Genomic DNA, 47,028 nt, shown 5'->3' with positions numbered 1-47,028 from the left:
CGGATCTGACGGGATCGACGGCGGTCAGTTTCGGTGCGACACCGGCGGCTTCGTTCACGGTCGACTCCGCGACCCAGATCACGGCCGTCGCCCCCGCCGGAACGGGCACCGTGCAAGTCACCGCCACCACCGCGGGCGGGACCAGTAACGGTGTGGCCTACACCTACATCCCGGTTCCCGCTCTCACCAGCGTGGTTCCCAACTCGGGACCGGTGGCAGGCGGGACGACGGTCGTTCTCACCGGAGCGGATCTGACGGGATCGACGGCGGTCAGTTTCGGTGCGACACCGGCGGCTTCGTTCACGGTCGACTCCGCGACCCAGATCACGGCCGTCGCCCCCGCGGGGACGGGGACCGTGCAGGTGACCGCCACCACCGCGGGTGGAACCAGCAACGGCGTCTTCTACACCTATGTTCCGGTTCCCACTCTGACCTCGGTGGTGCCGAGTTCGGGGACGGCAGCGGGCGGGACGACGGTCGTTCTCACCGGAACGGGTCTGACGGGAGCGACTGACGTCAGTTTCGGTGGTACACAGGCGTTCTCGTTCAGTATGGACTCCGATACGCAGATCACCGCTGTCGCCCCCAACGGGACAGGGACCGTGCAGGTCACCGTCACCACCGGAGCCGGGACCAGCAACGGTATCGCCTACGCCTACGTCCCGGCCGTAGCCGTGGTCTTCCAAAACCAAGGGCCCGAGGCAGGCGGAAACACAGTCTTCGTCAACGGCAACGGCTTCACCGGAGTCACCGCCGTCACCTTCGGCAGCACGCCAGCGACCACCTTCTCCGTCGACTCCGACACCCAAATCACCGTCACCGTCCCAGCAGGAACCGGCACGGTACAGGTCACCGTCACCGGCCCCAACGGCACCAGCAACGGCTACCCCTACACCTACATCCCAGTTCCCACCCTCACCTCGATCAACCCCAACCAAGGACCCGAGACAGGCGGAAACACCGTCATCATCACCGGAACGAACCTGACCACCACCCAATCGGTCACATTCGGCAGCGTCGTACCCAACTGGACCGTGAACTCCGACACCCAAATCACCGCCGTCGTCCCCGCACAGACAGGCTCAGTACAAGTCACCGTCATCACCCCCGGCGGCACCAGCAACGGCGTCACCTACACCTACCTCCCAACCCCCACCCTGAGCACGGCGACCCCGAATTCAGGGGCGGCGGCCGGCGGCACGACGGTCGTTCTCACCGGAACGAATCTGACCGGCGCTACCGCAGTCGATTTCGGTGCGACATCGGCGGCTTCGTTCACGGTCGACTCCGCGACACAGATCACGGCGGTCTCTCCCGCCGGAACCGGCACCGTTCAGATCACCGCCACCACAGGCGGCGGCACCAGTAACGGCATCGCATACACCTACATCTGACCGGCGATTCGGCTGGGCCGCCGGCACATTGTGCCAGCGGCCCAGTCTCGTATCAGGGCTCGGTATCGGGTTGCAGGAGTTGCCATCTCGGTATCGTTGCCGCCGCTTTAGCGGGCAATACCTCATGCCACGGGTCCATCGCCCACTCGTGCTCCGGTGCCGCGTACTACGCGCACGATCGGGCACAGCTCGTCATGGTGTTCGCGTGTTCGGTTCGGAGGAGCCGGAGCGGTTGGAGCGCGTACGTTCAGCGCCGGATCGCTTTGGGCCGCGTGGCCACCGCCGCCGTTTGGAGTTCGAAACGGACCAAAGCGGATTGGAAATGCATTGCCCGGCAACTGGTCCAAGGGCGTTAATGAAAGAGCGGCCGCCAATAGAGTCTGGCACCACACGGTGCAGAGGAACATCCAGCAATCAATAAGGGGCGGCGCCATGCCTACCATCACCTCCCTCTCTCCAACTTCAGGCCCCACGACAGGGGGTACCAGCGTCACGATCACCGGTACCGGCTTCGCTGATGCCACAACCGTGCGTTTCGGTACCACCGCAACCGCCTTCGTCATCGATTCCCCCACTCAGATCACTGCCATCGCTCCCGCCGGTTCGGCCGGTCCGGTGCAGGTGACCGTCACCGGCCCGGGGGGAACCAGTAACGGTGTCTCCTACATCTATTCGCAGGTTCCGTGTGCCGGGCCTGTATGCTGCGGGACAACCGTCACTCTGACCGGGACGGTGCAGTTCACCATCACCCCGGCGGGCTGTCACTGTGTCCCCTGCACCTGTGTCGCGGCTCCCACGCTAACCGCGATCAGTCCGAGTGCGGGTCCGGAGGCCGGCGGGACGACCGTCACTTTGTCCGGAACCAACTTGACCGGCGCTACGACGGTCAGTTTCGGTGCGACACAGGCGACTTCATTCATCGTCGACTCCGCGACACAGATCACGGCCGTCGCACCCGCCGGAACGGGCACCGTGCAGGTCACCGCCACCACCGCGGGCGGCACGAGCAACGGGGTCTTCTACAGCTATGTTTCGGCTCCGGCTCCCACTCTGACTTCGGTGTCCCCGAGTTCGGGATCCGCCGCAGGTGGGACCACGGTGACTCTCACCGGGACGAACTTGACCGGAGCTACCGCGGTTACGTTCGGTAGCACGGCGGCGTTCTCGTTCACTGTGGACTCCGATACGCAGATCACCGCTGTCGCCCCCAACGGGACAGGCACGGTGCAGGTCACCGTCACCACCGGAGCCGGGACCAGCAACGGTGTCACCTACGCCTACGTCCCGGCCGTAGCCGTGGTCTTCCAAAACCAAGGGCCCGAGGCAGGCGGAAACACAGTCTTCGTCAACGGCAACGGCTTCACCGGAGTCACCGCCGTCACCTTCGGCAGCACGCCAGCGACCACCTTCTCCGTCGACTCCGACACCCAAATCACCGTCACCGTCCCAGCAGGAACCGGCACGGTACAGGTCACCGTCACCGGCCCCAACGGCACCAGCAACGGCTACCCCTACACCTACATCCCAGTTCCCACCCTCACCTCGATCAACCCCAACCAAGGACCCGAGACAGGCGGAAACACCGTCATCATCACCGGAACGAACCTGACCACCACCCAATCGGTCACATTCGGCAGCGTCGTACCCAACTGGACCGTGAACTCCGACACCCAAATCACCGCCGTCGTCCCCGCACAGACAGGCTCAGTACAAGTCACCGTCATCACCCCCGGCGGCACCAGCAACGGCGTCACCTACACCTACCTCCCAACCCCCACCCTGACCACCGTGTCCCCGAATTCGGGATCCACCGCAGGTGGAACCACGGTCACCCTCACCGGGACGAACTTGACCGCAGCGACCGCGGTCAGTTTCGGTGCGACACCGGCGACTTCGTTCACCGTCGACTCCGCTACCCAGATCACGGCGGTCTCTCCCGCCGGAACCGGCACCGTTCAAGTCACCGCCACCACAGGCGGCGGCACCAGTAACGGCATCGCATACACCTACATCTGACCGGTGACTCGGCTGGGCCGCCGGCGATTATCGCCGGCGGCCCTGTCATGCGATAGGCGTGTGGGGCGGTCTCGACCGAGGAGTCGACCGGGCGACCATGCCGCACAAGACCCTCTTCTGATCGGCGTGGCGGGCGGGGCGCATCCCATACTGGACCTCGACCGATATCCGCAGAGCTGGAAAGACTTCCGCGATGTGACTGTGCATGATTCGCTGGGCTGACGTGCCGGTTTCCTAGGATTGACTTGCGGCATATTGGTCGTTTGCGCCAGCCGAGGCACCCGAGCTGAATCGCGCAGTCGCGCGAGCGTTGTTGCGGACGATCATGGATTGCCGCAGACCTGGAGTATCGTTCGAACTTGCGCCGGATCGTCGTCGCCGAAGCCTCCGGGAGGGATTCTGTGCGGTGGTGACGGCTGTGGCCGTGGGTGCAGTGGTTATCTCGGCGCGGGGGAGTTGACCGCCCCACGGGCAAGACCTGCGAGTTTCTCGGGCAACAATTGTAAACGCGCAGGTCAGGCGATATCGACTTGTGTCCGAAGGGGGACTTGAACCCCCACGCCCGATAAAGGGCACTAGCACCTCAAGCTAGCGCGTCTGCCATTCCGCCACCCGGACCGGTGTGTTTTGTTGTATCCGTGGCGACTTGGCGTCGCCAACGGATCATGATCATAAAGGGGTGAGTGGGTCGATCGCCAAATCGGCAGGTCAGGCGGGAATATGGACACGGTCGGCGCCGATGCGGCCGATGCGCTCGCGCCCCCAGGCGCCGAGCGGTTCGAGTGCACGATTGAGGGCCGAACCCAGTTCGGTGAGTTGGTATTCCACGCGCGGCGGGATCTCGGGGAAGATCTCGCGGGTGACGATGCCGTCTTCCTCGAGCTCCCGCAGCTGCTGGATGAGCATCTTCTCCGAGACGCCGGGCAGGCCGCGGCGCAGCTCGCCGAAGCGGCGCACACCGTTCACCTCGAGCTCCCAGAGGATCAGCGCCTTCCATTTGCCGCCGATCACGTCCATCGCCGCGTCGATCCCGCAAAAGTATGGTCCCGATCTCTTTGCGCCCATCGCCGCCCTCGCTAGCTGCTCACACACGTGTTGGTAAGTACCCGACCGAATAGTAGGTACTTGTCGACCCAACGTCGCCCGAGCACTGTTGATTCCAGCGCGCTGACCACAACGTTTCCAACCCAAGGAGTTGACCCGCGATGGCGGAAATCCAGCAGACCCCGGTGACGGTTCTCGGTCTCGGCGCGATGGGCAAGGCCCTGGCGTCGGCCTTCCTGAAGACCGGACGACCAACCACCGTCTGGAACCGGACACCAGGCAAGGACGCCGACCTTGTCGCTGGTGGCGCGGTCGGCGCGGCCACCGTGGACGAGGCCATACGGGCAGGGGAGGTGATCGTGGTCGTTCTGCTCGACCACGCGTCGGTGCACGCCGCGCTCGATCCGGTCGCGGAGCGGCTGTCGGGCAAGCAGGTGATCAACCTGACCAGCACCGCACCGGAAGAGGCGCGCGAGCTGGCTCGGTGGGCCGAACGGCACGGTATCGACTACCTCGACGGCGGCATCATGGCGGTGCCGCCGATGATCGGACAGCCCGGCGCAGCCATCCTGTACAGCGGCTCTCGCAAGGTCTTCGATGACAACCTCGAACTGCTCGAATCCGCCGCCGCCGCAGACTATTTCGGCGACGACGCGGGTCTCGCGTCCACCTGGGACTTCGCGCTGTTGTCGAACATGTACGCGATGTTCGCCGGTTTCATGCACGGCGCGGCACTGGTGCGCTCCACCGGCGCCTCGGCTTCCGCGTTCGCCGAACGGGCGACCGCGTGGGTCACGGCGATGGCCCAGCTCTTGCCGGAGTACGGCCGGATCATCGACAGCGGCGATTACACCACCGACGTCCAGCACCTGGCCTTCCACAAGGCCGCGTTGGACGCCATCGTGCGCGCCAGCCGCGACGCCGGAGTCGCGCTCGATGTGGTCGGACCGATCAAGAACCTGATCGACCGCCAGGTCGCCGACGGTCACGGTGCGCTCGCGTTCGAGCGCACCGTCGAAGAGCTCCGCTGACCCCGCCACCGACAGCCCGAACCCGACCGGTGACCTGCGGTTTGTACCGCGATTTGGCCCCAGCCGCAGCATCCGTTAACCTTGCTGAGCACCACCGGTCCGGGTGGCGGAATGGCAGACGCGCTAGCTTGAGGTGCTAGTGCCCTTTATCGGGCGTGGGGGTTCAAGTCCCCCTCCGGACACAGACAGTACGCCAACCTGCGGTTGCGGGTTGGCGTACGCCGTGACTTCCTCGGTTTCGTGGTTGTAGTTCAGTTTGAGTCCCAGTTCCCGATACACCTCGAGTTTGTCGCCGGGGTCGGCGGCGCGCAGGATCGCCAACAGTCCGCCCAGGGCGTCGACCAGTCGACGGATTTCATCACGGCTCATGCGTTGGGGTGGGCGGGTGTGATGTGTGGTTGCGGTGAGTTGAGCGATGAGGGCGGCTCGTTGGCGGTATATGTCGCTGCTCCACGCGGCGACCATCGCGGGGTCGGCTCCGGCTTCCAGGGCGGCGCGGTGTTTGGCTAGTTTGCGGTCGCATTCGGTGATCGAGCGTTGCAGCAGGTTCGGTGTCGCCATCGCGTCGGGTTGGGCGGCTTCGAGTTGGGTGAGTGTTTCCCGGGGTATGTCGCCTTGGCATGACCAAAGTTTCCTTCGATCGTGTGGTGATCAAGAAGTCGAGCAAACCGACTCCGTGGAGCCGGGGGAACATCAATCCATCGGTTCCCTGGAAAGGCGGATTGCGAGGATCTCTGGAACCGAAGGCGGATAGGGCTGGTCGGCATTGGAGCCAGCGGCAGCAGGCCGCCCGCCGATCGGGCTGACCCGCCGCATTTCGACGGTAGCGCGGCTGGTCCCGGGACAAGGATCCGCTTTGTCGCGGATCCTTGTGCCTGTCAAGAATTCGGTGGGGTCGCGCCCCACATCGGACGGGAACAACTCCCAATGGAATGTCGCGTTGGTGTGCGGCTCGTTCGATCCCGCGAAGCAGGGATAAGGACTGCTGTAGTCGGCCCGCCAGGCCCCGCCTTCGAACACGAACATCGGAGAAAAGGCGGCGTGAGGATCTGCTTGTGTCGTTGCGGCGCAACGGTCGCCGCTGCGCACGCAGATGGTGTCGTATTCTTGCCGGATCTTGTTCGGCGGTGGGGGATTGAGAACATCCGGTGTCGCAGTGTAGGTGATGGTTACGTCGTAGCTGCCGCTGATCCGTGCGACTGGCCGGGTATTGACGCGGGCGGGGATGGTTTCGGGCGGGATGACGTCGACCTCCGGATCGACCTCGCCGAGGCGGGAAAGCGTCATTTCTGCCTCTCCGCTGTATGCGCAGGGCCCGCCGACGAAGCCGACGTAGGTTCCGGTCCACAACGGGTCGCCGGATCGGAATTGGATTCGCTGCCACCCCGAGGCGATTTGGGCCGCTTTGGTGATCGGACTTTCGCAATCGGAATCAAGCCAGGGCAATAGCTCTCTTGTGATCATCCACGTGCCGTCGCGATAGTCTGCGACGAACTGATTCGGGACACTCTCCAGATCGGACGGGTCCTGGCTGGTTATCGAGGCTACGCAGGGTTCGCTATGCGATGGGCAGTTCGATCGGACCGACCACACCCGGGTACGCGGGGGCCCGTCGTCCGGCTTCCCGTTGATAGTTCGGGGCGTGTAGGTGACCTCGTATTTGCCGTCGAAGGCAAGCTCGGGCTTCGAGCGGTGGGTCAGCCACCAAAGCCCCGCCACCATCGCCGCAGCGATCAACGCAGCGACCACAGCCAGGATGACAGGCCGTTTACGTCGCGGCGGTGCGGTGCCGTCTCGTCGGAGCAGGCCACGGAGGTGCACGGAAGGTCTGGCGGGGATCGTGGACTCTTGCTCCGCGTTTTGTTCTGCGGAGGGGATCGGCGGCGGTGTGTCGGGTCGATCGCTGTGACCTTCGAAGCCGGGCTTCGGGATTGATGTGATTGTGGTTCCGGCGGTGCTTCCGGCGATAACTGTGGGGGCGGTGGTGAGGGCGTGGTCGGCGGCGGTTGCCATCTCTCCCGCGGTCGGGTAGCGGTCGTCCGGGCTTTTCGCCATGCCCCGGGCGACGACATCGTCGAACCCGACCGGCAGGTCGAGCCGTCGCAGGCTCGGGGCCGGAGGGGCGGCGGTCAGGTGCGCCGCGATCTGTTGTTCCGCGCTGTTGCCCGGATAGGGCGGGCTTCCGGTCAGGCATTCGCACAATACGCAGGTGAGGGCGTACACGTCGGATCGAGCATCGGCGACGCCGCTGGTGAATCGCTCCGGAGCCATGTAGGCCAAGGTTCCAATCATCGTGCTGGTGCTGGTCAGCGGGCTATCACCGGCCGAGCGTGCGATGCCGAAGTCGATCAGGTACACGAAGCCGCTGTCGGTGACCAACAGGTTGGATGGTTTGACGTCGCGGTGCACCAAACTTTGGGCGTGTGCTGCATCCAGCGCCGCCGCAGCTTGGGTGATCACAGCAACCGCCGTCACTGGCTTCATAGCACCATCGCGGGTGAGCAGGGTTCTCGCGTCGGCGCCGTCGATCAGGCGCATGTCAAGGTAGAGGTGGCCATCGATTTCGCCGTAGCTGTGGATCGGTACCACATGTGGTTCGCGCAGTTGAGCGGTGTCGTGGGCCTCGCGGCGGAATCGCTCCCGGAAGCCGGGAATGATGGCGCAGTGTTCGGGCAGCAATTTGATTGCCACGATGCGGTCGGTGATGGTGTCGTAGGCCCGCCACACCTGGCCCATGCCGCCCTCACCGATCAGCTCCTGCAACCGGTAGCGACCGAATGCTATATCGTTCACCGACCACCTCCCACACGGATGGATCGCCTTCGCCATGAAGGATTAGCATCGTGAAAAGGTCGCATATTGATGATATCGGCCCCGGCATTCCTACTGCATCACTATCGCGGCGCTGCCGTTCCTGAACAGTGATCAAATAACCCTCCAGATCAAGCTGGCATGCACCCATCCGAACGGAATGCGGGCGGCGACCTGTGGGTGTGCAACGTTCCGTGTCCAGCGAGCGCGAACACCGATCCCAGGTCTTCGGCGATCCGGCGACGGAAGTGGCCGGCATTGCACTTGCCCGCCCGGATGTTGAAGAGGTGGTCATGGCGGCGGTTGGGCAGCGCGTTCCACCACAGCAGCCAGGCGAACAGGCATGCACACGTTTCGAGGCGACCTCGTGGGCTGCGGTCGTGATCTGAAACGAGGAATTGTCAAAACCTGTGGACAGGTGTGTTTCAGGGCGACCTCCGTTCGGGTGGTGTCGGCCGGATCGGGTGACTGCGGCGGGGTGATGTCGCGGGTCCGTTCGAGCAGCTTGCCTTTGTGGAACAGTGCTCCGTTGCGGACGAGGGCAACCAGTTCGGGTGCGTTGACCTTGCGCCAGCAAGGCTGGGCGGCCTCGATCAGCTTGTAGACCATGGCGATTCCGGCGGCGCGGGAGCCCGGTCCTTTGGTGACTTTCGTGCGCAGCCGCACCGATGCGAAGGTCGACTCGATCGGGTTGGTGGTGCGCAGGTGGATCCAGTGCTCGGCCGGGTAGTTGCAGAACTCGCACAGCACGTCGAGATCGTCGGTGATCTTCGCGACGGCTTTGGGATACTTTGCGCCGTAGTCGATTTCGAAGGCTTTCACCGCGATCTGGGCCTTGTCGACGTTCTCGGCGTTGTAGATCTCCTTCATCGCCGCGATCGCGCCGGGATGCGCCGATTTCGGTAGCGCGGCAGGAACATTCGCGGAACTTGTAAGCGATAAAGTAACAACGTGTTGTCTTGTGAATCAAGGTATTTCGGTGTTATATGGCGGTGATGGGCGAGGTCGGCCGCGGTTTGGCCGAGCGGTTCGCGGTGGTGCTGCCGCATCTGAACGAGCGGCAGCGGCGGCTGGTGCTGGCCAGCGAGGCCAGGTCACTGGGGAATGGCGGGGTGCGAGCCGTTGCGTTGGCGGCCGGGGTCGGCGAAACCACCGTCCGCAAAGGTGTTTTCGAGCTGGAAGCCGGTGACGATCCGTTGCCGGACGGCCGGGTCCGCCGTGTCGGTGGTGGCCGTAAGAACGCCGAAGATATTGACCTGCAACTGGTTCCGGCGTTGATGGAGTTGGTGGAGCCGGACGAGCGCAGTGATCCGGAGTCGCCGTTGCGGTGGACGACGAAGTCTTTGCGGCAGTTGGCCGATGAGCTGACCCGATCGGGGCATTCGGTGTCGGCTCCGACGGTGGGCCGGTTGCTCAACAGCGCCGGGTTCAGCTTGCAGGCCAACGTCAAGACCCTCTCCCTGATCGGCGGCGTCGTCCGCGAAACACGACCCCTGCTCGAACACGACGGCCACAACCCCACACCAGCAGCAACCCGCTACCGCAGCGCCACTGAACTCCTCTCCGCACAGCGGTCGGTACGCCCGTGAGAAGTGATGTCTGCCAGGCGTTTCTGGCCACCTGCTGGAGGGTGCGGGTGAGCGGTCGGGTGCTGATGGTATCCGGACAGCCGGTCCGTTCATGTGTTGGGAGGGGACGGACGATCGTCCCCTCCCGGTATCGATGGTCAGGCGAAGCGCTGGATGAATTTCAGTGCTACTTCGGCGACTTCGCGCCATCCGGCATCGATGGTGAGCGCGTGCCCGCGTCCGGGGATCTCCGCGAACTCGGTGACGTCGGAGTTCTTTTGCTGCTTGTGGAATTCGGCCTCAGCGATGGCGCGCGGGACCGTGTTGTCCTTCTCGCCGGAGACGATGAGCAGCGGGCCGCGGTCGGGATTCTCGGTGTCCACCTTGGCTTCCGACCACGGGTTCAGGTTGGCGGCGGCGGCCTGGAACAGCGGGGCTCCAGGGGCGGGGACTGCGAAGGTCTCGTAGAGCTGTTTGGCTTCGTCCTCGCTGACCGCGTTGGCGAAGCTGTAGCGGAACTGCTCGAAGGTGAGCGGGACCGCGCGATGCCGGTTGGCCGGGTTGGTCAGTACCGGGGCGGCGGCGCGCAGCGAGCTGATCGGCAGCGGCAGTACGCCACGGAACGGTGCGGGATCGATGGCCACCGTGGCCACGGAAAGGCCACGCCCAGCGATGATCTGGGCGAGCAGGCCGCCGAAGGAGTGCCCGATCACCGCGGGTTTGCGCGCCAGCGCGCCGACCACCTCGGCGACGTGGTCGGCGACTTGGCCGACGGTCTTGCCCGCGAACGCTTCCGGGTGCTCGTTGGCTTCGGCGACGGTTTCGGGATCGTCGGGCCAGTTGGCGGTCACCGGCGCGTATCCGGCGGCGGCGAACAGTTCGGCCCAGCGGTCCCAGCTGCTGGCCAGCAGCCACAGACCGTGTACGAAAACTACCGGGGTGCGGCCGGTTTCGTTGGCGGCGGCGATCTGTTCGAGGGTGTGGACGTCGATGGACGACGGTGTAGTCATGGCGAATTCCCCTTACTGGGCGGCTTGTTCGATGACGGCGGCGACGGTGGACGGCTGGGAGACGAGCGAGGCGTGCGAGGCGGCGACCTCGCTGGTGTGTGATCCGGCGCGCTGGGCCATGAAACGCTGGGCGGCGGGCGGGATCACGCGATCGTCGGCGGAGACCAGAAACCAGCTGGGCGTGGTCGACCACGAGGCGGGTCCGGAGGGTTCGATATTGGCCACGGCCGCAATGGATTTCTGATGCGCGATCATGTTCGCGGCGGTGGCGGCGCTGACGTCCTGGGCGAAGACGTCGTGGAAGTAGGCCGGATCGACGTAGCCGTCCAGGCCGCCGTCCGCGACTTTCAGCGACAGGGCGGGCGGCAGCAGCCGGCTGCCGGGGAATTGCAGCGGGTTGATGGCGAAGAACATCGGTTCCCCTTGCGCGGGGGCGAAAGCCGCGATGTAGACCAACGCCTGCACATCCGGATCGGACACATTGGTGATCACCGCGCCGCCGTAGGAGTGCCCGGCCAGCACGATCGGCCCGTCGATCCCGGCCAGGGTCTGCTCGATGACCGCGGCGTCGCTGCAGGGTCCGCGTAATGGATTGTCGGGCACCACGACTCGATATCCGTCGGCGCGAAGTTCGGCGGCGACCCCGTCCCAGCTGGTGGCGTCGGCGAACGCACCGTGCACCAGCACGATGGTCGGCTTCGACGGTGCGGCGGTGGCGGGGGTCGTGGCGGCCGCGCTCGCCGTCGCCAGGCTGACGGCGGCGAGCAGTGCTCTTCCAATGTTTCGCATGGTGTTTGGTTCCTCTCGCGGGGGGATCAGCCGTGCAGCGCCCGCGTCAGAACCTCGACGGCCTGGGCGACGGCTGCTTTGGCGGCATGGGTGTCGTGCAGGGCGTTGAGCATGACGAAGTCGTGCACGATGCCGCCGTAACGGGCCTGCGTCACCGCGACGCCCGCGGCCCGCAGCTTGCCCGCGAACGCCTCGCCCTCGTCGCGCAACACGTCGGCTTCGGCGGTGATCACCAGCGCCGGGGGCAGCCCGGCCAGCTGTTCGGTGGTGGCGCGCAAGGGCGAGACGGTGATCCGCGCCCGGTCCTCGGCACTGGTCGTGTACTGATCCCAGAACCACTTCATCCCCTCGAGGGTCAGAAAGTAGCCGGTCGAGAACCGCCGATAGGACTCGGTGTCGAAACCGGCGTCGGTGACGGGGTAGAACAGCACCTGCTGGACGAAGGACACATCGCCGCGTTCCTTGGCCATGAGCGTCAAGGCGATCGCCATGTTCCCGCCGACGGAGTCGCCTGCGACGGCCATGCGGGTGGCGTCGAGGCCCTTGCTCGCACCGTCGGTGCGCACCCACTGCGCCACCCGGTAGGACTGCTCGTTGGCGACCGGATACTTCACCTCGGGCGAGCGGTCGTATTCGGGGAACACGACCGCCGCGTTCGCACCGACCGCGAGATCGCGCACGAGCCGGTCGTGGGTGTGCGCGTCACCGAAAACCCAACCCGCGCCGTGGGTGTAGACGATGACCGGCAGCGGGCCGCTCGCGCCCTGCGGTTTCACGATGCGCACCGGCACCGATCCGGTGGGACCGCCCTCGACGGTGATCCACTCCTCGTGGATCTCCGGCTTGTAGATCGGACTGTCCTGCACGCCGTCGACCGTTTTGCGGCCTTCCTCCGGCGGGAGCTGGTACAGGTAGGGCGGTTCGGAGGTCGCGTCCACGAACTCCTGTGCCGCCGTTTCCAGTGAAATCTCCAGGGGATTGCCTGCCATGATCGATGCCTTCCTCGTCGAGAACGACCTGTGCGTGTTCGTCAGTTTCGTTGAGCCACTGGGTGTTCGGCCCCACCGAACCGGACAGGAAAGCGCGAGATTCGGACACCGCGCCCGTGCGCCGGGGTGATCAACCGACGCCGCGGGTGGCCGACCGGAACCGCTGCTGATACTTCTTCGGTGAGATGCCCAGCCGCATGACGAAGGCGCGGCGCATGGCCTCGCTGGTGCCGAAGCCGGAGACCATGGCGGCCTCGGTCAAGGTGAATCCGGCATCGAGTTTGTCGCGGGCCACGGCGAATCGGACATAGGTCACGTATTCGGCTGGGGAGCTGTCGAGTTCGGTGCGGAACAGCCGGGTCAGATGCCGCGGGCTGACCTTTGCGTGCGCGGCCAGGGCTTCCACCGTGTATGGGTACGCGGGATCGGCCCAGATCAGGTCGGCGACCTTACGCACCAGCGGGCTGCGTGGCGACGGCCCGGTCAAGGCCGCCGAGAACTGCGACTGCCCGCCCGCGCGCTGCATGTAGACCAGCAGCGACTGCGCCACCCGGCGCGCGACGTCCGCACCGTAATCCTCCTCCACCAGGGCCAGCGCGAGATCGACACCGGCCGCCACTCCCGCCGAGCTGTAGATGTGCTCGTCGCGTACGTAGATGGCGTCGTGATCGACATCGATGGCCGGAAACTGCCGGGCCAGGGCCTTGGTGAACTTCCAATGCGTGGTGGCCCGCCGACCGTCCAGCACCCCCAGATTCGCCAAAACGAAGGCGCCGCTACAGATCGAGGTGAGCCGCCGGGTACCGCGAGCCAACTGCTCGGCCGCCGCGAGCACCTGCGGTGTCACGAACCGCGCGGGCGGCAGCTCGCTGCCGGGAATCACCACGGTATCGAAGCGGCCCGCGTCCGCGGCGGCGCGGGTGACGCCCACCGGCCCGCCGATCGAGGTCTGCACCGGCCGGCCGTCGGCGGAGACCAGCACCACCTCATAGGCGGCCAGGGATTGGTTGGCTTCGACGAAAACCTCTGCCGGACCGACGAAGTCGAGCATCTTCACGCCGTCGAACACCAGGACGCCGATCCGTTTGCGCGTCATCGCTCGGCTCCTTCACCGAGTCGGTGCACCTCACGCCATTCCCGCGGCGACATGCCGTAGGCGTCGCGGAACCGGCGATTGAAATGGCTGATATTGGTGAAACCGCTTGCCCGCGCGATGATCCCGATCGGTGTGTCGTCGGCCGGGTCGGCGAGCGTTCGTCCGGCCCGGTCGAGTCTGCGCAGCAGAATCCATTCCGCGAGTCCGGGTTCGCGGTCCGCCCGTGACCACCGGTAGTACAGCTGCCGGATCGACATGTCGTGCGCGTCGGCGATCCGGCGCGGATCAAGCCCCGGATCGTGCAGGTGCGCGTCGATGAACAGGGTGATCCGCAGCATGACCGCGTCGTCCATGGCCGCACGCTGCCGATGATCCTCGGCCGCGGTGGTGACCAGGGCCCGGATCAGTTGCACCGTGGCCTGTCCGACCGCGGCCGCCGCCGCGGCAGGCAGGTCGTTCGGGGTGTTGCACAACTCCTGGAAGTGCGCCCGCACCAGCGGGTACACCGGGCTGGACGCCAGCGCGGGCGCGGCGGACCGGATGACGTCGACGGGCAGGTCCAGCAGACCGGGTTCGAGGATCACGACCTTGTGATCGCTGAGCGCCGACTGCCGATAGGTGTAGGGGCGGGTGGTGTCGAGCAGGCTGATCCGGCCGGGCGCGATCACCCCGTTCCCTTCGACCGCGGAGAGCAGCCCGGACCCACGTAGCTGCATGAACAGCGCGAACTGCTCGGGCGCTCCCTGCGCCACATGCCGGGCATTGCGCACGATGTACAGGCCGGTCCCGCTGTTGCGCAGTACGTGCACCCCCAGGCCCAGGTCGTAGAGGAACATCCGATGCCCGGTGACCCGATCCGAGACATAGGTGACCGACTGCGGGCTCTCCTTGTCGTTGAAAATCGCGTTCACCGCATCGACGCGCTCGCGGGCCGGGATCACCGCGCTGTCGTGCACGAGCATGCCGAACTCTCCCCTCATCACCGAAACCCGCTCGGTGTCATCGCACTTCGAAGATTACGGCCTGAACTGGGGCAGAACCGTGATGTACGCGACGATTTGCACGCACAGCAAACAGCACCCCACCGAGCCGCACCTCGTTGCACGCAGAGCAATGGAGCCCTGGCCTCCGCGGCCTTGGCCTTCGGGTCCTGCCCGGTTAGCTCGCGAATGGACTCTGCCAGCGCGCGGCGAAGACCTGAAGGGCCGGGCGCCAATCGGTGGTGTCGAGTGCCTTGGGGGAGGGGAGGAAGCCCGATGCTACGGCGGCGTGATTCGGCCAGCTACGTGCGTTTGATCGAATTATCGGTGGCCATTTCCGTTCCGGTCAGATTGGGCAGCGTTGGATGACCCTGCGGCGGGTCCGGTGCCATGACGCGGCGGAACCGTACGTGTCACGGCAGGCGGCGGCGTGAAAAGTTGGGCTATGCCGAACGGTCCGAGGAGCGCGGCCGATGCAAGGGCGGCGATGCGTGGGGGGCCAGCAGCGTTGTATTCATTGCGATCCCCGGTCGGTGGTGAGCCGACGTTCGCGATGGTCGCCCAGTTTGGCCTGCATCGGCGGCCACTGCATCTCGTCCTCGGCCATGTGGTAAAGGGTCAGGTATCGGCTGAACGTCGCCCAGCCGACACGCAACGTCGCGCGGACGGTCGGATCGTCCGCCCGCTGTGCCGCGGTTCGCATGCGGTCCAGGTCGCGGCGGAATGCGTTGTGCACCACGAACATCATTGTGACGTCGGGACCAGACACGTGCGGTTTCCTTATCTGTGGTTCGCGTGGAGCCGTAGCACGCTGTCGACGATTGCTTCTACGTATGTTTTGTCGATGTCGAGCCCGGCGAAGAGTCGCCGATACATCAGGGGCCCGGCCAGCTGATCGATGACAAGGGGGATGTCGATATCGGGCCCGAGTTCACCGCCCGCCATGGCGGCTTCCAGGACCGCTCGGAAACCTGAGGAGCCGGAACGGTAAAGCGTTTCTTTGAGGGAGGCGAACGCGGGGTCGAATGGTGCTCGTTCCAGTACGGCGCGCATTGTGCGTTCGCTTGCGGGATCGTGGAGCAATCGCCGCAATCCGTTCAGTTCGCTGATCAGATCGGCGCGCAGATCTCCGGTGCGTGCGGTCCGCGCCTGCCCGATCCGCTGCTCGATCGAGTCATGGATGAGCGAAGCCACATCGGGCCAGTGCCGATAGAGCGTGGTGCGGCCGACACCGCTGCGGGCAGAGACGGCGACGTGGGTGACGCCGGTCCAGCCTTCCTCGGCGAGAAGTTCTCGAACAGCCGACAACGCGGCCTGCCTGCTTCTCACCACCCTGGGGTCCGGGCCGCGATCCGGCGCGCCCGCGCCCTTCCAAGGCTGGGTGTCGCGCATAGGTCCTCCTTCGCAGTGACGAGCTTCTTCGTTGTGGAACATCTTGCACCATATCTCAAGTTTATGGTACAAAACGTTCCGTATAAGTGGAACAGTTTGTGCCACATCTGACTCAGGAGAGCACGTGAAAACAATGCTGATGAGCACGTCGGCGATACCGGTGTCGGTCGAGGAGCGCAGGTCTCGTCGTCCGGTTGCCCGTGATGTCGAGCTCTACCAACGCATGCTGCACAAATATGAGGAGGCCGCGCGGTTGGCTGACGAACTGGGCTTCGATGGCTTCGGTAGCACCGAGCATCACCTGCAGACGGAGGGCGGAGAATCGCTGCCGAATGCCCTTCTGCTCTACGCCAAGCTGGCGGCGGTGACCTCACGGATTCAGTTCATGCCCATGTCGGTGGTGGTGACGTCGCACGACCCCATCAGGGTGGCCGAGGACCTGGCGCTGTTTACGCACATGCACCCGGGCCGTTTGGCCGGCGTTCAGTTCGCTCGCGGGTACCAGACGCGCTGGATGCAGACCTTGACCCAATCGGAGAATATTGCCGCCTTGAACCCGGTGTCGGATCAGCGCAACCGCAAAAGGTTCGACGAGTACCTCGCAATTATCGAGAAGGCGTGGACCCAGGATTCGTTCACTCACTCCGGCGAGTTCTATCAGGCGCCGTTTCCAGTCGCCGGTATCCGGGATTGGGCGCTCGCGGACTGGACGCGTACCTATGGTGGTTCAGGTGAGGTCGACGACGACGGCACCGTCCGCGAGATCGGCGTCATTCCGAAGCCTTTGCACCGCCCCCGGGTGTTCATCCCGAACACGTTCTCGCCGCAGACTGCGGTCGACTCCGCTTTGCACGGACGCACCCTCGTTTTCACAGGAATCCGTGAACGCGCCCGCGCGACTGCCGAGCTCTACCGCGACACCGCAAGGGAGGCCGGCCAGGATCTGCGTCTGGGTCAGAACTTCGGTGTATTGGTGAAGATTGCCTTCGGCGAAACCTACGAGGAAGCTTTCGATTACGCCGCCAGAACCTACGGATTCTGGTACCACAACTTCTTCCAGAAATTCGGCTTCACCGAGGTCTTCCGCACCGCCGCCGACGACCCCACCCGCCCCTTCGATCTCGGCGATGCACGGGCATTGACTCAGCGGATGATCGAGAGCGGCCATCTGTTGTGCGGGACCGCTGACCAGGTTCGCGACCAGATCGCGGAAGTGGCCACTGTCTACGGCGACGGCGAGTTGGAGTGGTTGATCTATGAGAGCTGGGGCCAGTCGCTGCCCGATGACGAGCGCAGCGAGATCCATCGTTACCAATTGAGCACCTACGCCAAGGAAATCATGCCGGCGTTCCGCTGACCGCAGCCCTGGGGCGGCAGCGGTACGGACTGGGCGGCGAGCCGCCCCCGGCCCTCACGAGCGGGTCAGCCGCGGGTGCGGCGTGTCGGACGCCGCCGCCGACCTGACCTTGTCGCTACGCGGCGGTTCCCGCGATTGACTATCGCGCCTCACACTGTTCTGCCCGGTCGTCGCCAACACAACCAACACATCCTGCAGGCGGGGACCAGGGCGGGCGGCCACTGATGGGTCTGCGGTGAACCATCGGACTGTCATTGGACAACCTGGGGTCTCCACGTGACGGACTGGATCGCTGGTGATGACGCGGTCATCACGAGGCCGTCCGTCCCGTGCTGATTCCACTGATGACCGTGTCATCGACAGAGGCGGTACGGCCTGTCGTGAAATGTACCCCGTATCGCTTGGCTGTGTGTCGGCTGCGAAGCTCCATGCGGCCCGGTTTCATTGGCTGAAGAGCAATTCGTATACCACCCGGCTCCGTCGGGGCCCTCTGTAATCGGTGATGACCGAGGCGCGCCCCGCACGTTTGTTCGCGAAGCCTCGTTCGGCTAGAAACTTGAAAGATCCTGGATGAGACGTCCGCTCATCCGGAATCGGCTCAGGCGGCTGGATTGGCAGGTCGCGCGCGGCACCATAGTCCGCCGGTGGGGCGAGCGGGTGTTGCTCGCCGGTGAGCCGCCTGACGGCCAGTGGCCGGCGTCATCGAGCGGTCACAGCCGGCCGCACCCCGGATGGGTCTGTTCGCCGCATCCGGTGCGGCAGACCGAAGATGCCGAGGTAGACCATGACCATGGTGCCCACCCCGTACCAGAGGGTGTAGCCGAAGGCGCGGGCGAAGTTGTGGGCGTTGGCTTGCAGGCCGGCGTCGGTCAGCATGCGTTGCAGCGCGGGCGGCGCGTCAGGACGGGCCCTGCAGCTGTCGGGAACCTGCGTGGGGTCGGTCGCGGCGGACCTGTCGTGGACGCAGTCGCGGAATCCGTCGATCAGGGCTTCTCGATCCGCGGCCGGCACACCTACCGCGGTGAGTTGCCGGTGCATTGCCGGGGTGACGGCATCGACACCGCGGCCCGAGTCGTCTGCGAGCTGGGTGAAGAACACGACGCTCACCAAGGCGATCCCGAGCGCCATCCCAACTTGCTGGACAGTGCTCAATGTTCCGGACGCCGACCCCGCGTCCCCTGCTGGGACGTCGGTGAGGATGAGGTCGACCATCGGGGCGACCACCAGCCCGAATCCGAAACCGGCGACCGTCAACGGGATGATCATCTGCCAGGACGTGACACCCGGTCCGTAGTGGGTGGCCACCCAGATGTACCCGGCGAACCCGGTGGCATTGACCAGCGCACCGGTCATGAGGACCCGCCGCCCGAACCGGGGCACGAACACCAGCACCGCCAGCCCGGACCCGGCGGCCGCGCCCACGGCGAACGGAGTGGCTGTCAGCCCGGCCCGCAGCGGTGTCCACCCGAGGCCGATCTGCAGGTAGAGCATCCACATGAAGAAGAAGCCGCCGAGCGCGACCCAGAAGATCGCCCATGTCGCCATGCCGGTCGAGAAGGCCCGTACCCGGAACAGGGTGAGTGCCAGCAACGGCGAACCGACGGTGCGGGTCCGCCGCTCCTCGTAGGCGACGAACACGCCCAGCAGCATCAATCCGGCGGCCATGAGCGCGAAGGTCCACGCGGGCCAGCCCAGACTGCGTCCCTCGGTCAGGGGATACACGACCATGACCACCGCGGTAGTGGCGAGCGCGACCCCGATCGGGTCGAGCCGGTTCGCTGACGGTGACCGCGAGTCGCGGACCAGCACCCAGGCCGCGGCCAGCGCGCAGATTCCGACCGGAACGTTGATCAGGAAAATCGCACGCCACCCCCAACCGAACAGGTTCCATTGCAGCAGCACACCACCGAGGACCAGCCCCGCTACCGACGCCGATCCCAGCACTCCACCCCATATGCCCAGTGCCTTGCCCCGCTCGTTCGCGGGGAAGCTGACCTGCACGATGGCCAGGATCTGCGGCACCATCAATCCCGCCATCGCGCCCTGCAACACCCGCGCCCCGATGAGCATGATCGGGTCGGCGGCCAGGCCGCACAGGCCCGACGCGAGGGTGAATCCGGCAACGCCGATCAGAAACACCCGTTTGCGGCCGTACAGGTCACCGAGCCGGCCCCCGGTGATCAACAGTGCCGCGAATCCGAGCACGTAACCGGAGACGACCCATTCCATCTGGGTATATGCGGCGTCCAAGTCCCGGAGCATGCTCGGGATCGCCACGTTGACGATGGTGATGTCGAGCAGATCCATGAACCCGGCGACCAGCATCACGACCAGCGCGAGCCAGCGCCGTGGGTCCAGCTCCGACACAGCAGTATCCCCGGCCACGCGGCCCTCGACCGCTGTCTGCCTCATCGGGTACGAGTCCTCGAGCATGGCGGTGGGTCCTCCCTGGTGATCCGCCTCGGAGTGACATCCGAGACTGAGTGCATCCGTCATATCTATGACGGATGAGGTCGGAGCAAGATGACAGATGGCGCCGGAGGACGATGACATATGGACGACAGGAACGTGCTCGCCGAACGGTTCGAACGCGACCGCGGCCACCTGCGGTCGGTCGCCTACCAGATGCTCGGCTCGCTCAGCGAAGCCGATGACGCGGTCCAGCAAGCCTGGCTGCGGCTCGACCGCGCCGACACCGATGACGTGGACAACCTGACCGGCTGGCTGACCACTGTCGTCGGGCGGGTCTGCCTGGACATGCTTCGCGCGCGCCGGGCCCGGCGCGAGGAATCCTCGGGACTGCAGACGCCCGAGCCGCCGCGGCCCGAGCCCGGCACCGATCCCGAGCACGAAGCGATCGTCGCCGACTCGGTGGGGTTGGCCTTGCTGACGGTGATCGAAACGCTCACACCGGCCGAACGGGTTACCTTCGTGCTGCACGACCTGTTCGACGTCCCACTGGCCGAGATCGCGCCGATGCTGGGCCGCTCGGTGAACGCGGCGGCGCAGCTGGCCTCCAGGGCCCGCCGCCGGGTCCGCGGAGCCGATCCGGTCCTCGACTCGGACCGAGCCCGCCACCGGCGCATCGTCGAAGCCTTCCTCGCCGCCGCGCGCAGAGGTGACTTCGAAGACCTGCTGTCGGTCCTGGACCCCGATGTCGTGCTCCACGTCGACGCCACCGTGTCGCCGACGCACCATCCGTTGCAGGTGCGCGGTGCACCGGCTGTCGCACGCGGGGCGCGCGCCTTCGCGAAGCGGGCTCGATACGCGCTCACCGCGCTCATCGACGGCCGGGTCGGAGTCCTCAACGCACCACCCGGTGCTGCGCCGCTGGTCCTGGACATCACGGTCATCGGTACCCGGATCACGGCGATCGACATCATCGCGGAGCCCGAGCATCTGCGCTCACTCGACATCGTCCCACTCCGATCCGAAACGAGCACAGCGACGTGATCCATGCCTCGACCCGAGAGGGCGTGAAGCGCTCGCACCCAGCCGCTCAGGCGGGGACGGCCTCCCGATCAGCATCATCGAAGGGTGGGTAGCTCTCGCCACCCATCTGCTCGGCCCCATCGATGTAATCGGCAAGAGCGTTCCTGCGAGTCGGTCAGAGTTCGTAGGTCCGCGTCACCGCTATCAGATCGCCGTCTTCTCGGGTCGAGGCCACGGTGTTGCCGGGGCGGGGGCGGAAGCCAGGGGCGTCGGCGAGGTTATGGGTTTCGTCGATCGCGGTAACACGGATCCGGGTCGCGCCTGGCGTGCGTAGCGTGATGTCGACTCCCTCCGGCGGTAGATCGCGGAATCGGACTTCTCCCGGCCAGGTCTTGGCGCGCACGCCCGAGACGGCCAGGGTGGCCGGCGTCATCCCCACGACGGTCGCGGCTGCCTGGTCGATTCCGTGATCGACCCGCAACACCAGTGAGGTCGCTGCTCGTGGGGACGCCACGTGCATCGTGACCGTGTCGCCGTCGCGGCTGCGAACCGTTATCGACGGGCCGTCGAGCGCCATCGGCTCCGCGGGGCCGGTCCACAGGGTGCCGCGGGCGTAGCCGGGCGAAAGCCGGGAAACGTCGGTTCCCGCTAGGTATTTGCGGGACCATTCGGTCGGTTCGGGCTCCCCGCTCACCCAGCTCGCTTCGCCGGTGTCAGCGTTCAGCACGTAGGCGAGGTGGGAGCGCTGGGGATGCTCCGGATCGAAGCGGTCAACGATTAGCCCTGTGCCGACCATGGTCAACGCCAGTACCGCTGCCGTCACCGGCGTCGCGATGGTGGCGTGACTACGGGTGGCGGGTGCAGGCAGCATCAGCTCGGCGACTGGTAGCAACAGCAGACCGAACAGCGTCACGCACGCCGCACCGGCCCCGCCGAATGCCAGGCCTACTCCGTTGAACACGTTACGGACAAAGGTCGGCAAGAGCGCGGCGGAGACCAGGGTGCCCAGCGTCAGCGCCATGACCGGCCACACCCCCCACCGCACCGGCAGCAACGCCAGCAATGCGCCGAGCGCGGCGAACAACGCAGGCAGCGCGAACAGAAATGACGCTCCCGGCGCCAGCGCCGCGCATACCACCCCCAGCGCGGCGGGCCACGCCAGCCCGCCGATCGCCAGCGCGGCCGGGCCCAGGCGGCGGCGCAACAGCAGATACCAGCCGAGTAACGCGGTTCCGGCCAGCGCGACAATGGCGCCCTGGTAGGCCAGTGGGCGATGCAACAGCCCACCCATCAGGCCATAGCCGGGACGCAGCCATACAAGTGCCGACCACATGAGCTGCCCGAGGAGTATGGAGATCGCCAACGGCAGCACCGCCGACACCGCAGCGAGGACGGTCCGCGGAATGCTCGCCAGCCGTCGGCGTCGCGCGATGACTGCCAATGCGGCCACCATCGACAAGGACAGCAGCGCGATAGGCCAGACCAGCACATTCGAATAGGTGATCATGACGCCGAAGAGCCGAAAGTATGTAGCGTCATGGTCGGACTCCAGCGCGGGTAAGTCGGCCTCGCCCAGCGCGCGGGTGAGGTGGAGCATGTTCTCGCCGTGGTGTTGCAGGCTGCGCCGGTCGAGGTTGGCGATGGAGTCACCGGCGGTGTGGTAATACGACGAACCCTCGATGTAGGCGAAGTTGAGTCCGGTGAAGCCGACTTTCGAGAGCACGGTGAAGTCAGTGTTGTTCGGCAGTGCTCGATAAATCTCTACCATTGACGAGTCGCCCTGGGGATGCGGCACGGTGTCGGCGAACAGTGAGACCAACGCGGCGTTGTGATTCGACGTCTCGAACATCAGTGACGGTCCGCTGACGCCGCGCGCCTCCCAGTTGAGCACCACGCCGCCCGTGGTGGCCAATGGGTGTTCCCTCGCGAACGCCTCCGCGCCGAGTAGGCCGTCTTCCTCTCCGTCGGTGAACAGCAGCACCAGGTCGTTGCGGAGCCCGCCGTGTTCGCTGATCAGTTGCCCGACCTCCACCATCGCGGCGACCGCGGCCCCGTCGTCGGAGGCGCCGGGGCCTGATGCGGCGGAATCGTAGTGCGCGACCAGCACAACCGTTCCGGTGGAGTCGCGGCCGGGCAGCGTGGCGACCACGTTGTCGACCCGGCCGAAGGTCGCGAGTCCCGTCGATGACCACGTGCCGACGGCATGCTGAGTTGCCACGGAGAACCCCGCGGACCGCAGTTGATCGGTGAAATAGACATGCGCCCGGTTGCTGGCGGGGCTGCCCAGCGGTCGCGGCTCGGTCGCGAACCGGCCCAGGTGTGTCATCGCCCGCTCGGCGCTGAAACTATCCGCCATGGACGCGGGCAACGGCTGTTGGCCGCGCCCTTCGGCCATGACGGTCACCGCCACCGCGATCATCAGGACCAGTAGGGACGCAGCTCCCGGGAGCACCCGATATGGAGTCTCGGTCAGTTTCTCGATCACGGTGTGACGCTATGCGCCGAGAACTGCGGCAGGTACCCGGAAAGCCACACATCAGGTGCGGAAAACCGCAGTCGACCATCAGGGAAACCGCGATGAACTGGGAATTCGGCACCGATAGCGTGCATTTCATGGACAAAGCTGTTGTGGCAAAGACACACTCCACCGATTTCGATGGGGTTGCCGCATGGGCGGTCGGGTTGATCGGTGGCGCCAGCGCGCTGGCGCTGGCGGTGTGTGTTGTTCGCCGCTCGCGTTCCGGGCTAGCCTGCACTCGTGGTCATCCCCCACCTCCCCGACCCGCTTGTGCGGGCGGTGCGTGCCCTGGTCGGCGCGGCATTCGGGACTGTCACCGCGCTCACCGGACTGTGCGCGCTGGTCGTCGACCGCCGAACCCGGCTGCGGCGCCACGCGCGTCGAGATCGTCGGCGGTTGGTGCAGTGGTTCGGGGCCACATCGGCCAGCGACCTGCCCGACCGTGACCCCAGGAGATATGTCCTGGCGCGTTGTGGTTACGGAATCGTCGGCGGTATCTTGCTCGTCACGGCGCTGACAAGCGCGATGGGCTATCTCGGGTGGACGGTCGAGCTGACGATACGAAGCCGAATCCCTATCCATACCAGCGCGGTAACGATGGCGGTCAGTGCTGTCGGCCTCTATCTGTGCGCGCGATTCGCGGTCGCCCTCGGTCGGTGGGATGTCGCTCTCGCACTGCGCTTCCTCGGGGACGACATGACACAGCGACGCCTACGGGAACTGGAACGCACCCGCGCCGACGTCGTGCGTGCCGTGGATGACGAGCGACGTCGTATCGAGCGGGCATTGCATGATGGTGTGCAGCAGCGTGCGGTCGCGGTGGCACTACAACTGGGCCGGGCTCGCCGCCGCGCAACGGGGGAGCGGGCAGAATTGGGTACCGAACTCGATCGCGCCGTCGCCGAAGCCGGACAGTTGATCCGCGACTTGCGCGAAGTGGCCTGGCGGATCTATCCGTCGGTGCTCGACGAGCAGGGCCTCGAAGTGGCCCTGCGTGGGCTGTCGGCACATACGACGATGCCGCTGAGACTTCATATCGACCTGGACCGCCGACCGCCGACCGCGATCGCGGCCGCAGCGTATTTCGTGATCGCCGAAGCGGTGACCAACGCAGTCAAACACTCCGGCGCCCACAATGTTTCGGTATCGGTCACCGCGTCCCCCGATCGAATCACCGCTGAAGTGCGCGACGACGGTTCCGGCGGAGCCGACCCGGCGGGCGCGGGCCTCACCGGATTGCGACGGCGCGTCGCCGCCCTCGACGGAACTCTACGGGTCCGCAGCCCGATCGGCGGACCGACAATACTGACAGCGGAGCTGCCGTGCGCATCGTGATCGCCGAAGATTCCACGCTGCTGCGCGAAGGGCTGACCCGCCTGCTGACCGACGAAGGCCATGAGGTCACGGCCGTCGGCACCGCGATCGAACTGCTACACGAAATAGATAGCACCACAACAGATCTCGCAATCGTGGATGTGCGAATGCCGCCCACCCACTCAACGGAGGGTCTCGATGCCGCCCGGATCATGAAGGCTCGCTATCCCGACCTGGGTGTACTGGTGCTGTCCCAATATGTCGAACAGCGCAACGCCATCGAACTCATCACCGCAGGCCGCGGCGGAATCGGATACCTACTGAAGGACCGCATCGCCGACATCGACGCATTCCTCGCCGACTTGAACCGAATCGCAACCGGGGGTACCGCGTTCGACCCCGAAGTGATCCGGCAGCTGTTCGCCCAGCAGCGACAGGCACGCCCCCTGGCAGCACTGTCACCTCGTGAACTGGACGTCCTCGGGCTGCTGTCCCAGGGATTCACCAACAGCGGGATAGCCGAAAAGCTGTCTCTGTCGGTCAGCGCGGTCGAGAAGCACGTCAATGCCATTTTCACCAAACTGGAATTGGTCAAAGACTCCACCCACAGCCAACGTGTCCGCGCCGTGCTGATCTATCTCGAACAGAACGCGTCATCGGCGGCGTCGCCAGGTCGACCAGGCCCAGAGGATGGTCGGCGGTATGCGGCGGGGTGAGTGCAAGTAGGGGAGCGGGGAACGCACAGTCGGCCCAACGCTGTTCACCGCAGGGCGGCCCTGCCTTTCACCCGGCCGAGCAGGACCAGGGTCACCAACGTCACCAGCATGAGCAGGGCTCAGTGGGCGAACGAGCTGTCCTGGAGCTGGTGCATGCGTTCGAGTTGGTCCAACAGCCCTCGAACCGGCGCCTTCAGTTGCTCGGTCACCACCCCGATCGTGATCACCAGCCCTCGTCCTTCTCGGAGTCGGTAGTGACTTGCTTGGTCACGGGGTCGAGCTTGTGTCCGCGCAGAATCTCATCGGGGATCTCGGTGCACGGGCTCCACAATGGAGTGGTCTTGCCGTGGACGATCCTGCCCTCGGTGGCCTGCCCGGCGACGGTAGAGGTGCATCCGGCCACGCCAGCCGCCAGCATCACAGTGCCCAGGGCTGCGAATCGGCGCGGAATCATCCGATGGCCCTTCATCTTGCGCGGCTCATCGTGGAAAAGCGAGATCCGGCTCACTCCTAACGGGCAACGACTTCCCTCGTCGCGAGCTGACCTGATGCCGGGGTGTCGAACATACGGGGTGCAGTAGACGCGACCTGGCATCGGCTGCTGGGCCGCGCGGTGGACGCGCATGCGGCCCGGTAGCGAGGTGCCGGATCGGCGGTGCGGGCCTGCGCAGTGACGGCTCGCTGCAGCACCGCGGGAGCTTGCCCGCTGTTGCGGCGGGGAATTGTGCGGGAATGCGCTGGTTTGACGCGACACTCTTGCCGAAACACGTTGCTGGCCGCGGTTCAGCTTCCACCTGCCCGACCTGAACGGAACCCACCGTCCGCCGCGCGATCCGGACGCCTCCGACGACGAATAAGCTCCGGCCATGACCCCGGACGAGCGCCTGCCCCGGGGCGGAACGGTCACTGCGACCATTCCACGAACTCCTGTGCTGTGATGACGGTGTCAGAGGTGGTGACATGCCCGCAGGGCCACGGGTCCCAGCGATGGTCGGCGGCGCTGAGCGTACCTCGGGGGAGCCAATCGAAGGCGGTGATCCGATCCTCGGCAGCGGCCTGGTGGTTCGGGCATAGTTCACCGCGGGCGGTTGCCGCGTAGGAACTGGTCGGCGGCGGCATCGACGAGACCGTCGAGTAGGTCCGGTTTCACGATGTTGCCGTTGATGAGCGAGGCGATGCCCTGAAGGGTGGCGAACAGGACGATGCCGATCTGTTCCGGGGCGCCTGCCTGTAGTTCGCCTTGTTCCTGCCCTTCGATGATCAACTCGTTCATCAGTCCGAACGGCGCTTGCGCGGCGACGGCGATTCGTGTGGCGTCGGGTCGGTGCTTGCTCGTGTACATCAGGTCGACAAGTGCTGCGTTGTCGGTGGCGAAACGGATGTAGGCCGTCATCGCTGCCCGGATCCGCGCGGCGAAGCCCCGGTCGGCGCCCGCCAATGCCGTGTGCAATGCGGTGTGCAGTCGGGCGAAACCGGTCTCGGCGAGTGCGTCGAGCAATCCTTGGAGGTTGGAGAAGTGCCGCCGTGGCGCCGCGTGGGTCACGCCGACCTCTCGGGCCAGGTCGCGCAGTGTCAATCGGTCGGGGCCACCTTCGCGGAGTGCGCGCTCGGCCGCGTCGAGGAACGCGGTGCGCAGGTTTCCGTGGGGACCTGTCATCGATCCGCGCCTTCGCCGAGCAGGTCACCGAACCTGTGGATGTGCTGGTCAACAACGCCGGGGTGATGATTCCGCCGCTGTCGCGTACTGCCGATGGCTTCGAGTTGCAGTTCGGCACCAACCATTTGGGGCACTTCGCGTTGACGAATCTGCTGCTGCCCCGGATCCGTGACCGGGTTGTCACGGTATCGTCCAACGGCCACCGGGCAAGTTCGATCGACTTCGATGACCTGAACTGGGAACGAAAGTCCTACCGCGCGATGGCGGCCTACGGTCAGTCCAAACTCGCCAATCTGCTGTTCACCACAGAACTTCAGCGGCGGCTCACCGCAGCGGGCTCGCCGGTGATCGCGACCGCCGCGCATCCCGGCATGGCGGCCACGAACCTGCTGCGCTTCGACGGCGGCTCACGCATCCGCTACCGCATCCAGAAATCGGTGGCAGATCTGTTCGCCCAGAGCGACGACGATGGAGCGCTACCGACGTTGTTCGCGGCTGTCGCCGACATTCCCGGCGACAGCTACGTCGGCCCGAGCGGATTCCTGCAGGGGCGTGGGGCACCGCACCTCGTCGGCCGCGCCGCGAAAGCGCGGGACACCGATTCGGCGCGTCGTCTGTGGAAGGTGTCGGAAGAGCTGACCGGAGTCGCGTTTCCGTGGCGCGCACCGCACTGACCTGAACGTGGCCTTGCGTGGGTCTGGTTACCTCTTCACAGCCCCTCGACGACCGGTAGTCAGCAAGACCCTCCCCGACCAGGGCTACGCCATATCCGTTGTTTTTCGGCGATTACCACCGGGACTCCACCCGGGGCGATCCGATCCGCCCTTCGATCGTGCCGTGACGTGTTCAGCCATTGAGTGAGTTGGACGGAGACTCCGGTCCTGGGGTCCGGACGGATTGGTGAGGAGGTTGAGGGCGTCCTCGACCGGAATGGTCCATTGGTCTTTCGCGGAAGCGAACCGTTGGTACAGCTGGGCACTGTCGGCGCTCGGTCGGGCAGCTCGGCTCAGCGGCGCCCAGATCCCCTCCAGGACCGGGGATTCGCGGCGGCTGGTGACAATGGGTCGGTGAGCAAAGATGGCGGGATTCTGGTGACGGTGCTCGGGCCGGTTCGGGTCTACGTCGACGGATCGCCGGTCGGCGTTTCCGGCGCCAGGGTGCGCCTGCTGTTGGCCAGGTTGGCGTTGGCGCACGGTCGGCTGGTTTCCGCCGATGCGCTGATCGAGGATCTGTGGGGTACGGATTCGCTGGCCGACTCGGCCAACACGCTGCACGCGCTGGTGTCGCGGTTGCGCAAGGTCGTCGGCGCAGGGGCGGTCGAGCTGGCGAACGGCGGCTACCGGCTCGCGGCCGAGGTGGACGTATCGGGGTTCGAGGAGCTGGCCGCGCGCGGTCGCAGGGAACTGGCCGCTGACGAGCCCGCCGCTGCCGTCACCAGTCTCGATGCGGCACTTGGCTTGTGGACGGGCGCGGCGCTCGGCGATCTGCCCGACGTGCCGTTCGTCGGTTCGGCGGCCGCGCGGCTTGCGGAGTTGCGGCTGGCCGCCGTCGAAGACCGGTTCGAGGCGAAATTGCGGCTGGGGCGCCACGGCGAGGTACTGGCCGAGCTCGCCGCGGCCGCGGCAGCGCATCCGCTGCGTGAGAGGCTGGCTGCGCTGCGGGTCCGCGGGCTGTACGAGGCGGGGCAGCAGTCGGAGGCGCTCGCCGCGTACGAGGCGATACGCGGCGAACTCGCCGAGCAGCTGGGCGCCGATCCGGGGGCCGAGCTGCGGCGGATCCATCTCGCGATGCTGCGCGGCGAACTCGAGCCTCTGGTGGAACGTCCGACCCTCGCGCCGGGGCGGCTGCCGGCACAACGCACCAGCTTCACCGGGCGGGACGCGGAGCTGAGGCTGCTCGCCGAGCTGCTCGCAACCGCCCCGCTGGTGACGATCGTCGGGCCCGGCGGCGTTGGCAAGACACGGCTGGCCATCGAGGCGGCGGCCGCACATCCGGCCGGCGAGCAGGGCAGGCTGTGGTTCGTCCCGCTGGCCGGGGCGAAGGACGACGTCGCGGGGACGGCGCTCGGGGTGCTCAGTGCCGCGGGGGTACGCCTCGGCGGAGGACGGCAGGGGATGCTCGAGCACCTGGCGGAGTTGATCGGGCCGGAGCCGGCGGTGCTGGTGCTGGACAACTGCGAGCATCTGGTCACCGCGGCCGCGGAATTCGCCGACCGGATGCTGGAACGATTGCCGCGCTTGATGATCCTTGCCACGAGCCGGGAGCCGCTGGCGATCACCGGTGAGTCGCTGTGCAGGCTCGGTCCGCTGGAACTGCCGACGGGTCGAGACGTGGCGACTGATGCCGCGGCGGTTCGGCTGTTCGTCGATCGGGCGCGGGCCGCACGACCCGACTTCACAGTGGACGAATCGACCGCGGGCCACATCGTCGACATCTGTGTGCGGTTGGACGGCCTGCCGCTGGCCCTGGAGTTGGCGGCCGCCCGGTTGCGCTCGATGACCGTCGAGCTGATCGCGCGCCGCCTCGACGACCGGTTCCGGCTGCTCACCTCGGGCAGTCGGGTCGCGCTACCACGGCACCGGACGTTGCGCGCGGTGGTCGAGTGGAGCTGGGAGCTGCTGACCGAGCGGGAGCGAATGCTGGCCGGGCGGCTGTCGATCTTTCCCGGCGGTGCGACAGTGCCCGCGCTGGAGTCTGTCTGCGCGGACGGGTCGCTGCCCGCCGACGAGATCGTCTACGTGCTCAGTTCTCTGGTGGACAAGTCGCTGGTGCAGTGGGACGGCCTGCGGTACCGGATGTTGGAGACCGTCCGGGCGTACGCGAGCGAGCGGCTCGGCGAACACCGATCCCTCTGCGCGCGTTTCACGCGATATTTCCTGGCGCTGGCCGAGGAGCACGAGCCGCGCCTGCGGTCGCGGGAACAGCTCGCCTCGATGCGGTGGTTCGACGTCGAGTACGACAATCTCGTATTCGCGCTCGGCACGGCCATCGACGACGGCGGCGCGGAAACGGCGGCGCGGCTGGTCGGTTCGCTGCTGTGGTACTGGCATACCTTGCGTTTCGACGCCAGAGCGGAGGGTTTCGTGGCCGCTGTGCTCGGCTTCGGCGACGCCGTTCCTGCCAGGCACCGCGCCGCTCTCACCGCGCTGCATCAGGTGACAGCCGTCGATGGGGCGGCCACCGATCCCGAGCAGGTGCGCACCGTCATCGAGGACTGCCTGCGCACCGGCGCGCTGGAACACCATCCGGCGCTGCTGATCGCGACGGCTCCCATGGCGTACTTCTACGGTTATCGCGACCTGGCCGAGCGCCTGCTGCACGGCACGGAGAATCACCGGGATCGGTGGGTGTCGGCTGCCGCGGCTTGGGCGCGTGGTGTCTTCCGCAACGATCAGGGCGACTGGTCGGGTGCGGCGGCCGAACGGCGGCGGGCGCTGCGCGATCTCGAGGAGGTGGGCGACCGGGTCGGCCTGGCGTTCATCCTGGGCAGAGTGGCGAGGGACTATTCGCTGCGGGGCGATCACGACTGGGCCATCACCGCCCTGACACGCTGTGTCGCGCTCGCGGCCGAGGTCGGCACGGCAGAAGAGATCTCATACCGAGCCAGGCTCGGCACCGAACGATTGCGTGCGGGCGATCGAGACGGGGCTCGGCATGATCTGGATATCGCGCTGCGGCAGGCGGTCGAACGCGGCAAACCGCACCTGCGGATCGAGGCACTGATCGGGATGGCCGAACTGTACCGACGCCGGGGCGAACCGGCCCGTGCCGAACAGACGCTCGACCACCTCGAAACGCTCGTGCGCGGGCAATCGGGCGTCGAGCTGACCGCCGCGGTGCTCATCGCCCCGGTCAGGGCATCAATTCGGCTCGACACCGGTGCGGCGACGGCGCGGGAACCACTGCCCATAGTGGTGGCGACGGGCAACGCCGCGCGCGATCTGGCTGCGCCCGCCGCGGAACTGCTGGCCAGGTCGTTGGCGCAGGAAGGGGACGCGACCGGGGCAGCGACGGCGCTCGGCATGAGCCAGGTGATTCGAGGGACGTTCGACCGTGGAGATCCCGAACTGCGCGCGCTGGTCGGCGATCTCACCGCACGTCTCGGCGCGGACGCCTACGCGCTGGCTTTCGACCGCGGCGCCGAGATGTCGCGAGAGGGGGCACTGCTTCGGCTGCGCTCGCTCTGACGACCTCCGTCAGTGGGATTTCAGACTCCTGTCAGCGCGTATGGACATCGTGAACCCATGACCGATATGCGAAAGAGCCCCACGACAGCTTCCGTGAGCGCTGGATACGAGCGAGTGCAGCAGGCGCTGGACCAGGTGGTGGCGGAGCAGAGCTCCCCCAGCGCCGTCGCCGAGATCCGGGACGAGAGCGGCACCTGGTTCGGCTCGGCAGGGGTGGCCGATCTAGGGACCGGCCGCCCCCGCGATCCGGGCGATCGCTTCCACGCGGGCAGCGTCAGCAAGGCGTTCATCGCCACCGCGCTGCTGACGCTGGAGGCCGAGGGAAGCCTGAGCCTCGACGACACCGTCGACACCTGGTTGCCGGGCGTGGTCAGCGGCAACGGCAACGACGGCACCCGAATGACCATCAGGCAGCTGCTCTCCAACACCAGCGGTCTCGGCGTGACCGGCCTCAGTCCAGAGATCGTGCGCAGGTACCACACGCGATCCGGGTTCGCCGAGAACCGCTTTCACGTCTGGACCATGGATGAACTGCTGCGCTTGCAGATGTCCATTCCGCCGGTGTCGGCGCCGGGCGCCGGCTTCGCCTACGCCAATGGCGGGTTCCAGATCGCGGGCGCGATCATCGAGAGGGCGACCGGGCGTAGCTATGCGGACGAGATCGACAGGACGGTGATCCGACAGCTCGGGCTCGCCGACACGTACGTGCAGGATCTGTCCGAGTCGCGGCTGCGCGGACAGCACTGCAAGGCGTATTCGAAGGGCCTGTTCCTCCGTGCCGGTGTCGACCCGGAAAGCCTCACGGCGGAGAACTACCAGTCGCTGCTGGAGGAAACCGGCGGCGATCCGCTCGACATCACGGAGCGGACGTATTTCGAGGGGCCTGCCGGTTGCGTCGTCTCGACCACCGGTGACCTGCTCCAAGTCGCGCACGCGCTGATCACCGGCTCCCTGCTGCCACCGGCGCAGCATCGCGCGATGTGGACGACAGGGCCCACCGCGAACTGGATTCCCAACGCCCGCTACGGACTCGGAGTGTCGACGTGGCCACTGGCCGACGGCCGCGTGCTCGACGTCCTGTCCGGCATGACGGGCGGCACCGCCTCTGTCACCCTCGGTACTCCCGACGGTGCGCTCATCGTCTCCTTGCATCTCAACGGAGATTGGAACTGGTACATGGCCTGCTATCAGATAGCCGAGGCGGTATTCGGTTCCCCCTTCGACGTGGCTGGATGAGGAACGATGACGACGAAACTCGACGCACTGTCGAACTGGCTCGACAAGCGGCTCCCCGAAGTGATCGCCGCGCACGGGGTGCCCGGCGCGGTCGTCGGCGTGTACGCGAACGGGGAATTCCTCGACCGTGCCGCGGGGGTGCTCAACACTCGCACCGGTGTCCCCGTGACCACCGAATCGCTGTTCCAGATCGGTTCCATCTCCAAGGTGTGGACGGCCACTTTGGCGATGCGACTGGTCGAGGAGGGAAAGCTCGATCTCGACCTGCCCGTCCGCACTTATCTGCCGGAATTCCGGCTGGCGGACGAGTCTGCGGCCGCGAGGATCACTACTCGCCAATTACTGTGCCACACAGCAGGATTCGAAGGCGACCTGTTCACCGACACCGGTCGTGACGACGAGGCCATCGCCCGGTTCGTCGAACTACTCGGCGAGGCACCGCAGCTCTTCGAACCAGGGGAGCTGTTCTCCTACAACAACGCGGGCTACTGCGTGGTCGGCAGGATCGTCGAAACCCTGTACGGCACACCGTATCTACAGTGTCTTCGCGAAAAGCTCATCGCCCCTATGGAACTGGTGCACACCGCCATCGATGCCGAGGAGGCCATTCTGCACCTGGCCGCGGTCGGCCACCAGCAGCCCGGACAGCAGGATGATCCGCCCCAGCCGGTCGGTGTCTGGGCGCTGCCGCGCTCCCTCGCGCCCGCGGGCTCGGCGCTGACGATGAGCGCACGCGATCTGCTCACCTTCGCCCGCGGCCACCTGTCCGGCGAGAACGTGCTCACTGACAAGACCATCCGAGCCATGCGAACCGAGCAGGTGTCGCTTCCTCGGCAGACCGGGCACGGCGACGGGTGGGCACTCGGCTGGGAGATCTTCCACACCGATGGCCCCACCATCTACGGCCATGATGGCACCACCATCGGTCAAGCCGCGTTCCTGCGGATCATCCCCGAACTCGATATCGCGGTCGCGCTGCTCACCAACGGCGGCGCAGGCGCCGCCATGCATCACGAACTGCTCGGCCACATACTGCGCGAACTCGCCGATATCGAACTGCCCGCGCTGCCGACGCCGCGTGCGGGCACGATCGACGCGAGCCGCTTCCTGGGTACCTACGGCAACTCGATCGCCGACATCACCATCAGCCAGGACGACACCGGTGCCATCTGGGCCGAGCAGGTACCCACCGAGAAATACACCGGATACGTTCCGCTCCAACGGTTCCAGCTCCTGCCGTACGAGGCCGACACCCTCATCACAGCCGAGCGCAGCAACGGTATCCACACCGTGTACGCCCTCGTCGGCGCCGGCAAGGCTCGCTTCCTGCACACCGGCCGCGCCCTACCCCGTCGGCCCGCCCCGACCGAGTCGACGCCGTGCCCGCCTACGTAATCGCCCACCTCATGGATGCCGCCCCGCATCCGGAGAACGCCGACTACATCGAGTATCTCCCCGGCACCTTCGAACCACACGGCGGCCGATACCTCGTCCACATGACGGAGCCCGAAGTGTGCGGGTCTATTTGCTGGCTTCCAACCCGTCGAGCAAGAATTGGAGCCCGCGTCGCCACCAGTCGCCGCCCAGGCTGATCGACTGGGCGTTGAGCCAGATCAAGCGATCGAGGTCGGCTGAGGTGAGGTCGCTGCGCAGTTGGCTGTCGGCCTGCGCCGCGGTCATGAGCTGCCGGCCGTATTCGACGGCGCGGCGGTTGACGTCCTGTAGTGCGTCGGCCTCGGGAAACCGGCGGGCGAACACCTCATTGAAGGTCGGGTCGGCCGCCTGAGACTCGGCGAGTGCGATGACATAGCTGGAGAACCGCTCCCATGGCGTCGCGCCGGCCACGGACGCGATTGCGGCATCGAGTTTCTGCGCGGCGATGTCGGCGAGGACGGCGTCGATCAAACCTTCGCGGCTGCCGAACCGGTGATAGATCGTGCCGACGCTGACTCCGGCGCGGCGCGCGATCTCCTCCAGCGGCGCGTCCAGGCCGCGTTCGTCGAACACCTCCGACGCCGCGACGCGGATACGTTCCAGGTTCCGCAGCGCGTCTGCCCGCACGTTCCCTCCTCCGGAATAACTTGAAGCACCATCAAGTTAGCGTGTATGTCTCAACTCGAGGCTACGTCAAGATATGGAGGATCTCATGACCGACTACGGTCACGAACCCACCTTCGGGATCAGCATCGACCCCTCGGCCAACGATCTGGGTGAGGCGTTCGAACTGGCTCGCCGTGCCGACGAGCTGGGCCTGGACCTGCTCGCGGTCCAGGACCACGCCTATCAGCCGGGTCATCTCGACGCCTGGACTCTGCTCACCTACCTCGCGGCGGCCACCGAAAGGATCTCGGTCATGACCGATGTGGCCGACCTACAGCTGCGGCCTCCGGCGATGCTGGCCAAGGCCGCATCCACGCTGGCGGTCCTGAGCGGGGGCCGGGTTCAGCTCGGCGTCGGCGGCGGGCCGTTTCCCGACGCCATCGCCGGCATGGGCGCGGCGGCGAAGGCCGGACGCGAGATGGTCGACTACGCCGATGTCTCGATCGAGATCCTGACCCGTGCGCTGCGCGGCGGACCGGTCGAAGCGGGCAACGATCAGCATCGGGTCGCCTATGTCGCAGGCCCGCGCGCGGCGACGATTCCGCCGGTGTGGCTCGGTGCTCAGAAGCCGCGCATGCTGCGGCTGGTGGGTCGGCGGGCACAGGGCTGGATCTCGCCGCTCAACATCTACGTTCCGCCCGAGGACGTGCCGGACAAGCAACGAATCATCGACGAGGCCGCGGTGTCGGCCGGGCGCGATCCCGGCGGCATTCGTCGGATCTACAACGTCATCGGCGCGATCGGTCAGCCTACGCGCCAAGGACTTTCGGGTGATCCGGACGTGTGGGTCGATTTCCTGGTCCGCGCGGTGATCGAGCTCGGGTTCGACACTTTCATCTTCTGGCCGGTGGCCGACGCCGAACGCCAGATCGGCCTGTTCGCCCGTGACGTTGTTCCCGCAGTGCGCGAGCGGGTGGCCGAGATGAGGCGGTCGCTGTGATGACGTTGCCGACTTCCCTGCACGCGGTCACCCCGGCCGATGACGGGTATCGATTGCTCCGTTCGACCTACACCACCGTCCATTCTCCGTCGGTGATCCTGCTGCCGAGGTCGGAATCGGAGGTCTCCGAAGCCCTCGCCTACGCCGCAGGCTCCGGACTTGCGGTGTCGATTCGCAGCGGCGGCCACGGGCTGTCGGGATCATCGTCCAACGACGGTGGTGTGGTGATCGACCTCGGCTCGATGAACTCGGTGTCGGTCCTCGACCCGGGTTCGGGTCTGGTGCGGCTCGGTGCGGGTGCGCGCTGGGCGCAGGTAGCGGCCACGTTGGGTCGCCACGACCTGGTGATCAGCTCCGGTGACCACGGAAACGTGGGTGTGGGCGGACTGGCCACCGCTGGCGGCGTCGGCTGGCTGGTCCGCTCCTACGGTCTGACGATCGACCACGTGCGCGCGGCGACGGTGGTGCTGCCCTCCGGTGAGATCGTGCGGGCCGACCCGGCTTCCGAGCCTGACCTGTTCTGGGCACTGCGTGGTGCCGGGGCCGAGGTCGGTGTCGTGACCGAGTTCGAGATCGAGGCGATGCGTTTGGACGGTGTCCAGGTGGGGCAGCTGATGATCGAGGTCGATGAGGCCGCCACGGCGATACGGCATTGGTCGGAATTCATGGCCGCCGCGCCGCGCGAACTCACGATGAGCGGCATCCTTACCCCCGCGGGCAGCGGTGTGGTGCTCGCGCTGACAGTCGTCGTGGCGAGCACCGACCCGCAGATCGCCGCGGCCGCGCTCGCTCCGCTGGCCGGTCGACGCGGGATCCACCGCAGTGAACTCCAGCTCGCTCGATACACCGATCTGATGCCGCGCGGTCACGTCCATGCCAACCTCGGCCAGCAACAGTCGACCACGACGAACGCGCTGTTGGGACAGCTGACGAATGCCTCCGCGCGCGCGGTGATCGACGTGGCGCGCCACCGGTCTCGACCTTTTGTCCAGGTCCGCGCGATCGGCGGCGCCGTCAACGACATCGCTGGCGATGCGACGGCCTACGCACACCGTGACGCGGAGGTGTTGGTGACGGTGAGTTTGTTCCCGCCGCATTCCGGCAGCGAGGTGCAGGCGGCGGCTGGTCCGCTGTGGCCACACGCGGTCGGTGCGTATCGAAACTTCGAGAGCTCGCCCACAGCCGAGACTTTCGACCGGGCTTTCCCGGGGGAAACGGGTGAGCGCGTCCGTGCCCTGGCCGCCCTCTACGATCCCGACGGCTTGCTGCATCGAGGGGAGTCCAGGTGAGGTGCAACGCTGCCGCAGGGGCGATCAGAAGTCCCAGACAGCCGGAACGCAACGAAAGGCGTTGCCAGCGGTCGCCACGTGGCAGACGGACGGGAATGGCAAGTGAGTGGCCACCAGAGCCTCGCGGCTGGCCGCCAGCTCCTGCAAGAGACGGACGCGGACGCGGGCAGCCTCCTCAGGATCGTGTTCGAAGCCGTTGAACCAATCGGGGCGGTCGAACGCCACCTGGAACACGGCGTCTCCGGCGAACGTCAGACGGTCGCCGCCGGACGCCAGGCGGACCACGCTGTGCCCGGGAGTGTGCCCGCCGGTGCGACATGCGACCACCCCGGGCGCCACCTCGTACTCCGTCTCGAACGGCCGCAGTCGGCCGCGGTACTCCTCCAGGAACCGTGTGGCGGCCGACCGAAGCGCGTCCGGCACCCCCGCCGGCATCGAGGTGTGGGAGAAATCGGGCGACTCCCAGAACTCGGCCTCAGCGGCGGCCACGTGGACCCGCAGGTCCGGACGCAGTCCGTGCCCCAGCCCGTCGCCGAGCAGCCCACCGATGTGGTCCATGTGCATGTGGGTGAGCACCACGTCGGTCACGGATGCGGCGTCGATTCCGGCGGCCTCCAGTCGCAGGGCCAACCGCCCGGCCTGCTGGAATTCTGGGAACTCCAAGCCTAGCCCAGCGTCGATGAGCACGGTCTGGTCGCCGCTACGCACCACGACAACGTTCAGCGGCCACTCGAGCACGTCCGGCGGCAGGAACATGTCCTTCAGCCAGGCCGCCAGGTCTGCTGAGTCGGCGTTGTAGGCGATCGTCTCGGCTGCGATCGGTAGCACCCCATCGCTGATCACCAGCACGTCGATATCGCCGACCTGCACCGCGTAGCGCGACGGAACCAACTCGTCGAGGCCCGCTCTGCCGGAATGTGAGGGGTTGTCGAAGCTCATGATTGTCTCCTCGATTCGGGGGTGGAAATCTCGTCGGTGCGGGTGTGCTCCCGCCACCACGTACGGGCCCTCACCGACGAGCGCGTCGTGATCGCGAGGCCGATGTCCTTGCTCGCGCTGCTGACGACGGCGACGTTCCGCTCAGCTGCAGGTCCATGGGTTCGACCTCCCCGGGTCAGCTGCCCGCCGCGGTGTCGATGACGTCGGCGACGGCGCCGGGCTGGGATACGAGTACAGCGTGTGAGGCGGAGATCTCGGTGGTGTGCGCCCCGATGCGGCCCGACATGAAGCGCTGTGAGGCGGGCGGGATGATGTTGTCGCCGGTGGGGATCAGGGACCAGCTCGGGGTGTTCGACCAGGAGGTCGGCCCGGATGGCTCGAGGTTGGCCCACAGCGCGATCGAGCGCTGGTGGGCCAGCATGGTGGCGGCCGTCGCATCACTGACATCCGGCGCGAACACCCGGTGGAACGCGTCGGCGGCAATGTAGCCGTCGAGGTTCCTGCCGCCGATTGCGTGAGCGTCGTCGACGACCTTGACCTGCAAGACGGGCGGAAGCAGCTGACTGCCGGGGAATCGGATCGGGTCCAGTCCCAGCTGGACGGGCTCGCCCTGCGCCGGCGCGAAGGCGGCGACATAGACGAGGGCCTTCACGTTCGGGTTGTGGGTGTTGCTGATAACCGCGCCGCCGTACGAGTGGCCGACGAGCACCACGGGCCCGGAGATCCCGGCGAGGGCCTTCTCGACGGCGGCCGCGTCGTAGCCGGGTCCGCGCAGCGGGTTGTCGGGGACGACCACGGTGTAGCCGCGGCCGCGCAACTCGGCGGCGACCGGGTCCCAACTGGTGGTGTCGGCGAAGGCGCCGTGTACCAACACGACCGTCGGCGATGGTTGGGCGGCGGCAGGACTGACCAGCGTCAAGGCCAAGGCGGCGACGAGGGCGATCGTCACGAGTGCGGCTCGGGCGAATCGAACAAAGCTCATGGCGTGCTCCTTCGCTGTGTGCGCGGGACGTGGTCAGGCCGAATCTGGCCCGGCGGCGATCATCCGCAGCGGCCCGCGTTCGGTGCGGATTTCCCTCGCCGCATCGCTGCGGGGTGTGAAGTTCGCCAGGCCGCCCTGGAGCAGCGGTCGCGCGGGCGCGGGGATGCTGAAGCCATCGAACAGCCGGTCCAACTCCCCACGGTCGGCACCGATGGCCAACCGGAGCCGTGGTAGCTGTCCGCGGTCAATGCCGGAAGGTCCGCGATGACGTTTGCGTAGTCGTCGGTGATTCGCTCGACTCGGAGATTGTTCAGAGCCCCGTGGTTGGCGCAGTGGCCTCGACGGTGTCCCCATCGCCGGGCCACCCCGATGACAGCCCGCATCGTTGAACAGCTCGACCCGATTGCTCCAGCTACTGACTCGCATCCACAGTCCGTGAGTGGCCACGACCGGGATCAGTGCTGCCACAGGCGCCTCCTCGGATGCCCTTCCCCGGCGCTGATTTTACATATGTCCTGGATATGTGCAGGGAAAACCTAAAGAGCGATGAGGCGGTCGCGATGTTCGATTCGTCGTCGCGACGGCGCGGTGGCGAGGTTCGATGATATGCGCAATCATCTAGTTATCGTCACCGGTCAAGGCCACGACCCGGCGGGGACCCGCGCCCTCGAGCAACGGCCGGTGAGGGCGAGGTTCACCGACCGCCTCCATCAGCGCCATGCCGGGGTTGTCGTCGACACCGATCTCGACAACACGAACACGCTCACCCCTCTACTTCCGATCCGGACGAGATCACCGCTTTGAACTCCACGATCGACGACCCCCTAACGAAAGAAACTGACAGGTCGGTATTCGCTCGAGATACGTTGACATCCGTGTCCGTGCCCGCGCTGATGGAATCGAGCGGGATCTGTGCGGTGCTTGTTGTGCCGCGGGTCGGTGGGCTGGACGAGACTGGCGATCGATGGCCGGGCCGGTCGTTCAGTGTTCTGTGCTGGGTTTGGTGCAGGTGAATTGCATGACGTCGATGTGGCCGCTGCGGGCGTGGTCGGCGCATCCGGTCAGGTATCGGATGTAGGCGTTGTAGATCTCGGGCCCCGTCAGCTCGATCGCTCGATCGTGGTGCGCATGCAGGGCATCGGCCCAATGGTCGAGGGTGGTGGCATAGTGCGGTCCCAGTGGCTGGATGTCGGTGACGGTGAATCCGGCGTCTTCGGCGTAGGCGCTCACGCCTTGGGGGTCGCGTCCGGTCGGCGGCGGCAGCGGGTCGCCAGCGAAGATCGTTTCATACTGGAATCGCATGAAGGGGTCGTCAGCGCTGGTGTGCGCGACCTCGCGCGCGCGAAGATCGTCGCTGCTGTAGCCGATGATGGTCTGCAGCACCAGCACCCCGTCGGCGGGCAGAGTGCGGTAGGCGAAATCGAAGAAGTCGGCGTAGCGCTCGCGATGGAAATGTTCGAACGCTTCGATGCAGGTGATCCGGTCGGCGTGGCCGTCGAAGCCTTCCCAGCCTCGCAGCCATACCTGGCCGCATGGGCGGCCCCGGACGAGCCGGTCGGCGAGTTGGTCGCGCACGTACCGGTATTGGCTACGGCTGACGGTCAACCCGATCGTGTTCACCCCGCAGGTGTCCATGGCGCGCAGGATCGCCGACCCCCAGCCGCACCCGACATCGAGCAGGGTCATCCCGGGGCGCAGGTCGCATTTGCCCAGAACAAGGTCGAGCTTGCTCAGTTGGGCTTGTTCGAGTGTGTCGTCGGGGCGGGTCCAGAACGCGCAACTGTAGGTCCGCGTCGGATCCAGGAACAGAGAAAAGAATTCATCCCACGGATCGGGTTGAGCGACGCCAGGGGAGTGGACCTCACGGTTGGTGATGTGACCGGTCATGAGTGCGGGTCTTTCTCACAAGCGAGTAAGTGGCATTCATAGATGGCGGCCGATGACAGCGTGGGCTGGCTCGGATGGCCGTCCCGATGGGTCTGCGTTGTCGTCGCCGCTTCGGCGGAAACGACCGCGCGCTGTCCCTAACGCTACCGCTGTTGGCGACGGCGGGGATGATTTCCTCGCGGGCCGGGATCATCCCGCCTGCGCCACCGGTCGACACTGAAAGCCCTGACTGCGGCTGTGACCTCATGGGTCGGGGCTCGGCTCGAATGCGTGTAAAGCGTGCTGCTACGTGCCGCAAACGACGAGCCCGCCCGGCCGGATGTCCTGCACACGCCCGTTAAGCCCGACACACCCACACGACGAGCGGCTGCGGCCGTCGGGAGGCTTAGAGTTATCTGCTATGGGAGGCAGGGACCGGAAGGTCAGCCGCATGGACTCCACTGTATTCGCCCACGTTCTTGCTGAGCTGCGACACGACCTGGAAGGCCGCGCCGGGGATAGTAGGTTCGCCGCACGGGCACTCGCCGCGCAACCGGAGATTCCGGCGTGGATCGCGTGGTTGTTCGAGCATGCCGGCGAACAACTCGCGCGGATGGAGTACCAGATGCACTATCCGCTCGACCACGCTGGCGATCCGTCCGGGCGGGCCGCCGACGACTGGCTGATCACCCAACGTGCCTACCACGCCGAGTGCTCGGCCCGCTCGGTCGAACGCGCCCGCCGCTTTCACAGTGAACAGCCGGGCGTCGTGCAGGCCCATGCCCCCGCGTTGCCTGACGACGGCGAGTTCTACGCAGCACTGGCCGCCAGCAGAGAATGGACCGGCCACTGGTACTCCCGCGACCCGATCGAAGCGTGGGAACCGTCGAGCACCTCGGCCTGAGTCGCCCGGCGCTCACGACCACGCGCGGCGGGTCACCGTATCGTCCTCGCGGAAGATGAACCGGTCGGCACCCGGTAGGCCGTCTACCACCGTCGAAGAGGCCGCAGCCGGGTCGATCATGGGCCCGATGAACGCGTAGAGCTGCCAGAATTCCCCCGAACCGTCGTCGCGGGCCTGGGAGTCGTACACGAGGTCCTCGACACGCCGCCACATATTTTCCCCGGCCGGATCCTGGATCACATCACCCAGCCGCACCTCGCTGGCAGCCACCGATTCGGTACGCACATCGGTAAGTCGGGTATACCCGGATCCGCGGTTTCATCACGAGGCGGGCGCCTCGCGGCATCGGCAAGCATCGCGGCGGCACGCACCGCCATGAGCCGGTTGGCACCGGAACCGCCGCACACAAATGCCAGGGCCTTACCTCAAATAGTGGTGACGAAGCCACCGTCGATCCGCAGGTCGGATCCGGTGATATCGGCGGATCGGTCGCTTGCCAGGAACACGACCAGGTCGGCAACCTGCTCCGGAGTGGTGAACCGGCCCATGGCGGCAGCACCGGCGGTGGCGGACCTGACCTCTTCGGGGGTTTGACCGCCGGCGTCGGCGATCGTGTCGGCCACTCCACCGTCGTCCAGCCACAGCCCGGTCGTCACGGGTCCGGGGCTAATGGAGTTGACGCGAATGTTCTTCGGCCCCAATTCCTTTGACAAAGCCTTGCCGAAGTTGGTGACAGCGGCTTTGGTGGACATCGATGCCGCCGCGGTCCGCCGCAGCCGCAACCAGGTCATCCGCACCGCCGGGCTGCGACAAATCGGCGGCCACAAAGGTCACTGCCCCAGCCTCCTCCAACGCCTCGAGACCGGCCCCTCGACTGCGTGATCCGGCCACGACGTGAGCGCCGGCTTCCACCAGCGCCTGAGTGATCGCGATCCCGATGCCTTTGCTGGCGCCGGTCACGCTGGGTGCGAACAAGGCCAGAACGACCAATCGCGCATGGTGCCCAACGACAAGGAGTGATGCCCGAAAGAAGTTCCCGCACCACAAATCTCACAGAACTCGGAATGCCCATCATCGAAGGCCGATCGCCACGGTGAACGACCACAGGCTCCATGGCGGCCCATCCGAACAGCACGAGAAGCGGCATGAGCGGATGCTCGGTTCGAAGGGTGAAGGCACTGATATGCGGCAACCGAGCGTGGTCTGCTCAGTGCGTCCTACGAGGTAGGTGGGGAAACTTGTGGTGCAGGTTCTCGATCTGTCGTTGGATCTGTGCCATCTCCGCTTCGATGGCCTGGTTGGATTCCCCGCGCGGCCATTGAGCCCTTCGGCGTGCCAGAGTACGCGCGTGCTGATCGAGTTCGGCCAGAAAGATTCTGGCTTGGGCTGTTTCGGAATCCTCGCTCACGACGGACTCGATTCAGCGCATGTTGACCGCGAGTCTCCGAACGGCCTGACGCTCCACGAGCAAGGGAACGAAATCACGGACCGGTCGGCCTTCGAATCCCTGCTGGATCTCGTACACGACATCGGCGACCACACCGGCGATGGTAGGGAATCGGTCGGCCAGCCGGGTGACGAGTTGCTTGATCTGGTGGTCCTCATCATGTGCCGCCAAGGTCAATGGTTGACCGACGGTCCCCTCAGTCAACCGCTGTGAACAGATCCGCGAAGTATGCCACGAATCATGGCTCAGCGACGGTTCTCGATACGAATCCCTTTGCGGCAACAGACAATGCCGCCGGAGTAGGGGATCCGACAGCATCCGCAGGGCAAGGGCGAGAATCAGCGAACCGACGGCGGATCGAACCCAATTACGACTCATGGTCAATCGTAGACACCAGACGCCCCGCTGCCTTATCGAAGATCCTGTCGTGGCGTAGCCGACGATCGGTGCGGTGCGCGGCATGAGTGGATGTCCGAAAGTGGTTGGACGCCCACCGATTCGGGTGAACGGCCGCTTCTCATCAGGGCCGGTCGTCTTTCGAGTCGTGCGGCGGGGTTGTGGTGGGGTCGATGAGACTGTCCTCTAGGGCGAAATTGGTAGAGCCGACGTAGTGCGGTGATGAGAAGCCGTTCCCCGGCGCTGCCGTCGCGGTCGTTCGCTGGTCGCAGACGTAGTCGTCATCGGTGTGCCGGTCGCGGAAAAATGCCCTCGTTCGGCCGATTTCGTAGACCGGATCCCGCGCGGCGACGCCGGGCGAGCGTCTTCTGGCCGAGTTACGGCTGCGCAGTTGGCCGGCGCCACCGGGATGGGAGTGCGGCCTGGCTAGGTGACGGCCCTGTATCGTTCGGGGGTCTTGGGCAGGCCGACGAGATCGGCCATGAGGGTCATGTGGTGGGTGAAATACTCCGCGCGCGCCTCGATGGTGCCTTCGAGGCGGCCGAAGATCTCGAAGTTGATCAGTCCGAAGAGCTGTGTCCAGCCGACGAATACGCGGTCGAGGACTTCCTCTGGGAGGTTGCCGGTCAGCTGTGCGGTCTGTGTGCGCCGCTCGATCAGGGCGCGCAGGTCGGCACGGACAGGAGTGGGGAGTGGGGGAGACGGCGGTGGGGGATCGATGTGTCCGGCGGTGGTTGCCTCGGCGGCGATATCGGAGAGCAGGAGTACCACGACCGAGGCCGGGCCGATGGTGTCGGCGGGGGCTTTGTAGCCGGGGACCGGGCTGCCATACAGCAGGCCGTATTCGGCGGGGTGGGCCAGGGCCCAGTCGCGGACGGCGGTGCAGGCCGCGAGCCAGCGGCCGCGGTAGTCATCGTCAGGAAGCGCCGCGGCAGCGGAAGCAGCTGCCGCGCCGAGGGATTCGTAGCCCTCGAGGATGAGGGTGGTAAGGAGATCGTCTCGGCTGGGGAAGTAGCGGTAGAGCGCCGAGGCGACGATGCCCAGATCGCGGGCGACGCCGCGGAGTGAGAGGTCGGCCCCGTCTGTTGCCAGGCGTCGGCGTGCGGCGGCCTTGATCTCCTCGATCATTTCCGTGCGGACGCGGGCTCGCAGTGATGGGGCGGACATGAGGACAGTGTAGAGAACGCGTGCCTGATCAGAGAACGATCGATGCTTTCGAGAACACTGTTCTTGACAGCGCCGGACCTCGAGATCTACTGTCGAGCCGAGCGAGAACACTGTTCTTGAAGTGGAACACCTGACAGGATCGAGGACCGTCATGTCCCTGCACGTCGTCATCGGAGCCGGACCCGTCGGGTCGGCCACCGCTCAACTCCTGGCAGCGCGAGGCGACGACGTTCGTCTCCTCACTCGAAGCGGATCGGGGCCGGAGCATCCACGCATCGCGCGCATCCCCGTCGACGCTACCGACGCCGCGGCCCTCGCGGTGCACTGCGCGGAAGCGACCGCGATCCACCAGTGCGCGGGCCTGCCGTACACGCGGTGGGCCACCGGTTTCCCTCCGCTGATCCACGCCGCGATCAGCGCCGCCGAAGCCTCCGGCGCGGTCCTGCTCACTGTCGGAAACCTCTACGGTTACGGGGAATTCGAAGGTCCGGTTGACGAATCACATCCGTTGCGCCCCAACTCCGTTAAGGGGCGGGTGCGTGCCGAACTATGGAACGAGGCCCTGTCCGCGCACGAGAAAGGCCGAATTCGTACCGCGGAGGTGCGCGGCTCCGATTACCTGGGAGCCGGTGCCAACTCGACATTCACGGCCGTGGTGCTGCCCGCCGTCGCCGCGGGCAAGGTGGCCCTGTTCCCCGGCGACCCGGATGTTCCGCACAGCTGGACCGCCGTCGAGGACGTGGCCCGCACCCTCGTCGCGCTGGCTGATGACGAATCCACCTGGGGTAGGGCGTGGCACGTGCCCACCGCAGCTCCGATATCGGTCCGCGCCCTGGCGGAGCTGACCGCCACTCTCGCCGGAGCGCCCCCGGCACGGGTCCGCCGCATGCCCTCGGCGCTGCTGTGGGCGGCCGGACTCTTCAACGCCGACGCCCGCGAAATCCGGGAACTGCGATACCAATTCGACCGTCCGTTCGTCCTGAACTCGTCGGCGGCGGCCGAGAAACTCGGCATCGAGCCCACACCGACCCGCCTGGCCCTGGAGGCCACCCTCCGTGCGAGGACTGACGACTGCGATTGACTCGGTGTCGGAGGTGGCACCTCACCCGAACGAGGCGTCGAAGCCGGTGGAACCGAAGTTCATGGCAGAGGGGTCGGATTGGGGGAGGTTGTCGGGGTCGAGTCCGGCGACGGCGACGATGCCGTCGGCACCCTTGTCGATCACTTTGCGCGCGAAGTGGTCGTTGGTGACATCGTGCAGCACGATTCCGCCGTAGGGGGGACGGCCTCGTTGATCTCGGGGCGAGCACCGAGCGTGGTGATCACGATCGGGACGCGGTGTTCGGCGATGACGGCCATGTCGTGGTCGAGGCGGTCGTTGGAGCGGTGCACGATCTGGTTGACAGCGAAGGGGGGCGACCACTGCGCCGGGGTTGTCGTGGGCGAAGGCGCGGTTGCTTTCGGTGATCTCCCGCAGCCATTCGTCGAGCACGTAGGCCGGGCGGGCGTTCAGGGCGGGAACGAGCCGATGATGCCGGCTTGGCATTGAGCGGTGACCGGGTCGACGCCAGAGGCGATGAACAGTGGTGATGCGATGACTGGGAGGGTGAGCGGACCGGCGAGTGCGGCAGGCAGCGCCACGGAATCTCCATTGACGGTGGCGGTTTTGGGGCGACTGGAGCGAGGCTAAGGCTCGGGGCCACAGCATGCAACGAGTTGCATACTGTGGCGATGGTCGAGCGCTCCCACTTTCGATTTCGGCGATCGCGAAACGCTGTTCGCCGAGGCGGCGGCAGAGCTGCTGCGGCAACAGTTGCTGCCCTGATCGAGGCGCCGACCTCCCTCGATCCTGAGGTTCTCCCAGCGCCTGGCCCGGATTCGATCGATCCTCGGGGGTGCGACCCGTCGGCGCTGACCTGCTGCAAGCCGAGGGTGCGGCACTCGCGACCGCGTTGCCACCTGTCGAGGTCGCGCTTTCGTCGACCAACTCACTCTGCGTTGAATAACACTTGTTCTCTTACGCACAAGTGTGCATTATGAAGTGGTGGGTGTGGCGACTCACGGTGCGACCGGCTCCGGAGTCGGCTGCACACAGCACAGGTGCCGCGGGCAACGCGAACTGGCCGACCTGGCCGATCTCCAGATTGTCCGGGCATTCGAACCATGCCGCCGACGCGATGGCGCGGTCGGCCCGTCGCACACGAAGGACTTCGATGAGAACACCTCCGCTGTCAAGCTTTCTCGCCCAACGGATGCTGAAGCTGTCGTCTCCGCCGACCCGAGATGTGCGGGTCGAGCGCGGGCTGCGGATTCCGATGCGGGACGGCACGGTCCTGCTGGCCGATCGCTACGCGCCGCGCGGGGGCGGTGACGGCTTGCCCACCGCGTTGATGCGCGGGCCGTACGGGCGGGGTGGGGTGATCCAGTTGCAGATGGCGCGGCCGCTGGCAGAACGCGGATT

At 66.3% G+C, this 47,028-nt stretch carries 40 protein-coding genes, 2 tRNA genes and 2 pseudogenes (1 of these 44 cut by a window edge); 18 read left to right on the top strand and 26 right to left on the bottom strand.

Going from position 1 to position 47,028, the window contains the following annotated elements; all coding sequences use genetic code 11:
- Positions 1-1,394, top strand: a 1,394-nt coding sequence (locus AB0H50_RS33665; protein ID WP_357460782.1) for an IPT/TIG domain-containing protein, incomplete at its 5' end; no start/stop codon positions are given.
- A gap of 432 nt (positions 1,395-1,826) precedes the next feature.
- Positions 1,827-3,410, top strand: coding sequence for an IPT/TIG domain-containing protein (locus AB0H50_RS33660; protein WP_357460804.1), 1,584 nt, complete (start codon positions 1,827-1,829; stop codon positions 3,408-3,410).
- Positions 3,411-3,943: 533 nt separating this feature from the next.
- On the opposite strand, the gene AB0H50_RS33655 is transcribed toward AB0H50_RS33660, so the two are convergent.
- Together AB0H50_RS33655 and AB0H50_RS33650 are read right to left on the bottom strand one after the other, a co-directional pair.
- Positions 3,944-4,028, bottom strand: a tRNA-Leu gene (locus AB0H50_RS33655).
- A 90-nt stretch (positions 4,029-4,118) separates the two neighbouring features.
- Positions 4,119-4,475 carry a helix-turn-helix domain-containing protein gene (locus tag AB0H50_RS33650; protein ID WP_357460779.1) on the bottom strand — a complete coding sequence of 119 codons (357 nt, stop codon included), beginning with the start codon at positions 4,473-4,475 and terminating at the stop codon, positions 4,119-4,121.
- A gap of 140 nt (positions 4,476-4,615) precedes the next feature.
- On the opposite strand from AB0H50_RS33650, the gene AB0H50_RS33645 reads away from it, so the two are divergent.
- Entirely contained in the window at positions 4,616-5,485 is an 870-nt protein-coding gene (locus AB0H50_RS33645) for an NAD(P)-binding domain-containing protein (protein WP_357460776.1), read from the top strand.
- Positions 5,486-5,582: 97 nt separating this feature from the next.
- Positions 5,583-5,667: transfer RNA gene (locus AB0H50_RS33640), tRNA-Leu, on the top strand.
- Between the two features lie 511 nt (positions 5,668-6,178).
- Here AB0H50_RS33640 and AB0H50_RS33635 read toward each other — a convergent pair.
- Both AB0H50_RS33635 and AB0H50_RS33630 read right to left on the bottom strand, forming a co-directional pair.
- Positions 6,179-8,278, bottom strand: coding sequence for a serine/threonine-protein kinase (locus AB0H50_RS33635; RefSeq protein ID WP_357460774.1), 2,100 nt, complete (start codon positions 8,276-8,278; stop codon positions 6,179-6,181).
- Positions 8,279-8,770: 492 nt separating this feature from the next.
- A pseudogene (locus tag AB0H50_RS33630) lies at positions 8,771-9,220 on the bottom strand (transposase); the annotation flags it as partial.
- A 62-nt stretch (positions 9,221-9,282) separates the two neighbouring features.
- Between AB0H50_RS33630 and AB0H50_RS33625 the strand changes: the two are divergent.
- Positions 9,283-9,753: pseudogene (locus AB0H50_RS33625) on the top strand (ISAzo13 family transposase); the annotation flags it as partial.
- Between the two features lie 269 nt (positions 9,754-10,022).
- Here AB0H50_RS33625 and AB0H50_RS33620 read toward each other — a convergent pair.
- The 7 genes from AB0H50_RS33620 to AB0H50_RS33590 all read right to left on the bottom strand — a co-directional run bounded on the left by AB0H50_RS33620 (position 10,023) and on the right by AB0H50_RS33590 (position 16,120).
- Positions 10,023-10,874 (bottom strand): alpha/beta hydrolase, encoded by an 852-nt coding sequence (locus AB0H50_RS33620; protein WP_357460772.1) that lies wholly within the window; start codon positions 10,872-10,874, stop codon positions 10,023-10,025.
- A gap of 12 nt (positions 10,875-10,886) precedes the next feature.
- Positions 10,887-11,663 (bottom strand): alpha/beta hydrolase, encoded by a 777-nt coding sequence (locus AB0H50_RS33615; RefSeq protein WP_357460770.1) that lies wholly within the window; start codon positions 11,661-11,663, stop codon positions 10,887-10,889.
- A gap of 26 nt (positions 11,664-11,689) precedes the next feature.
- Positions 11,690-12,652, bottom strand: coding sequence for an alpha/beta hydrolase (locus tag AB0H50_RS33610; RefSeq protein ID WP_357460768.1), 963 nt, complete (start codon positions 12,650-12,652; stop codon positions 11,690-11,692).
- A 130-nt stretch (positions 12,653-12,782) separates the two neighbouring features.
- Complete coding sequence (locus tag AB0H50_RS33605; RefSeq protein ID WP_357460766.1) at positions 12,783-13,748, bottom strand: DJ-1/PfpI family protein; 966 nt, start codon at positions 13,746-13,748, stop codon at positions 12,783-12,785.
- Complete coding sequence (locus AB0H50_RS33600; RefSeq protein WP_357460765.1) at positions 13,745-14,728, bottom strand: helix-turn-helix domain-containing protein; 984 nt, start codon at positions 14,726-14,728, stop codon at positions 13,745-13,747. The genes AB0H50_RS33605 and AB0H50_RS33600 overlap by 4 nt, the downstream gene beginning before the upstream one ends.
- A 514-nt stretch (positions 14,729-15,242) precedes the next feature.
- Positions 15,243-15,497, bottom strand: a complete 255-nt coding sequence (locus AB0H50_RS33595) for a hypothetical protein (protein WP_357460763.1) — start codon at positions 15,495-15,497, stop codon at positions 15,243-15,245.
- 11 nt (positions 15,498-15,508) lie between these two features.
- On the bottom strand, positions 15,509-16,120 hold the full coding sequence (locus AB0H50_RS33590; RefSeq protein ID WP_357460761.1) for a TetR/AcrR family transcriptional regulator: 612 nt from the start codon (positions 16,118-16,120) through the stop codon (positions 15,509-15,511).
- A gap of 133 nt (positions 16,121-16,253) precedes the next feature.
- Here AB0H50_RS33590 and AB0H50_RS33585 point away from each other — a divergent pair, with 133 nt between their 5' ends.
- Positions 16,254-17,477: an LLM class flavin-dependent oxidoreductase gene (locus AB0H50_RS33585; RefSeq protein ID WP_357460802.1), complete on the top strand. Its 1,224-nt coding sequence runs from the start codon at positions 16,254-16,256 to the stop codon at positions 17,475-17,477.
- 699 nt (positions 17,478-18,176) lie between these two features.
- Here the strand turns inward: AB0H50_RS33585 and AB0H50_RS33580 are convergent.
- Positions 18,177-19,889 carry an MFS transporter gene (locus AB0H50_RS33580; RefSeq protein ID WP_357460760.1) on the bottom strand — a complete coding sequence of 571 codons (1,713 nt, stop codon included), beginning with the start codon at positions 19,887-19,889 and terminating at the stop codon, positions 18,177-18,179.
- Positions 19,890-20,030: 141 nt separating this feature from the next.
- Between AB0H50_RS33580 and AB0H50_RS33575 the strand changes: the two genes are divergently transcribed.
- A complete protein-coding gene (locus AB0H50_RS33575; RefSeq protein ID WP_357460758.1) occupies positions 20,031-20,930 on the top strand; it encodes a sigma-70 family RNA polymerase sigma factor in 900 nt (299 codons plus the stop codon).
- Positions 20,931-21,084: 154 nt separating this feature from the next.
- On the opposite strand, the gene AB0H50_RS33570 is transcribed toward AB0H50_RS33575, so the two are convergent.
- The gene (locus tag AB0H50_RS33570; protein WP_357460755.1) at positions 21,085-23,394 is read right to left on the bottom strand and encodes a M28 family peptidase; all 2,310 of its coding nucleotides are present in this window, start codon (positions 23,392-23,394) and stop codon (positions 21,085-21,087) included.
- Positions 23,395-23,667: 273 nt separating this feature from the next.
- Here AB0H50_RS33570 and AB0H50_RS33565 point away from each other — a divergent pair, with 273 nt between their 5' ends.
- Both AB0H50_RS33565 and AB0H50_RS33560 read left to right on the top strand, forming a co-directional pair.
- Positions 23,668-24,762, top strand: a complete 1,095-nt coding sequence (locus tag AB0H50_RS33565; protein ID WP_357460753.1) for a histidine kinase — start codon at positions 23,668-23,670, stop codon at positions 24,760-24,762.
- Positions 24,750-25,457: a response regulator transcription factor gene (locus AB0H50_RS33560; protein ID WP_357460751.1), complete on the top strand. Its 708-nt coding sequence runs from the start codon at positions 24,750-24,752 to the stop codon at positions 25,455-25,457. The genes AB0H50_RS33565 and AB0H50_RS33560 overlap by 13 nt, the downstream gene beginning before the upstream one ends.
- Positions 25,458-25,680: 223 nt before the next feature.
- Here AB0H50_RS33560 and AB0H50_RS33555 read toward each other — a convergent pair whose 3' ends face one another.
- Together AB0H50_RS33555 and AB0H50_RS33550 are read right to left on the bottom strand one after the other, a co-directional pair.
- Positions 25,681-25,926 carry a hypothetical protein gene (locus tag AB0H50_RS33555; RefSeq protein WP_357460750.1) on the bottom strand — a complete coding sequence of 82 codons (246 nt, stop codon included), beginning with the start codon at positions 25,924-25,926 and terminating at the stop codon, positions 25,681-25,683.
- Between the two features lie 606 nt (positions 25,927-26,532).
- Entirely contained in the window at positions 26,533-27,114 is a 582-nt protein-coding gene (locus tag AB0H50_RS33550; protein ID WP_357460747.1) for a TetR/AcrR family transcriptional regulator, read from the bottom strand.
- On the opposite strand from AB0H50_RS33550, the gene AB0H50_RS33545 reads away from it, so the two are divergent.
- The 4 genes from AB0H50_RS33545 to AB0H50_RS33530 all read left to right on the top strand — a co-directional run bounded on the left by AB0H50_RS33545 (position 27,027) and on the right by AB0H50_RS33530 (position 33,932).
- Positions 27,027-27,788, top strand: a complete 762-nt coding sequence (locus AB0H50_RS33545; protein WP_357460745.1) for an oxidoreductase — start codon at positions 27,027-27,029, stop codon at positions 27,786-27,788. The two genes, AB0H50_RS33550 and AB0H50_RS33545, sit on opposite strands and share 88 nt — an antisense overlap.
- Positions 27,789-28,181: 393 nt before the next feature.
- Complete coding sequence (locus AB0H50_RS33540) at positions 28,182-31,301, top strand: BTAD domain-containing putative transcriptional regulator (protein ID WP_357460743.1); 3,120 nt, start codon at positions 28,182-28,184, stop codon at positions 31,299-31,301.
- Between the two features lie 57 nt (positions 31,302-31,358).
- Positions 31,359-32,537 carry a serine hydrolase domain-containing protein gene (locus tag AB0H50_RS33535; RefSeq protein WP_357460741.1) on the top strand — a complete coding sequence of 393 codons (1,179 nt, stop codon included), beginning with the start codon at positions 31,359-31,361 and terminating at the stop codon, positions 32,535-32,537.
- Between the two features lie 6 nt (positions 32,538-32,543).
- On the top strand, positions 32,544-33,932 hold the full coding sequence (locus tag AB0H50_RS33530) for a serine hydrolase domain-containing protein (RefSeq protein ID WP_357460738.1): 1,389 nt from the start codon (positions 32,544-32,546) through the stop codon (positions 33,930-33,932).
- Positions 33,933-34,058: 126 nt separating this feature from the next.
- Here the strand turns inward: AB0H50_RS33530 and AB0H50_RS33525 are convergent, their stop codons facing one another.
- A complete protein-coding gene (locus tag AB0H50_RS33525; RefSeq protein ID WP_357460736.1) occupies positions 34,059-34,598 on the bottom strand; it encodes a TetR/AcrR family transcriptional regulator in 540 nt (179 codons plus the stop codon).
- An 85-nt stretch (positions 34,599-34,683) separates the two neighbouring features.
- Here AB0H50_RS33525 and AB0H50_RS33520 point away from each other — a divergent pair, with 85 nt between their 5' ends.
- Entirely contained in the window at positions 34,684-35,577 is an 894-nt protein-coding gene (locus AB0H50_RS33520; RefSeq protein WP_357460733.1) for an LLM class flavin-dependent oxidoreductase, read from the top strand.
- Positions 35,577-36,866, top strand: a complete 1,290-nt coding sequence (locus AB0H50_RS33515) for an FAD-dependent oxidoreductase (RefSeq protein ID WP_357460731.1) — start codon at positions 35,577-35,579, stop codon at positions 36,864-36,866. Before AB0H50_RS33520 ends, AB0H50_RS33515 begins: the two co-directional genes overlap by 1 nt.
- Positions 36,867-36,890: 24 nt before the next feature.
- Here the strand turns inward: AB0H50_RS33515 and AB0H50_RS33510 are convergent, their stop codons facing one another.
- The 4 genes from AB0H50_RS33510 to AB0H50_RS33495 form a co-directional block, all read right to left on the bottom strand.
- Positions 36,891-37,805 carry an MBL fold metallo-hydrolase gene (locus AB0H50_RS33510; RefSeq protein ID WP_357460728.1) on the bottom strand — a complete coding sequence of 305 codons (915 nt, stop codon included), beginning with the start codon at positions 37,803-37,805 and terminating at the stop codon, positions 36,891-36,893.
- Positions 37,806-37,980: 175 nt separating this feature from the next.
- The gene (locus AB0H50_RS33505) at positions 37,981-38,787 is read right to left on the bottom strand and encodes an alpha/beta hydrolase (protein WP_357460725.1); all 807 of its coding nucleotides are present in this window, start codon (positions 38,785-38,787) and stop codon (positions 37,981-37,983) included.
- 33 nt (positions 38,788-38,820) lie between these two features.
- Complete coding sequence (locus tag AB0H50_RS33500; protein WP_357460722.1) at positions 38,821-39,006, bottom strand: hypothetical protein; 186 nt, start codon at positions 39,004-39,006, stop codon at positions 38,821-38,823.
- Between the two features lie 762 nt (positions 39,007-39,768).
- Positions 39,769-40,674 (bottom strand): class I SAM-dependent methyltransferase, encoded by a 906-nt coding sequence (locus AB0H50_RS33495; RefSeq protein ID WP_357460720.1) that lies wholly within the window; start codon positions 40,672-40,674, stop codon positions 39,769-39,771.
- Between the two features lie 430 nt (positions 40,675-41,104).
- Between AB0H50_RS33495 and AB0H50_RS33490 the strand changes: the two genes are divergently transcribed.
- On the top strand, positions 41,105-41,557 hold the full coding sequence (locus AB0H50_RS33490) for a hypothetical protein (RefSeq protein WP_357460717.1): 453 nt from the start codon (positions 41,105-41,107) through the stop codon (positions 41,555-41,557).
- 12 nt (positions 41,558-41,569) lie between these two features.
- Here AB0H50_RS33490 and AB0H50_RS33485 read toward each other — a convergent pair whose 3' ends face one another.
- The 5 genes from AB0H50_RS33485 to AB0H50_RS33465 all read right to left on the bottom strand — a co-directional run bounded on the left by AB0H50_RS33485 (position 41,570) and on the right by AB0H50_RS33465 (position 44,567).
- Positions 41,570-41,842, bottom strand: a complete 273-nt coding sequence (locus AB0H50_RS33485) for a hypothetical protein (protein ID WP_357460715.1) — start codon at positions 41,840-41,842, stop codon at positions 41,570-41,572.
- A gap of 140 nt (positions 41,843-41,982) precedes the next feature.
- Complete coding sequence (locus tag AB0H50_RS33480; RefSeq protein WP_357460713.1) at positions 41,983-42,309, bottom strand: SDR family oxidoreductase; 327 nt, start codon at positions 42,307-42,309, stop codon at positions 41,983-41,985.
- Positions 42,224-42,469, bottom strand: coding sequence for a hypothetical protein (locus AB0H50_RS33475; protein ID WP_357460800.1), 246 nt, complete (start codon positions 42,467-42,469; stop codon positions 42,224-42,226). The genes AB0H50_RS33480 and AB0H50_RS33475 overlap by 86 nt, the downstream gene beginning before the upstream one ends.
- Before the next feature lie 508 nt (positions 42,470-42,977).
- Entirely contained in the window at positions 42,978-43,322 is a 345-nt protein-coding gene (locus tag AB0H50_RS33470) for a three-helix bundle dimerization domain-containing protein (RefSeq protein WP_357460797.1), read from the bottom strand.
- A 504-nt stretch (positions 43,323-43,826) separates the two neighbouring features.
- Positions 43,827-44,567, bottom strand: a complete 741-nt coding sequence (locus AB0H50_RS33465; RefSeq protein ID WP_357460711.1) for a TetR/AcrR family transcriptional regulator — start codon at positions 44,565-44,567, stop codon at positions 43,827-43,829.
- A gap of 151 nt (positions 44,568-44,718) precedes the next feature.
- Between AB0H50_RS33465 and AB0H50_RS33460 the strand changes: the two genes are divergently transcribed.
- Positions 44,719-45,648, top strand: a complete 930-nt coding sequence (locus tag AB0H50_RS33460; RefSeq protein ID WP_357460708.1) for an NAD-dependent epimerase/dehydratase family protein — start codon at positions 44,719-44,721, stop codon at positions 45,646-45,648.
- Positions 45,649-45,669: 21 nt separating this feature from the next.
- On the opposite strand, the gene AB0H50_RS33455 is transcribed toward AB0H50_RS33460, so the two are convergent.
- On the bottom strand, positions 45,670-45,831 hold the full coding sequence (locus AB0H50_RS33455; protein WP_357460705.1) for a hypothetical protein: 162 nt from the start codon (positions 45,829-45,831) through the stop codon (positions 45,670-45,672).
- Between the two features lie 949 nt (positions 45,832-46,780).
- Between AB0H50_RS33455 and AB0H50_RS33450 the strand changes: the two genes are divergently transcribed.
- Positions 46,781-47,028: the 5' portion of a CocE/NonD family hydrolase gene (locus AB0H50_RS33450; RefSeq protein ID WP_357460702.1), read on the top strand. Its footprint extends 1,384 nt past the window's final position; only the first 248 of its 1,632 coding nucleotides appear in the window; it begins with the start codon at positions 46,781-46,783; its stop codon lies beyond the right edge, outside the window.

This window comes from Nocardia sp. NPDC050793 (genome assembly GCF_040654065.1).
In the GTDB taxonomy this organism is placed as follows: Bacteria; Actinomycetota; Actinomycetes; order Mycobacteriales; family Mycobacteriaceae; genus Nocardia.
This window is presented reverse-complemented; position numbering and strand designations above follow the sequence as displayed.

Coding starts and splice junctions, on each gene's coding strand:
- AB0H50_RS33660 (WP_357460804.1), top strand. CDS start 1,827: ATGCCTACCATCACCTCCCTCTCTCCAACTTCAGGCCCCACGACAGGG.
- AB0H50_RS33650 (WP_357460779.1), bottom strand. CDS start 4,475: ATGGGCGCAAAGAGATCGGGACCATACTTTTGCGGGATCGACGCGGCG.
- AB0H50_RS33645 (WP_357460776.1), top strand. CDS start 4,616: ATGGCGGAAATCCAGCAGACCCCGGTGACGGTTCTCGGTCTCGGCGCG.
- AB0H50_RS33620 (WP_357460772.1), bottom strand. CDS start 10,874: ATGACTACACCGTCGTCCATCGACGTCCACACCCTCGAACAGATCGCC.
- AB0H50_RS33615 (WP_357460770.1), bottom strand. CDS start 11,663: ATGCGAAACATTGGAAGAGCACTGCTCGCCGCCGTCAGCCTGGCGACG.
- AB0H50_RS33610 (WP_357460768.1), bottom strand. CDS start 12,652: ATGGCAGGCAATCCCCTGGAGATTTCACTGGAAACGGCGGCACAGGAG.
- AB0H50_RS33605 (WP_357460766.1), bottom strand. CDS start 13,748: ATGACGCGCAAACGGATCGGCGTCCTGGTGTTCGACGGCGTGAAGATG.
- AB0H50_RS33600 (WP_357460765.1), bottom strand. CDS start 14,728: ATGAGGGGAGAGTTCGGCATGCTCGTGCACGACAGCGCGGTGATCCCG.
- AB0H50_RS33590 (WP_357460761.1), bottom strand. CDS start 16,120: ATGCGCGACACCCAGCCTTGGAAGGGCGCGGGCGCGCCGGATCGCGGC.
- AB0H50_RS33585 (WP_357460802.1), top strand. CDS start 16,254: ATGCTGATGAGCACGTCGGCGATACCGGTGTCGGTCGAGGAGCGCAGG.
- AB0H50_RS33580 (WP_357460760.1), bottom strand. CDS start 19,889: ATGAGGCAGACAGCGGTCGAGGGCCGCGTGGCCGGGGATACTGCTGTG.
- AB0H50_RS33575 (WP_357460758.1), top strand. CDS start 20,031: ATGGACGACAGGAACGTGCTCGCCGAACGGTTCGAACGCGACCGCGGC.
- AB0H50_RS33555 (WP_357460750.1), bottom strand. CDS start 25,926: ATGAAGGGCCATCGGATGATTCCGCGCCGATTCGCAGCCCTGGGCACT.
- AB0H50_RS33550 (WP_357460747.1), bottom strand. CDS start 27,114: ATGACAGGTCCCCACGGAAACCTGCGCACCGCGTTCCTCGACGCGGCC.
- AB0H50_RS33535 (WP_357460741.1), top strand. CDS start 31,359: ATGACCGATATGCGAAAGAGCCCCACGACAGCTTCCGTGAGCGCTGGA.
- AB0H50_RS33530 (WP_357460738.1), top strand. CDS start 32,544: ATGACGACGAAACTCGACGCACTGTCGAACTGGCTCGACAAGCGGCTC.
- AB0H50_RS33520 (WP_357460733.1), top strand. CDS start 34,684: ATGACCGACTACGGTCACGAACCCACCTTCGGGATCAGCATCGACCCC.
- AB0H50_RS33515 (WP_357460731.1), top strand. CDS start 35,577: ATGACGTTGCCGACTTCCCTGCACGCGGTCACCCCGGCCGATGACGGG.
- AB0H50_RS33510 (WP_357460728.1), bottom strand. CDS start 37,805: ATGAGCTTCGACAACCCCTCACATTCCGGCAGAGCGGGCCTCGACGAG.
- AB0H50_RS33505 (WP_357460725.1), bottom strand. CDS start 38,787: ATGAGCTTTGTTCGATTCGCCCGAGCCGCACTCGTGACGATCGCCCTC.
- AB0H50_RS33495 (WP_357460720.1), bottom strand. CDS start 40,674: ATGACCGGTCACATCACCAACCGTGAGGTCCACTCCCCTGGCGTCGCT.
- AB0H50_RS33490 (WP_357460717.1), top strand. CDS start 41,105: ATGGACTCCACTGTATTCGCCCACGTTCTTGCTGAGCTGCGACACGAC.
- AB0H50_RS33480 (WP_357460713.1), bottom strand. CDS start 42,309: ATGTCCACCAAAGCCGCTGTCACCAACTTCGGCAAGGCTTTGTCAAAG.
- AB0H50_RS33470 (WP_357460797.1), bottom strand. CDS start 43,322: ATGCTGTCGGATCCCCTACTCCGGCGGCATTGTCTGTTGCCGCAAAGG.
- AB0H50_RS33465 (WP_357460711.1), bottom strand. CDS start 44,567: ATGTCCGCCCCATCACTGCGAGCCCGCGTCCGCACGGAAATGATCGAG.
- AB0H50_RS33460 (WP_357460708.1), top strand. CDS start 44,719: ATGTCCCTGCACGTCGTCATCGGAGCCGGACCCGTCGGGTCGGCCACC.